The 57,298-nt window shown below is 48.3% G+C and carries 54 protein-coding genes and 1 pseudogene; 29 read left to right on the top strand and 26 right to left on the bottom strand.

What is annotated here, in order from left to right:
- Positions 1-9: 9 nt before the first annotated feature.
- The 6 genes from BM082_RS10080 to BM082_RS10055 all read left to right on the top strand — a co-directional run bounded on the left by BM082_RS10080 (position 10) and on the right by BM082_RS10055 (position 5,447).
- Positions 10-1,086 (top strand): ATP-grasp domain-containing protein, encoded by a 1,077-nt coding sequence (locus BM082_RS10080; protein ID WP_181163537.1) that lies wholly within the window; start codon positions 10-12, stop codon positions 1,084-1,086.
- Positions 1,087-1,203: 117 nt separating this feature from the next.
- Positions 1,204-1,758, top strand: a complete 555-nt coding sequence (locus BM082_RS10075; RefSeq protein ID WP_017010465.1) for a DinB family protein — start codon at positions 1,204-1,206, stop codon at positions 1,756-1,758.
- Entirely contained in the window at positions 1,758-2,513 is a 756-nt protein-coding gene (locus BM082_RS10070) for an NRDE family protein (RefSeq protein ID WP_074926817.1), read from the top strand. Before BM082_RS10075 ends, BM082_RS10070 begins: the two co-directional genes overlap by 1 nt.
- Positions 2,514-2,574: 61 nt before the next feature.
- On the top strand, positions 2,575-3,003 hold the full coding sequence (locus BM082_RS10065) for a YHS domain-containing (seleno)protein (RefSeq protein ID WP_017010463.1): 429 nt from the start codon (positions 2,575-2,577) through the stop codon (positions 3,001-3,003).
- Between the two features lie 121 nt (positions 3,004-3,124).
- Positions 3,125-3,556 carry a YHS domain-containing (seleno)protein gene (locus BM082_RS10060; RefSeq protein WP_017015145.1) on the top strand — a complete coding sequence of 144 codons (432 nt, stop codon included), beginning with the start codon at positions 3,125-3,127 and terminating at the stop codon, positions 3,554-3,556.
- Positions 3,557-3,659: 103 nt separating this feature from the next.
- On the top strand, positions 3,660-5,447 hold the full coding sequence (locus BM082_RS10055) for a bifunctional lysophospholipid acyltransferase family protein/GNAT family N-acetyltransferase (RefSeq protein ID WP_017010461.1): 1,788 nt from the start codon (positions 3,660-3,662) through the stop codon (positions 5,445-5,447).
- 142 nt (positions 5,448-5,589) lie between these two features.
- Here BM082_RS10055 and BM082_RS10050 read toward each other — a convergent pair whose 3' ends face one another.
- Both BM082_RS10050 and BM082_RS10045 read right to left on the bottom strand, forming a co-directional pair.
- Positions 5,590-6,105, bottom strand: a complete 516-nt coding sequence (locus BM082_RS10050) for an outer membrane beta-barrel protein (RefSeq protein ID WP_017010460.1) — start codon at positions 6,103-6,105, stop codon at positions 5,590-5,592.
- 319 nt (positions 6,106-6,424) lie between these two features.
- On the bottom strand, positions 6,425-7,132 hold the full coding sequence (locus tag BM082_RS10045) for a DUF445 domain-containing protein (protein WP_017010459.1): 708 nt from the start codon (positions 7,130-7,132) through the stop codon (positions 6,425-6,427).
- A gap of 390 nt (positions 7,133-7,522) precedes the next feature.
- Between BM082_RS10045 and BM082_RS10040 the strand changes: the two genes are divergently transcribed.
- The 4 genes from BM082_RS10040 to BM082_RS10025 all read left to right on the top strand — a co-directional run bounded on the left by BM082_RS10040 (position 7,523) and on the right by BM082_RS10025 (position 11,125).
- A complete protein-coding gene (locus tag BM082_RS10040) occupies positions 7,523-8,212 on the top strand; it encodes a hypothetical protein (RefSeq protein ID WP_017015147.1) in 690 nt (229 codons plus the stop codon).
- Positions 8,213-9,170: 958 nt separating this feature from the next.
- The gene (locus BM082_RS10035; RefSeq protein ID WP_017015148.1) at positions 9,171-9,890 is read left to right on the top strand and encodes a hypothetical protein; all 720 of its coding nucleotides are present in this window, start codon (positions 9,171-9,173) and stop codon (positions 9,888-9,890) included.
- Positions 9,891-10,157: 267 nt separating this feature from the next.
- On the top strand, positions 10,158-10,598 hold the full coding sequence (gene msrB, locus BM082_RS10030; protein ID WP_017011999.1) for a peptide-methionine (R)-S-oxide reductase MsrB: 441 nt from the start codon (positions 10,158-10,160) through the stop codon (positions 10,596-10,598).
- A gap of 41 nt (positions 10,599-10,639) precedes the next feature.
- Complete coding sequence (locus tag BM082_RS10025; protein ID WP_017012000.1) at positions 10,640-11,125, top strand: carboxymuconolactone decarboxylase family protein; 486 nt, start codon at positions 10,640-10,642, stop codon at positions 11,123-11,125.
- 250 nt (positions 11,126-11,375) lie between these two features.
- Here BM082_RS10025 and BM082_RS10020 read toward each other — a convergent pair whose 3' ends face one another.
- Positions 11,376-12,317, bottom strand: a complete 942-nt coding sequence (locus tag BM082_RS10020; protein WP_208862523.1) for a DMT family transporter — start codon at positions 12,315-12,317, stop codon at positions 11,376-11,378.
- Between the two features lie 236 nt (positions 12,318-12,553).
- On the opposite strand from BM082_RS10020, the gene BM082_RS10015 reads away from it, so the two are divergent.
- The gene (locus BM082_RS10015; protein ID WP_017012002.1) at positions 12,554-13,009 is read left to right on the top strand and encodes an Lrp/AsnC family transcriptional regulator; all 456 of its coding nucleotides are present in this window, start codon (positions 12,554-12,556) and stop codon (positions 13,007-13,009) included.
- 285 nt (positions 13,010-13,294) lie between these two features.
- On the opposite strand, the gene ykgO is transcribed toward BM082_RS10015, so the two are convergent.
- The 5 genes from ykgO to rluF all read right to left on the bottom strand — a co-directional run bounded on the left by ykgO (position 13,295) and on the right by rluF (position 16,745).
- Positions 13,295-13,438 (bottom strand): type B 50S ribosomal protein L36, encoded by a 144-nt coding sequence (ykgO, locus tag BM082_RS10010; RefSeq protein WP_017012003.1) that lies wholly within the window; start codon positions 13,436-13,438, stop codon positions 13,295-13,297.
- Complete coding sequence (locus BM082_RS10005) at positions 13,438-13,698, bottom strand: type B 50S ribosomal protein L31 (protein ID WP_017012004.1); 261 nt, start codon at positions 13,696-13,698, stop codon at positions 13,438-13,440. Before BM082_RS10005 ends, ykgO begins: the two co-directional genes overlap by 1 nt.
- A 122-nt stretch (positions 13,699-13,820) precedes the next feature.
- Positions 13,821-14,588, bottom strand: coding sequence for an isocitrate lyase/PEP mutase family protein (locus BM082_RS10000; protein WP_074926813.1), 768 nt, complete (start codon positions 14,586-14,588; stop codon positions 13,821-13,823).
- A 119-nt stretch (positions 14,589-14,707) separates the two neighbouring features.
- Positions 14,708-15,109, bottom strand: a complete 402-nt coding sequence (locus tag BM082_RS09995) for a phosphate-starvation-inducible protein PsiE (protein ID WP_017015152.1) — start codon at positions 15,107-15,109, stop codon at positions 14,708-14,710.
- Between the two features lie 259 nt (positions 15,110-15,368).
- Complete coding sequence (rluF, locus tag BM082_RS09990) at positions 15,369-16,745, bottom strand: 23S rRNA pseudouridine(2604) synthase RluF (RefSeq protein ID WP_074926811.1); 1,377 nt, start codon at positions 16,743-16,745, stop codon at positions 15,369-15,371.
- A 239-nt stretch (positions 16,746-16,984) separates the two neighbouring features.
- On the opposite strand from rluF, the gene BM082_RS09985 reads away from it, so the two are divergent.
- Positions 16,985-17,614: a hypothetical protein gene (locus tag BM082_RS09985; RefSeq protein WP_244275986.1), complete on the top strand. Its 630-nt coding sequence runs from the start codon at positions 16,985-16,987 to the stop codon at positions 17,612-17,614.
- A gap of 30 nt (positions 17,615-17,644) precedes the next feature.
- Here BM082_RS09985 and BM082_RS09980 read toward each other — a convergent pair whose 3' ends face one another.
- From BM082_RS09980 to BM082_RS09960, 5 genes are all read right to left on the bottom strand, one after another.
- The gene (locus BM082_RS09980; RefSeq protein WP_074926807.1) at positions 17,645-18,367 is read right to left on the bottom strand and encodes an SDR family oxidoreductase; all 723 of its coding nucleotides are present in this window, start codon (positions 18,365-18,367) and stop codon (positions 17,645-17,647) included.
- A gap of 270 nt (positions 18,368-18,637) precedes the next feature.
- Entirely contained in the window at positions 18,638-21,733 is a 3,096-nt protein-coding gene (locus BM082_RS09975; RefSeq protein WP_017015156.1) for a beta-galactosidase, read from the bottom strand.
- A 55-nt stretch (positions 21,734-21,788) separates the two neighbouring features.
- Positions 21,789-23,945, bottom strand: a complete 2,157-nt coding sequence (locus BM082_RS09970) for an alpha-galactosidase (RefSeq protein WP_425285238.1) — start codon at positions 23,943-23,945, stop codon at positions 21,789-21,791.
- A gap of 22 nt (positions 23,946-23,967) precedes the next feature.
- Positions 23,968-24,984, bottom strand: coding sequence for a substrate-binding domain-containing protein (locus tag BM082_RS09965; RefSeq protein WP_017015158.1), 1,017 nt, complete (start codon positions 24,982-24,984; stop codon positions 23,968-23,970).
- 63 nt (positions 24,985-25,047) lie between these two features.
- The gene (locus BM082_RS09960) at positions 25,048-26,178 is read right to left on the bottom strand and encodes an ABC transporter ATP-binding protein (RefSeq protein WP_017015159.1); all 1,131 of its coding nucleotides are present in this window, start codon (positions 26,176-26,178) and stop codon (positions 25,048-25,050) included.
- Positions 26,179-26,383: 205 nt separating this feature from the next.
- Between BM082_RS09960 and BM082_RS09955 the strand changes: the two genes are divergently transcribed.
- The 4 genes from BM082_RS09955 to BM082_RS09940 all read left to right on the top strand — a co-directional run bounded on the left by BM082_RS09955 (position 26,384) and on the right by BM082_RS09940 (position 30,029).
- Positions 26,384-27,286 (top strand): carbohydrate ABC transporter permease, encoded by a 903-nt coding sequence (locus BM082_RS09955; protein WP_017008329.1) that lies wholly within the window; start codon positions 26,384-26,386, stop codon positions 27,284-27,286.
- On the top strand, positions 27,286-28,137 hold the full coding sequence (locus BM082_RS09950) for a carbohydrate ABC transporter permease (protein WP_017008330.1): 852 nt from the start codon (positions 27,286-27,288) through the stop codon (positions 28,135-28,137). Before BM082_RS09955 ends, BM082_RS09950 begins: the two co-directional genes overlap by 1 nt.
- A 53-nt stretch (positions 28,138-28,190) precedes the next feature.
- On the top strand, positions 28,191-29,426 hold the full coding sequence (locus tag BM082_RS09945; protein ID WP_017008331.1) for an ABC transporter substrate-binding protein: 1,236 nt from the start codon (positions 28,191-28,193) through the stop codon (positions 29,424-29,426).
- 255 nt (positions 29,427-29,681) lie between these two features.
- On the top strand, positions 29,682-30,029 hold the full coding sequence (locus BM082_RS09940) for a hypothetical protein (protein WP_017008332.1): 348 nt from the start codon (positions 29,682-29,684) through the stop codon (positions 30,027-30,029).
- A gap of 34 nt (positions 30,030-30,063) precedes the next feature.
- Here the strand turns inward: BM082_RS09940 and BM082_RS09935 are convergent, their stop codons facing one another.
- Positions 30,064-30,978: a LysR substrate-binding domain-containing protein gene (locus BM082_RS09935; RefSeq protein ID WP_017008333.1), complete on the bottom strand. Its 915-nt coding sequence runs from the start codon at positions 30,976-30,978 to the stop codon at positions 30,064-30,066.
- 141 nt (positions 30,979-31,119) lie between these two features.
- Between BM082_RS09935 and BM082_RS09930 the strand changes: the two genes are divergently transcribed.
- Together BM082_RS09930 and rhtB are read left to right on the top strand one after the other, a co-directional pair.
- Positions 31,120-31,554, top strand: a complete 435-nt coding sequence (locus BM082_RS09930; RefSeq protein ID WP_017008334.1) for a VOC family protein — start codon at positions 31,120-31,122, stop codon at positions 31,552-31,554.
- Positions 31,555-31,597: 43 nt separating this feature from the next.
- On the top strand, positions 31,598-32,221 hold the full coding sequence (rhtB, locus tag BM082_RS09925) for a homoserine/homoserine lactone efflux protein (protein WP_017016273.1): 624 nt from the start codon (positions 31,598-31,600) through the stop codon (positions 32,219-32,221).
- A gap of 168 nt (positions 32,222-32,389) precedes the next feature.
- Here rhtB and BM082_RS09920 read toward each other — a convergent pair whose 3' ends face one another.
- Both BM082_RS09920 and BM082_RS09915 read right to left on the bottom strand, forming a co-directional pair.
- Positions 32,390-32,764 carry a hypothetical protein gene (locus BM082_RS09920; RefSeq protein WP_017008336.1) on the bottom strand — a complete coding sequence of 125 codons (375 nt, stop codon included), beginning with the start codon at positions 32,762-32,764 and terminating at the stop codon, positions 32,390-32,392.
- Positions 32,765-32,843: 79 nt separating this feature from the next.
- Positions 32,844-33,389 (bottom strand): GNAT family N-acetyltransferase, encoded by a 546-nt coding sequence (locus BM082_RS09915; RefSeq protein ID WP_017008337.1) that lies wholly within the window; start codon positions 33,387-33,389, stop codon positions 32,844-32,846.
- A 167-nt stretch (positions 33,390-33,556) separates the two neighbouring features.
- Here BM082_RS09915 and BM082_RS25070 point away from each other — a divergent pair, with 167 nt between their 5' ends.
- Positions 33,557-33,730, top strand: coding sequence for a hypothetical protein (locus BM082_RS25070; protein ID WP_163392981.1), 174 nt, complete (start codon positions 33,557-33,559; stop codon positions 33,728-33,730).
- Between the two features lie 24 nt (positions 33,731-33,754).
- Here the strand turns inward: BM082_RS25070 and BM082_RS09910 are convergent, their stop codons facing one another.
- Positions 33,755-34,672: a DMT family transporter gene (locus BM082_RS09910; protein ID WP_074926803.1), complete on the bottom strand. Its 918-nt coding sequence runs from the start codon at positions 34,670-34,672 to the stop codon at positions 33,755-33,757.
- A 301-nt stretch (positions 34,673-34,973) separates the two neighbouring features.
- Between BM082_RS09910 and BM082_RS09905 the strand changes: the two genes are divergently transcribed.
- From BM082_RS09905 to hppD, 3 genes are all read left to right on the top strand, one after another.
- A complete protein-coding gene (locus BM082_RS09905) occupies positions 34,974-35,879 on the top strand; it encodes a helix-turn-helix domain-containing protein (protein ID WP_017016268.1) in 906 nt (301 codons plus the stop codon).
- A gap of 129 nt (positions 35,880-36,008) precedes the next feature.
- Positions 36,009-36,368, top strand: a complete 360-nt coding sequence (locus BM082_RS09900) for a DUF2750 domain-containing protein (RefSeq protein ID WP_074926801.1) — start codon at positions 36,009-36,011, stop codon at positions 36,366-36,368.
- Positions 36,369-36,605: 237 nt separating this feature from the next.
- On the top strand, positions 36,606-37,721 hold the full coding sequence (hppD, locus tag BM082_RS09895) for a 4-hydroxyphenylpyruvate dioxygenase (protein WP_074926799.1): 1,116 nt from the start codon (positions 36,606-36,608) through the stop codon (positions 37,719-37,721).
- Between the two features lie 190 nt (positions 37,722-37,911).
- On the opposite strand, the gene BM082_RS09890 is transcribed toward hppD, so the two are convergent.
- Positions 37,912-38,694 carry a substrate-binding periplasmic protein gene (locus BM082_RS09890; RefSeq protein ID WP_241810524.1) on the bottom strand — a complete coding sequence of 261 codons (783 nt, stop codon included), beginning with the start codon at positions 38,692-38,694 and terminating at the stop codon, positions 37,912-37,914.
- A gap of 82 nt (positions 38,695-38,776) precedes the next feature.
- On the opposite strand from BM082_RS09890, the gene BM082_RS09885 reads away from it, so the two are divergent.
- Positions 38,777-41,083: a response regulator gene (locus BM082_RS09885; RefSeq protein WP_017008344.1), complete on the top strand. Its 2,307-nt coding sequence runs from the start codon at positions 38,777-38,779 to the stop codon at positions 41,081-41,083.
- Positions 41,084-41,380: 297 nt separating this feature from the next.
- Here BM082_RS09885 and BM082_RS09880 read toward each other — a convergent pair whose 3' ends face one another.
- The 6 genes from BM082_RS09880 to BM082_RS09855 are packed head-to-tail and all read right to left on the bottom strand — an operon-like array spanning position 41,381 to position 47,322.
- Positions 41,381-43,120, bottom strand: coding sequence for an ABC transporter substrate-binding protein (locus BM082_RS09880; protein ID WP_017015169.1), 1,740 nt, complete (start codon positions 43,118-43,120; stop codon positions 41,381-41,383).
- Between the two features lie 27 nt (positions 43,121-43,147).
- Positions 43,148-43,420 (bottom strand): DUF2160 domain-containing protein, encoded by a 273-nt coding sequence (locus BM082_RS09875; RefSeq protein WP_017007711.1) that lies wholly within the window; start codon positions 43,418-43,420, stop codon positions 43,148-43,150.
- Between the two features lie 10 nt (positions 43,421-43,430).
- Positions 43,431-44,228, bottom strand: a complete 798-nt coding sequence (locus tag BM082_RS09870) for a carbohydrate ABC transporter permease (RefSeq protein WP_017007712.1) — start codon at positions 44,226-44,228, stop codon at positions 43,431-43,433.
- 3 nt (positions 44,229-44,231) lie between these two features.
- The gene (locus BM082_RS09865) at positions 44,232-45,101 is read right to left on the bottom strand and encodes a carbohydrate ABC transporter permease (RefSeq protein ID WP_017007713.1); all 870 of its coding nucleotides are present in this window, start codon (positions 45,099-45,101) and stop codon (positions 44,232-44,234) included.
- Entirely contained in the window at positions 45,091-46,233 is a 1,143-nt protein-coding gene (locus BM082_RS09860) for an ABC transporter ATP-binding protein (protein WP_017015170.1), read from the bottom strand. Before BM082_RS09860 ends, BM082_RS09865 begins: the two co-directional genes overlap by 11 nt.
- Before the next feature lie 9 nt (positions 46,234-46,242).
- The gene (locus tag BM082_RS09855) at positions 46,243-47,322 is read right to left on the bottom strand and encodes an ABC transporter ATP-binding protein (protein WP_017007715.1); all 1,080 of its coding nucleotides are present in this window, start codon (positions 47,320-47,322) and stop codon (positions 46,243-46,245) included.
- A 345-nt stretch (positions 47,323-47,667) separates the two neighbouring features.
- Here BM082_RS09855 and BM082_RS09850 point away from each other — a divergent pair, with 345 nt between their 5' ends.
- Entirely contained in the window at positions 47,668-49,656 is a 1,989-nt protein-coding gene (locus BM082_RS09850; RefSeq protein ID WP_244275984.1) for a sigma-54-dependent Fis family transcriptional regulator, read from the top strand.
- A 419-nt stretch (positions 49,657-50,075) separates the two neighbouring features.
- The gene (locus tag BM082_RS09845; RefSeq protein ID WP_074926795.1) at positions 50,076-51,104 is read left to right on the top strand and encodes a porin; all 1,029 of its coding nucleotides are present in this window, start codon (positions 50,076-50,078) and stop codon (positions 51,102-51,104) included.
- 180 nt (positions 51,105-51,284) lie between these two features.
- On the opposite strand, the gene BM082_RS09840 is transcribed toward BM082_RS09845, so the two are convergent.
- Both BM082_RS09840 and BM082_RS09835 read right to left on the bottom strand, forming a co-directional pair.
- Positions 51,285-51,590, bottom strand: coding sequence for a DUF496 family protein (locus BM082_RS09840; RefSeq protein WP_017007718.1), 306 nt, complete (start codon positions 51,588-51,590; stop codon positions 51,285-51,287).
- Between the two features lie 224 nt (positions 51,591-51,814).
- A complete protein-coding gene (locus BM082_RS09835) occupies positions 51,815-52,738 on the bottom strand; it encodes a chemotaxis protein (protein WP_074926793.1) in 924 nt (307 codons plus the stop codon).
- 358 nt (positions 52,739-53,096) lie between these two features.
- Here BM082_RS09835 and BM082_RS09830 point away from each other — a divergent pair, with 358 nt between their 5' ends.
- The 4 genes and pseudogenes from BM082_RS09830 to BM082_RS09815 form a co-directional block, all read left to right on the top strand.
- On the top strand, positions 53,097-54,044 hold the full coding sequence (locus tag BM082_RS09830) for a chemotaxis protein CheV (protein WP_017007720.1): 948 nt from the start codon (positions 53,097-53,099) through the stop codon (positions 54,042-54,044).
- Positions 54,045-54,486: 442 nt separating this feature from the next.
- Complete coding sequence (locus tag BM082_RS09825) at positions 54,487-55,845, top strand: hypothetical protein (protein ID WP_017016261.1); 1,359 nt, start codon at positions 54,487-54,489, stop codon at positions 55,843-55,845.
- A gap of 462 nt (positions 55,846-56,307) precedes the next feature.
- A complete protein-coding gene (locus BM082_RS09820) occupies positions 56,308-56,994 on the top strand; it encodes a hypothetical protein (protein WP_074926791.1) in 687 nt (228 codons plus the stop codon).
- Between the two features lie 31 nt (positions 56,995-57,025).
- Positions 57,026-57,298: pseudogene (locus BM082_RS09815) on the top strand (transposase); the annotation flags it as partial.

The following is a 57,298-nucleotide window of genomic DNA, read 5'->3' as shown; positions in this document are numbered from 1 at the left end:
AACCATGGTATGCCAACCCTCGATACTGACGGCAAACCGCTCTCGATGTTCGAATTTTGGCCCGCATGGTTTTTCTACACACCTGTTGTGGTGCAGTGGCTTTGGTACGGCATCAAATACCGCAGTTTCAGTTTACCGCTGGCGGCGAACCCGGGCATTGAGCTCAGTGGCATGGTGGGCGAATCCAAAGACGCCATCTTGTCGCTTGCGGGCGAAAAGGCAAAACCTTGGGTACTGCCTTACGTGATGTGGGAAAAGAACGATGCGTCGCCTGAAACTCAAGCACATCAAGCCATGTCGTTACTTCAAAAAGAAGGGCTGGGCTTTCCTGTTGTCGCAAAGCCTGATTTAGGGTGTCGAGGCGCAGGCGTTCGGTTAGTTGAAAACCGAGGCGAGTTGGAAGAATACATGCGTTTGTTCCCTAACGGGGCACGATTAATGCTGCAACAAAAAGCACCATATAACGCAGAAGCTGGCGTGTTTTATGTCCGTTACCCCGGTGAGAAACGCGGCCGTATTTTCTCACTGACATTGAAGTACAACCCGTTTGTAACGGGAGATGGCAAACGCAATTTAGCGCAATTGATTGATGACGATCCGCGTGCTGGGCAACTGAGTCATCTTTACCATGCCAGGCATGAAGACAAACTGGATTTGGTGCTGGCCGATGGCGAAACGTTCCGTCTTGCATTTGCAGGCAGCCACAGTCGTGGCGCGATATTCCGTAACGGCAATGCATACATCACGGATGCGCTGGTGGATCGATTAGATGAAATTTTTAACGATTTCCCCGGTTATCACTTTGGACGATTGGATCTTAAGTTCAAAGACATCGACAGCCTGATGGAAGGTAACGATTTTGTGATGCTAGAAGCCAATGGCGCAAGCAGTGAAGCTGCCCATATCTGGGATCGCGGTGCGACGCTGAAAGATGCGTTTTCCACCTTGTTAGCGCAGTACCGAATGTTATTTGAAATTGGAAACAAGCAGCGCGCATTGGGGCACAAAGTCCCGACATTGATGGAACTCTATCGCGCATGGCGTAAAGAGAAAGCGCTGGTACAAGACTACCCGTCAACAGACTGATGAACACGCAGCCAGACAAGGGCTAAGCCAATACAACACAAAGCATGATCTGAGAAAAAACGATCTGAAAATAACAATGATACGAACGAGAGAATTGATGAAACCTAAGGGGAATGCATGTTAGCCAAGGAAGCAGCTTCGACGCATGACGATCACACCTTACCTGCTGAGGTTGAGGGAAATTTCGATGTTGCAAATCAAGCCCAAAATTTACTGTCTTTGATGAATGATGAGCAATATCAGTTTGTGGCTGCACCTTATTTGCAAAGTTCGATTGGTCAGCACATGCGACATATTTTGGATGTGTACCGTGCCTTGATGGCGTGGCCAGACAACGATTTTATTGATTATGACGCCCGTCGTCGGGCGCACCCTGTAGAAACCGACTTCACGATTGCGCAAGCAGAATGGCAAGTAATCAATGAATGGTTAGCCAGCGTGACGCCGACATCGATCAACATGGCGTTGCGTGTTAACGGTGAAGTCAGCCTGACGCACCATGCGCCGTCCGTAACGGCATCAACACTTGGCCGTGAGTTGGCTTTTGTGGCAAGTCATGCCGTACACCATTTCGCGCTTATTCGCGTGAGTTTGAGTGCGCAGGGCATTGAAACCGACACGAGCTTCGGCTTGGCACCTGCAACTGCGACGTTCTGTCGCGAGGGGAACTGATGTGTACCGTTAGTTGGTTATTGAACGACAAAGGCTATGAAGTGTTTTTCAATCGCGACGAGCAAAAAGGCCGTGCGATTGCAAAACCGCCTCAGCATTTCGTGAGTAACGATGTGCAGTTTGCTATGCCTCTTGATCCTGACGGTGGCGGCACTTGGATCGCCATGAATAACCAAGGCCTGTCTTTGTGTTTGTTGAACTTCTACCAAGGCGACATTCCTGATCGGCCATTGATCAGCCGTGGTTTGTTGGTAAAAAGGCTCGCCCCGTCTGCGTGTGTGGCAGATGTTGTTGCTGTGTTGAATGACCTACATTTAGGCTCCTATGCGCCATTCACCTTGTTAGTGTTCGCACCCGATCTGTCTGCCACCCAAGGGCATGTGATCGCGTTTCAATGGGACGGTCATGTACTGACTCAGCGCCCAAGCAAGGAACCCATGATTTCATCATCAGTGGCGTATGAAGAAGTGATGCTTGCCCGTCAAAATGCGTACAAATCCATCATGACGGAACCGCGTACCGTGGAAAAAGCATGGGCGTTTCATCGTAGTCATGTGCCTGAAGCGGGCTACAAGTCCGTGTGTATGCACAGAGAAGATGCCAACACCGTGAGCTTTACGCACGTAAAAGTGACCGAACATGATATGCAGATGGCCTATGTCGATGGCGCACCATGCAAAGAAGGGCCTGCTGTCAGAACACATTTACAGAAAAACATCCCTCGATTGAAATTGGTCGCGAGTGAAAAAATGTGAAAGAACTGAAGGGTTACTCGGTCTTATGAGTAGCACTTATTTTTTTCAAAGGAGCACACAAATGTCTCGTTTACTTCTTCTTATTTCGTTGTTTTTTAGTTCAGTCGCAATAGCGTCTGACGACATTTACACCGGCTTCTTTAGTAATAAAGCCGTGAGCGGGTATGACACCGTCTCGTTCCATGATGGTAATCCTGTAGAAGGGAAATCATCATTCAAAACCGAATATAAAGGGGCAGATTGGCTGTTTTCGAGCCAAGCTAATTTAGACAAGTTTTTGGCTGACCCTGATAAATATGCACCGCAGTATGGGGGCTATTGTGCCTGGGCTATCGCTGAAAAAGACGATTTAGCGCCGGGTGACCCTGACCACTGGAAAGTGGTAGACGGTAAGTTGTACCTAAACTATGACAACGATATCCAGAACAAATGGAATGCGGACATTCCGGGCTTCATTGAACTTGGTGATGACAATTGGGCGAAGCGCTAATTGCCCACCACTGTGCTCACGGTGAAGCCAATTATCAGCCGTGCACCGCTTTATCTTTACATGTAGTAATCCGACACTGGCCAATAAAGGCCAACGTGGGTGAGAAAAGGAAATCAATAACATGAAACGTTTTTTACTGCTTTTTTCGCTGCTTTTTTCTTCAACGACATTTGCAGCGCAAGAAATTTATACCGGCCTTTTTAACAACGATGCGGTCAGTGGGTATGACGCCGTGTCTTTCTGGGAAGGTGGCCCAATTGAAGGGAAATCAGAGTTTGAAACGGAATATCGTGGCGCAGATTGGAAGTTCGCGAGCCAAGCAAACCTCAACAAGTTTCTTGCTGATCCTGAGAAGTATGCACCGCAGTATGGCGGTCATTGTGCATGGGCAATTGCAGCCAATGACGGTTTAGCGCCGGGCGATCCGACCTATTGGAAAATCGTGGATAACAAGCTGTACCTTAACTATGACAAAAAAGTGTCAGAGACATGGCACACCGATATTCCAGGCTTCATCGTGAAAGGTGACGAGAACTGGGAAAAACGTAAATAAGCGCTGATTGTCCGGCGTAACAATTAATCACTCACAGACCGAGGATCTGCAGCGCTCCACCTTACTCGGTCTTTGTGAAAAAAAAGAATAAGTGGGAGAACCCATGACGACAACCAGCCCCTTTTTGTTGCCGAGAAAGAGCCCATTTGGCGTTGTTGAGAAGACGCTAGAGTCCATTACAGGGCTCCGTACCCTCGACAAGTATTACCGCAAACGTCCCGATGAACTTGATACAGATGCCTTCCTCACATACACACTGGATGTATTGGGGATTGATTATTTTGCTTCTCCTTCTGACATTGAACACGTTCCTGCATCAGGCACGACCGTTGTTGTTGCTAATCACCCATTGGGTGGAGTGGAAGGTGTCATTCTGGCTAAACTGCTGCGACACGTGCGCAGTGACGTCAAAGTGTTGGCAAACCACTATCTTAAACGCATTCCCGAATTGAGCGATTTGTTCATTGGTGTGGATGTGTTTGAAGGTGAAAACGCACGACGTGCAAACATGCGCGCGCTTCGTGAAGCACACCAACATCTCGGTGATGGCGGTTTGTTGCTCGTTTTCCCTGCTGGCGAAGTATCAACGTTTGATGAAAATGGCTTACTGCGAGACAAAACGTGGAGCCGCTCTGTGGGTGCCATGGTAAGAAAGCACAAAGCTGCTGCGTTACCTGTTTTCATCGGTGGTCGAAACAGCCGCAAATTCTACCGCGCGGGGGGTATTCACCCACTGTTGCGCACGGCGCTGCTAGGCCGTGAATTGCTCAATAAACGCGGACAATCTATTCCTATTTCGATCGGCGAGCCGATCGCATGGAAAGAAAGCAGAGGCTTTGAATCTGATGATTCCCTCGTCAATTATCTGCGCTTAAATACTTATCTATTGAGCCGCGAGAAGGCGTTAACCTTGCCGCTGCAAGAAACGGCTGGCGAAGCGATTGCGCTCGAAGCCAATGGCGATGTGTTGCAAGCGGAAATCGATGCTTTACCCACGTCGGCGCATTTACTTTCTTCCGGCGAGTTCGATGTGTTGTGTTGTGAAAGCACACAGATCCCTAATGTGTTGCAAGACATTGGTCGTATCCGAGAAGTGAATTTCCGCGCTGTTGGCGAAGGGACGGGTCTTGCTTGCGACTTAGATGACTACGATAACGATTACAAGCACCTGTTTATTTGGGATCGCGACGCAAAGCAATTGGTTGGCGCGTACCGTATCGGTCGCGTTGATGACATTATTTCACGACGTGGTCTCGACGGCTTGTATTCTCGTAGCTTGTTCCAATATGACGAACGCCTCATTCAAAGCATGGGGAACGCATTGGAAATGGGCCGCTCTGTGATTGATGTAAAATATCAACGCAGCTTGAGTGCCTTGCTACTGCTTTGGAAAGGCATTGCCACCTATGTGAGCCGTGATCCTGACATCACGACGCTGTTTGGCCCTGTCAGCATCAGTAACGACTACCCGCTACAAGCGCGTCGTTTGCTCGCTGAAAGCCTGAGCATTCACCATTACGACGAAGGCATGGCGAAGTTGGTACAACCGACCACGCCACTTGAAAGCGCGTCCCCTGTGCCTTGGCACACATCGATGCTTTCAGGGCTAGGCGACATGCAGCTTTTATCCAAAGTCATTGGGCGCATGAGTGAAGGGCTGGGTGTGCCAGTGCTGTTGAGGCAATACCTCGGCTTAAACGGCAAGCTGGTGTGTTTTAACGTTGATCCTGCCTTTAACGATGCCCTTGATGGTTTGATTGTGGTGGATCTTCGTAACGTACCCGTGAGAACGTTAGGGCGTTATATGGGGAAAGAAGAAGCGCATCGCTATCTTGCATTCCATGCTGACGAAACGGCATTGGAAACCGAAGAAAAGACGGCTGAAAAGTAAGTGGTTTCCTTTCAAGAGGTTCACTCGTATAAGCCTCAACGTAAACCTTAACTTGAGCCTTAACCTACGCTTTAATCATCAAATAAGCGCCGATAAGGCGCTTTTTTGATCGTGTTTTTGGGTTAGCTGCGCTGTGCGGCTGTTAGAAGTTCAGCTTCGCACCCACAGAGACGGTGCTGGTTTCAGCGCTGCCGCGATCTTGATAACCGAGTTCCAATGCCAAGCCTGGGCCAATTGCAGGCGCTAGGCTAATGCCCACAGCGGCGAGTACGCCCCAACCATCTTCTGTTTCAGTTGCGTAGGTATTTTCGTAGTAGTTACCGCCACCACGCACATACACATCACCCAGCACAATGGGCAGGTTCACTTGCAGCGCAAGTGGAATGGAGGTGGATTTAAAATCTTGGTCAACACCGCTGTCATCAGGAATATCAGCCGTTGTTTCGCCGTAACCTGAATATACGCTGGTGAAATCGTTGATGCGCAAGGTGCCGTTAATCGCCCAAAAATAACCAGTCGCGCTATTTCCTTTGTATTTAACGTCTGTGATACCTGCATCCGCACCGATTTGAAGAGGAAGCACCATGGCAGCAGAAGACGATGCAAAAAGTAACGCACCGAGTGCAGGAAGGGCTGTAATGATCCGTTTGATGGCCATGTATTCACCTCATGTGATGGTCAGAAAGCAGTTATGGTCGTCACAATTGTGCGACGAGTGTCTGGCTAATATTGTAGGAGCGAATGCTTAAAGGCGTGTTGAGGCGTACTAAAAATTGGCAACCAGATCAGATATTTGTGAACTGCCCCCCAAGGAATGTGACGTGGTAAACGGTTTCTACCGGAGAAAGGTTTCATCAGCGAAAGGTCGAGATGAAAAAAAACGGCACGCAATAGGTGCCGTTTTTGATGTCGGTATACGAGGACTTGAGCGCGAGTTCGCGTTTTCCGTCGCGTTTAAGCGGTTGTCTTTATGACACTTATGCCGTTACAAGCGCAGATACCACACCAATCAAACCACCGAACACGCCGCCCCAAACCACAAGCCAGCCTAGGTGTTCACGGATCATCGTTTGAACAATGTCTTTCACCATGTCTGGCGTCAACTCATCCAAGCGTTGCTCAATCACGGTTTCAATGTTGCTGGTGATGTCGCCCATCATGTCAGGCTGTTCGATTTGGTTTTTTAACGCGTCACGGAAGCCATCTTGTTGGGTGATGTCGACCACAGATTCACGCATCTTCTCGACAAAAGGTTCACGTAATGGCGTCAGGGCTTCTGAACCACCAAACATCATCAACATGCCGCCGAATTGGCTGTTGTTGATCACATCAACAAGGCCATCGAATGTTGGGTTGAAGTCGATTTTTTCGATGATCGGTGAAAGATTCAAGCTGGTGCCATCGGTCATTTCTTTATTGAGGAAGCGATCGATATTTTCCTTGGTGAAGAACTGATCCATCATCAAAGATTTAATGCCCAGTTTGAAGGCTTCAAAACGCGCCTGAATAACCCCAGAACCGTAAAGGCCCGGCACTTTTTCAAACAGCATGTGCACGGCCAACAAGTTGGTCAATGAACCTGATAGTGCAAACAAACCGCCATAAAGGGCAATAGGTTGGTCAAGGTAGTAACCAGCAGCAAAAATAGCGGCTGCAATGAGGTTAGTCAGAAAGCTTTTATTCATTGTTATTGCTCTTTGAATTCAATGTGGAAAGCGGGGATTCTAATGGACGACGCTGTGTAGAACAACGGCTATTGTCATGAATATATGGGCAGGGTGATTGCAGGATCCCACCATGATAGGCATCGATACCCACGTGATTTGAATCCTGCATCTTGAGGTTTCTTGGGGTGACACCGTCTGCTTTGAGAGATCACGAGAAGTTCTGAGAACGCACAGCACGTGTCTGCGCGAAGTCGATTAATCTTGAAGGTATATCTGAAGATGCTCGATTTCTGAGGGCCTCCCTTCGGGCGAGTTTACTGACGCCTAGATCATAACGTCAGGAAACCCCGCTGAATCCTGCATCTTCAGGTTGTATGGGTATAGCATTCAGTAAAAGGATTACAGAGGATGGGCGTTCGTCATTGCTTGATAATGGTGTGTGTTTTTGTGCTGAGTGCATGCAGCAGCAATGGCCGTCCTTTTGATATAAAAAACCTCGCCAAATCTGACATGGACTTGATCACGGATATCCACATTGCGGAAGCCCGAACCTTAACGCAAAGCCTAATGGTCAAACTGTACAAGCGAAACCCCAGAGAACTCGCCAAAGTTCCTAACCAAACTGTGACCTCTCGTCTTGAATCTGTCATGACGATTGAACGGCCAGTTTATGGTTACCCAGAACTTGGGTATGTAGACGGTGTGGATGCACTTCATTTGGCATTTTCAGCGCGGTTTGAGGGCGATAGGGTGTTCGCGTTAATGGTGGGCGTCACGGGGATGTTGAGCAGTAGCTATAACCATCAACTTGAGTTTTTCATTCTCGATGATATCGACCAGCAAAAGCTCTATAACAGCGCGCGCAATCTCGAAACCGTCGCGTGGTTACTCAATACTCGAAAAAGCCCAGAAGGCGAACCATTACTGCTCGGGAATGGGTTCACAATAGACGGTACGCCAAATTACAGCTTTGAGCGTACCCTTGGGCAAATGATTATCATACAAGACATGATGGCCAAAATGGTTTCCGACCGCACCAACCGTGCGATCAACCAAGTGGTTCATGGGGTGGCCTCCATGACTTTCTTCCCTATCTAAGACAGCGTTTCTTTTTCGAACGCGGTTAACATATTCAAAACATTGCACTTATTCGGCGCTGTCCGTGATCTTGCTTCGGGCAACTTCTTGCGTTTATGAGCGAAATTTTGCTAGATATCGAGTCAAAAATTGCCTGATTACCTGTTCATTCACATAAGGTATTGATTTATTTTGCCTAAATAGTTGGATCTGTTTGTGCATCTATTGATGTGATTGTTAGCTAACCGTTTTGGAGAGGGTGCGAGATGCCAACCTCACTATACTCCTTTGACGAAGGCACATAGCGATAAGCATGGCGTGCTTATCTGCTTTTTGTGTTTTGGGGCGTTGGCAATCAAATACGTGACTGGCAATAATTCACGTCTATGGCTAGAAACGGAAATTGGCGAGAGTGATCAGTAGGTTATTGGCTTTCTATTCTGGTGGGTGTGCGCCCTCAACGTGCATTCGTAGGTCTTTTGATTAGCGGTAATTGTTGCTAAACGGATGGCAAATGACCCTGGTGACTGGAGTCTCGCCAAACTTCGTGAGTGTGGTTTTGATGTTCTCAAAGAGCGAGCCACAAATGAAAGATAGATGTCTAGAAAAATGAAACTGATCTAAGTGCAATCATATGCATTGTTTGTCTGAAAATGAGCACTCTTATGTGGTTTGTCTACATAAGAAGACATTCCAACGCTTGAAAAGATGGCAGAGTTAACGTCATAAAGTCGTTGGCATGTTTGAGTATTCGCTTGGTGTTTTGGCGAATGGTTGTCTTTCCTTCCTCGACGAGGTGCTGGACTGGAATAAGATGACGAAGTCTGTTTGCTCTCCCCCATACCGTTTCACGGATTGAGCGGACCATGCAATAGGGAACCTTGTTACTCCATGCTCCGATCGTTTCATCGCACCGATGATGCAAATTGTGCTCAACAGTTTGTGATTGCGTAAGAATTCATAATCCCGGAAGGTCTGTTTGTTTGATATTAATCGCAAAGGTTTTGCTTCTGTGGAAACACATGCTCAACCTATCGTCTCAACCGAGTTTGAATGCTTACCCTCGGTATTGCTGAATCAGTTTTACGCTAAACCCATTGAAGTATTACCTGTCTCCCATGATCAATTGTTGGCGGTGCTTTCGAATAACGCACATTACAGAGAACGTTTTGGTTTGACGCAACTGCCTGTGCATTTTCCCGCGCTACCTCGTGCGTTTTCTCAGAGTTTATTTCCTAAGTTAGGTGTCGTGAGTTGGAAAGACGTGGTGGGAATGCAGACCATCCCAGATGCGTTACTCAACACTGCAGATTATTCGCCCGTGCTGGAATGTTGGCTGAATGCGATTTCTGACCGCATGGCGCTGACGTTGCACGCCTATCGCTGTTCTTCGAACACGCCAAAACTGTATTTGTTTCCCAATCAAGATTTTCGTGAACGTTCGGAATATCGACTCTCTGTATCGCATGGCGAGATTCAAGGGGTGAACTGCTATTGCAGCCGTCGTGATTACCATGAGGAGTATTTGGAAGAGATTAAAACGTGGTGGTTATCGCTCGAGCCGTTTGAGACGTCACCTAATCTCACCCATATTTTTGTCGACATTGCATGGTGTAAGGCGCGTCGCGCTTACGTCATCATCGATGTGAACCCTAACCTTTACCTGCTTGATCAAGAAGTCGAAAGGCGCTGCGTCTAACAGCATTTTTCACGCATTGTCGCGTGGAAAAGAGAAGAGCCACGCAGTCTCATGTTCATTTTCACCTCACACTTATCCCTTGTATTTACTAAGGTAAGCTTTAAGGAAACCTTCGTAAATGCAAGGTAAGCATTCCCCAATGTTCAAATAGAAAACATCACGGCGCAAAACCATTTCACGTATCAGTAGTGGTACATCGTCGTGTCAGTTTTTCTGTTTTGATGACAGTTGTCAGGATGTCGACATAACAAAAAAGAGGGCGAACAGATGACCTACTCAAAGTCGCAAGATGCCATTAAAAAACTCACCCCTGAACAATATCGAATCACGCAAGAAAGTGGCACAGAGCGGCCATTTACTGGGGAATACGATAAACACTTCGAACCTGGTATTTACGTTGATATTGTTTCTGGTGAGCCTTTGTTTGCTTCATCGGCAAAATACAATTCAGGATGCGGCTGGCCTGCATTCTCTAAGCCGATTGAAAAGATCAATGTGACGGAACTTTTTGATGAAAGCCACGGTATGCGTCGAACGGAAGTGCGCTCTAAACATGGCGATAGCCATCTAGGGCATGTGTTTACGGATGGCCCAGCAGATCAAGGCGGGTTGAGATATTGCATTAACTCTGCATCGCTGCGTTTTGTACCAAAAGACCAAATGAACGCCGAGGGATACGGTGAGTATCTCGATCAAGCGGGCGAATAGCGCCTGTCTATGGTGAGAGAAAACAGCGTTAAGGGAATAAAATGGAAATAGCATTCGTAAATACACGCTTTGACCCAGATCTGATTGAGTTTCACGATGTGGCAAAGCAGATGGCCAAAAGCGTGGGGTACACCGCCGCTCTCAAGGTAGAAAAACAATTAGCCCAGTTGCTGCGTTTGCGTGTCGCACAAATCAATCCGTGTTCGTACTGTTTGATTTTGCACACCAAGGCCGCGCAGGATCAGGGGCTTCCTGCTGCTAAAATTGCCCACCTTGCGAGTTGGCGAGAGAGCAACATGTTCTCGAACGATGAGCGTGCTGCACTGGCTTACTGCGAAGCGTTGACGGAGTACGATTTGTCTGTGTTCCCGTCAACACACCTTGCGCTTCAAAATTATTTTGATGAAAAAGAGATTGCTGAAATCGCGGCTATCGTCATCAACATGAATCTTTGGGTGCGCTTGAAGTTAGCCCAAGGTGCAACGCCCGAAGTGAAAGGGGTAAATAGCGAAAATACATTGGGTTAACGTGATATCAGGATCCGCTCACTGTCCATTGATAACCCAGTGAGCGGGTGTCTTGCGAGAAAAAGAACAAAAAACAGACGAAATAATGTTGCAATCTGCAAGTGCTTGACGCGATCGTTTGCTTCGGACTTACCCACAGAAACTGTGCATAAAAAATGACCAATCTGACATCCTGCCATTTCCGTCGGTCATATTAATCAAACCACCCCTTCCTATATAAAAATGCCTCAAAACGGGCGTTTCTGGTGCTTTACCGTTTTTCATAAACGGGGGGCTGATAGTGCATTGACGTGTCTTGCTTCAAGAAGATATTGCTCGCCACCACACTCCCTAAACACACAAACCCCAGTGCGAAACAGGTCACGAGGTCGGGTTGTTCTGCGAATACAGGGAAAGCGATGAGCGTCGCGATAACAGGCGTCGCGCTGCCAAAGGCTGCGCTGCGTTCTGCGCCTAGCTGCTTCACGGCGTAGAGAAAGGTGCAGGTTGACACGATCCCTGCGCCCACGCCTTGCAACATGGTATGACTGAGTACATCACGCCATGGCCATGAGATGAATGCGGTGGCGTGCAATGTGCTGGGCAGGAGGTTAAACGCAATCGCAACGAACAGCATGAGGCTTGAACATATCGCGAGCAAGCCTGAGCACGCCAACGCGTTGAGGTTGGCGACGCGCGCGCATATCGTGAAGGTTGCCCACATTAAGCTGCCCATCAAAAACAACATATGGCCTTGAGATTGCGCCCAGTTGTAACTGCCTTGCAGGCTAGTTAGAACGAACAGACCCGTGCCAATGACAATAGCGATCAGCCCGATAACACGGTGGTGGCTGATGGGCTGGCGGAAAACGATCACGGCAATGGCGGTGACGAACAAGGGTAAGGTGCCGGGAACCAACGCGCTGCCGTGGGAAACGGGCACGTATTGCATGGCGGTGCTAGCAACCAACAAATAAGGTAAGCCACTGCCAATGAACATGCCGAGCAGATACCGTTTCGGTATCACTGCAATCTGTTTACGCGCCTGATAAACGAAAGGGGCGAGAAAGATGGCGGGCAAGAGAAAGCGAGTGATCGCGATGTCAGCGGGGAGCAGTGTGGAATTTGCGCCGCCTTTGAGTGAGAGGAAAAAACCCGCCCACAATAATAGGGTAACTAGCATGGCGAGGTAGCCTGTCGCTTTCGCCGACATGAATGCGTGTAACCAGCTCGTTCCTGTTTTTTCGCGTATGCCTGCATCCCTGGCGATTTCGGCGCTTTCTGCGATCTTTTGTGCCATCTTTTGTATCTTCCCTGTGAGCGATGCGAAAACACCATTATCAAGCAGGGTCTTTGGTGTAGGGTGGCAAACTAAGACCTAAATTGGGTGTTCGTTGATGGTTTAAGCTAATATTTTATTAAATATTGATGATAAAAAGCGTAAGAGTGATGGATCGTATTGATAAGCAGCTATTGGAATGGATGCAAAAAGACGCAAGGCTGACCACCGCAGAGCTGGCTGATTTGGTAGGGCTTTCCCCTTCACCGTGTGCAAGGCGAATAAAGCGACTAGAAAAAGACAACATTGTCGCGGGGTATCACGCTTCTTTGTCGCGCGACAAGGTCGGTATCGCCATGACGATGTTTGTTGAAGTGAGCTTGAATAACCATCAGGTCACGTCGGTGGATGAGTTTGAGCAAGCGATCAGTGATATGCAGGAGGTCGTAAGTTGCCACGTGGTGTCTGGCGCATACGATTATTTACTGGAAGTGGTCGCGAAAGATTTGGTGGGGTATGAACAGTTCACGCGTAAGCTTCAGTGCTTACAAAATGTGAAAGACATACACACGCAACTTGCTATCCGAAAGGTAAAGGATCGCGGCATTTTGCCTGTGTATGTCTAGGGTTAACAGACCCTAATATACCCAAACAACCTGAAGATACTCGATTTCAGAGGCCATCAGTGCGTTCAGTTCAAGGCAAATTCTTGTAGGAATAGTCATTCTATTTCACAGGAATTTAACGATGAAGTGGACGCACTGAGGGCCTCCCTTCGGGCGAGTTTACTGACGCCATGCTCGGTGTTATCCCTTTTTGATGGAGATCACTACATCGGCAAAGGGACACCTAGATCATAACGTCAGTAAACCTCGCTGAATCCTGCATCTTCAGGTTGTTTGGGTATATCATCATGCTTTCTTCTTCGTTTTTCCCTGTACCGCTTTAAATCGAGGGTTGGATTTACAAATCACGTAAATCCGCCCGCGACGTTTAACGATTTGGCAATCCTTGCTGCGTTTCTTTGCACTTTTCAATGAGCTAAGTACTTGCATTATTTGGTCGCCTTCTTGCTCAGTGCGCCGAATTGCTTGTTAAAGCGCGCAACACGTCCGTCTTGGTTTACCACTTTCTGTTTACCGGTATAAAACGGATGAGAGTGTGAAGACACATCAAGCGTGACATACGGATAAGTCTGACCATCAACCTCAACGGTTCTTGAGGTTTGCACGGTTGAACCTACCAAAATGTATTTGTCGGCACCTGTATCGTGGAATGCGACGGTGCGGTATTCAGGGTGAATGCCTGGTTTCATAGTTTAATCCTCGCTGTACTGTCAGCCTGAATTGACTGTTGCGCAATGTTATAACATAACAATTTATATATGCAAAGCTTAGTGAGAATTATTATCAATAATGTTTTTTTGGTGATGGTTGCTTATGTAGGCATAAACAACGAAGAAAACGCCCCATCATCAAGCACGGTTTTCAGTGATGCGTGTAGCTCTCGTTGCAGCTTTTCATAGGCGAAATCCCCCATGCTGATGCGCTTGACGCCACAGCTCGCGAGGGTAGCAAAGTCAGGTAGTTCCGGCACACAAAGTACATTCACGGGCAACGCGGTGTGCGCGACAACCGCAGTGATGTCTTGTTCTGCGCGAAGATAAGGAACAAAGAGGCCATTTGCGCCCGCGGCTTCATATCGTGTCGCGCGGTCTAAGGTTTGTGCGAGGGCATCGTCGGTTTTCATGATGAGAGCATCTGCTCGCGCATTAATGAACATGTCGATGTTCGCATGATTAAGTGCTGAGCGAATGCGAGAGAGCGTGAGAGAAAAATCGTCTGCATCCAGCAGGGTGCGTTTCCCATTGATGACTTTGCTGTCTTCAAGGTTGATGCCGACCACGCCAAGTGCGGCGAGTTGTTGGATGTTCGCCACGATCTCGTCAGCGGTATTTCCGTATCCTGCTTCAAGATCGACCGTGAGCGGCACGGAGACCACGCGCGCAATGCGCTCGACCATAAACAGCAATTCATTAAACGGCATGTTTTCACCGTCTTCATAGCCCAAGGTATAGGCAATGGCCGCGCTGGATGTGCCAACAGCGTTAAAGCCCAATTGCGACACGATCTTCGCACTGCTCGCATCCCACACATTGCCAATCAACAAAGGGGTGTCCTGTTGGTGTAATTCCAAAAACGTCATCGTCATTTCTCCCTGTAATCACTGAATACTCATGGGGTAAATCCATGTGTCACTAATATAACGAGACAAAAAAACGAGGCTCGCCAGAAACGGCACTGAACACCTTTGTGCGTTGTGTTTTATTCTTTCACGTTGGTGCTTTTGGGATAAGGGAATTTGAGTTGCCCAATGCGGATAACGAGTACGGTGATGGCGATGATTAGCCCTGACAGAGACACAACCATGATCCGCCAATCGTCCATGTTTTTCATGTCGAGGATGAGGTAACGCGCAAGGGCGACAATGCCGATATAAAGCGGCATTCGAACGGGCACTTTGCCGGACTCGAAGAAGATGCGCACCATGGCCAGCACTTCGAGGTAGATGAAGAGAAGCAGTAAATCGCCCACCGTCACGGTGCTGTTGACGATAACGAGGTAAATTTCTTCGCCGATGGCATAGATTGTTGCAATGACAATCAAGCTGAGCACGAAATGCTCGAGTGCGTGGATGAATTTTATCGTGGACGTTTGATTCAACATATTGGCTCGCCTCTCAGTGAATACTTATTCTAACGAGAGGTGATGTCCTTACACCGTTTCAATCATGAGAGTTTTTTCAGGCATGTTTGCACCGCTGTAGAGCTACCTTTGCAGTGTTGAAGCGTGTTTTTTTGCGGTAAAACGTTGCAATTCATATGTGCTTGAAGATATCGATTGCGCAAATGTTACCCACAGAAATTGTGCATAAAAAAAGGAGTGACCTAGTCACTCCTTTTCGTTTCAGTCCTAGCCAAGAGCCTTAAGGACGGCGATCTTTGGGCCTACGGTTATTCGGTGCACCACTGTTGCGTGGACCTTCGCGACGTGCGTTATTGTCGCTGCGGTTTCCGTCTTTGTTGCCACCTTCACGGCGTTTGTCGCCAGGGCGTCCTTGACTTGGACGGCCACCAGAACGATTTGCGTTCGGGCGATCGCTCTTAGGGCGATCAGAACGTGGCTGATTGGAGTTTGGACGATCACTGCCAGAACGGTCGCTGTTTGGGCGACGGTTGTCTGAGCGTCCACCTTCGGCGCGGTGGCGATCAGAACGGTTGTTCTCGTTGCGTCCACGATCGCTGCGGTTGCGATCTCTGTCTGCGCGATGCTCAGGACGACCATTTTCATTGCGGTCGCTGTCAGAGCGTGAACGGTCAGAACGTTGGCCACCTTGGCGGTTACCGTCTTTGTTAAAGCCGTCACGACGTGCACCATCACGGGCAGGGCGATCTTTAGAGAAACTGCGCTTGTCACCATGGCCAGCGCGTTGACCAAGCTTAGATTTTGCTTTCGGTTTAGCGAAAGAGATCTTGCCTGATTTTAGGTTCTCTTGCGCCGCATCACTGCTGCCTGTTTTCACATCGCCAGAAGCGATGTCGTTGTTTTCGTAGTCTGCGTCTGGCTCGAAGGTGCTTTTAGAATGAGCAACGGCATTGTTGATTTCATCCATTTCTTTTTCGGTCAGTTCACGCCACTCACCCAGTTTCAGCGTGCCGAGCTTCACGTTCATGATACGGATACGTTTCAGCTTGGTCACTTCAAAACCTAAGTACTCGCACATACGGCGAATTTGACGGTTCAAACCCTGTGTCAGAATGATTTTGAACACAAATTTGCTTTGGCGTTCAACGAAGCATGGCTTGGTCACGGTGTCGAGAATAGGGATGCCATTCGACATCAATTCAACGAATTTCGGCGTGATAGGCTTATCAACGGTAACGATATATTCTTTTTCGTGGTTGTTACCTGCACGAAGAATTTTGTTCACGATGTCGCCATCGCTGGTAAGGAAAATCAAGCCTTCAGAAGGTTTGTCTAAGCGACCAATCGGGAAGATACGTTTTGGGTGACGGATAGCATCAACAATGTTGCCACTCACATTACGCGCCGTGGTGCAGGTAATGCCGATAGGCTTGTTGTAAGCAATGTAAACACGGTCAGATTTGTTCTCTGGCACGGTATCAATGCGTTGATTGTTTACAAGCACTTCATCGCCCGGCATCACTTTTGTGCCAAGCTCAGGCACGATACCGTTGATGGTGACTTTCCGCTGCTCAATGAATTTGTCTGCTTCGCGACGCGAGCAAAAACCAGAATCACTGATGAATTTATTTAGACGTATTCCGCTATTTGTGTTCACAAACGTTTCTTATCTCAAATTGTACTGATCGCGTTTAGCTGAGAACCTCGGCGCTAGCTGATTGTCGAAATGAATGACATGCCGTGGTTTTCAAGCTTCTTGTGGCCGCAAAGGGTGAGTATTTCACCGTTTTCTGGGCTTCTTTCTCGATGTAATCGGCGATTATACTTGAAACCGAACGCCCCACGATAGCGGCATGGGCGGTTTTTTGTTTGTTAATGAAAGGGAGTGATGGCGGCGTGTTTCGACGTATCTTTGGTGTGATTAATGTTTTTGTCATTCTCGGGCTCATTAGCCTCAACATACTGACCTTAACCAGCGCCGTCGTGCACGATGCCATGTTCAAGCTGGTCAATGCCTTACCCATCTCGTCATTCACCGCACACAGCCCCTCTTCTCGGCTCACTAAAGCCAATAGAGAACTGGCCGCAACCAAGAAAGCCAATAAGGCACTAAAGGTGCAAACTCGCACGGTCACTAAGCGCATTGCAAAACGCACGGCGACCGCCGCTGCCAGAAACGTGGGCGCTTCATTGATGGAAGCTGTTCCCTACATTGGCGCCGCTGCGGTGGTGGGTTCACTGAGTTATGACATTTACGATGCCTGCGAAACCCTTTCAGACATCGAAACCTTACAAACCGATTTAGGGATTGAAAGCGAAGACGTGACAGCAGAAACCGAAAAAGTCTGCGGTTACGAGGTTCCCTCGGCCGACGAACTCAGCGCAAAAGCTAAAGCCTCATTCGACGACGCACAGCGTAAATCCGCTGAGTTCGGCAGTAGTTTTTACGACACGCTGAAAGAAAAATCCGATCAATACAGCGCGGATATGATGGAAACATGGCGTGGGTATACGGGCTCAGAATAAGCGTGATGCTTGCTCGCATTCACTGTGTCTCTACCAAGGCAAAACTTGCCCATCGTAGTTCAAGAATTTTCCGCTATCTTCGTGTTTCAAAGCCGCTAAGACATCAAACAAACCTTGCGCGCTTTCTTGCGACGAAATTAAGGCATTAGGACCGCCCATTTCAGTTTTTACCCAGCCAGGGTGCAGGGCGACGGCGATGATGCCTTGAGGGGCGAGATCGATGGAGAGGCTTTTAATCACAGCATTTAGCGCCGCTTTTGATGAACGGTAGATGTATCCGCCGCCAGAGGTGTTGTCTGTCATGCTGCCAACTTTGGATGATAAGGCCGCGTAGACACCGGGTTTTCCAGCGAGCAATTGCCCGTGAAATGCTTCGGCGATTTTGAGCGGCGCGAGGGTGTTAATGTCTAGCACCTTGCGCCACTCGTCCATGTCTGTACCGCCAAATCGATAGCCTTTCGGACCGTAATACCCAGCATTGTTAATGATAAGGTCAAATTCCCGCGAAGCGAGTTTGGTAGAGAGGGCATCAATGGCGGCGTGGTCGGTGACGTCGAGTTCATGAATCTGCAGGGTATCGAAGGTGGACGTTAAGGCGTTGAGGTCATCGGCCGATTCTGGATCACGACAACACGCATCGACTTGCCATCCCGCCTTTAAATACAGCGTGGTTAATGCCAAACCAATGCCTCGGTTTGCGCCTGTGATCAGAAGGTGTTTGTTAGGGTGTGAAGCAGAAGCTGCCTTGTCCATGTGTGCGCCTTTTCTCGGGTAGATACACGTCCTCTGTCTTTTTTACCACAATTGTTTCTCGGATTCTCTCGACGTGAACGAGCATGTTGAGGGGATTTGGATGCGTACGTTTTACAAGCGCGAAGCAGGTTCATATACCCAAACAACCTGATGGCCTCTGAAATCGAGCATCTTCAGGTTGTTTGGGTATAGACACATCACGCTGATACGCAGGAGCGCGTAACAGCGTGAGGCCATAGCTTGATTAAATTGTTAGCATGGTGATGCGTATTAACCTTGTTTCGGACTCAACGTCAGAGAATATTGATAGCTGCGTTCAGACAGCAAGAATTCAGGGTGCACACTCGGGCTCCAAGAATCATCGCCACCGACGCCCATGTGGTAGCCATCAATTCTTAGGTACAGATGATCATCTGCTACCAACTCATGATCGTGTTTCGCCTCCGTGAGCGTTTCTTGGCTGTATCGGCTGACAGAGAAATGGAACAGGCCATTCACCCGAATGTTATCGATATCCAGTGTTCTGACATCGCTACGCAAGCCATTTTCTGATGGGAAAACATACGGTGTGTGCATGTCGTCAATGTGTGCAAGGTAACGGCTCACCATGGCGGCAGAACGACGGTCGGGGTAATTCTCAAACGGTCCACGACCAAACCAACTGATTGAATCCGTCAATGGCAGGGCAAACTCGAGTCCGACACGCGGCAGTGATGGCATGTCCGGTGCAACGTTCACATCGACATGCAGATCGATAGTGCCAGACACGCTGACTTCATAGCGCCAGAAGGTGCTGATGACCATGTCATCACCCACGAAATACCCGTGATGTGCGCGCACTTGAACCACATCACTCAGGATATCGACCGTGTTAAACAGGTTCTCATGACGAAGTTCGAACAGCCCTGCGTGCTCCCATTTTCCAAGCCATGCGCTTGGGTCCGGTTTGCCTGCTTCGCTAGCACCGATGTCATTATCAATCGGTGGGCGAATGAAGTTATCTTTCGGCGCATCTAAGATCTGTTCTTCACCGTCAATCAGCCATTGCACCATGTGGCCACTTTGCTTATCGAAACGAAGCTCAAATTCGTCGCCACAAATCGTCCAGTGGTCGGATTGTTCTTTTACCTCGGGCAAGGTGTCTGGTGACACGGTTGGCACAGGTAAAGCACGGCTTACGGGCAACGCAAGTTGCGACCAACCGATGACACTGCCCGCACTCGCCCAAGGCTCTGCGGCAGACAACACCACGTCAAGGTTGAGGAAATACTCACGTCCTGGCTTGGCGGGTGGCAAAGCATCAAGCAGTTTGTAGTCCATGGCAACGCCCGCGCGAAGATACAGCGCTTCTTCTCCGCCAGCGATTTGTTTGCCGTTTTCTTGTAACGACCAACGCAACACCAAATTTTCCGGAGGATGGAACACGTATTCATTCGAGAGCGTGACCATGAGCGGTGAGGTGCTGACGAGGTGATAACCAAAGTACTGCTGGTGGAATTTTGCTTCGAAAACGCTCGGGTGTGGCGTGCGATCTGGGAACACTAACCCATTGATGCAGAACTGACGATCATTGGGCGTGTCGCCAAAATCACCGCCGTATGCCCAGTGTTTATTTCCTTGATCATCTTTCCGTGTTAAGCCTTGATCGGCCCAATCCCAAATGAAGCCACCTTGTAAGCGAGGATGGCTTCGGAATGCGTTCCAGTATTTATCAAAACTGCCCAGGCTATTGCCCATGGCGTGTGCGTATTCACAAAGGATAAGCGGTCGGGTTTCTTCAGGAAAACCAATCCATTTGGGAATCGCCCATTTCGGTAAGCCCCACTGCAGTTGGTCTTCTTCAACACGTGCGTACATCGGGCAAATAATGTCGGTTGCGCGGGTGTCTGCGCCGCCGCCTTCATATTGAACGGGACGACTCGGATCGCGTTGTTTTAACCATTGGTACATGGCGTGATGGTTTGAGCCAATGCCAGATTCATTGCCGAGTGACCAGATGATCACGCACGGGTGGTTTTTATCACGCTCGACCATGCGCGTGACACGTTCCATGTAGGCGTTGAGCCATTCTGTGTTGTCAGAAAGGCCGCACATCGGTGTCATGCCATGGGTTTCAATGTTGGCTTCATCAACCACATACAGGCCGTATTTATCACACAAGGTGTAAAACGCGGGGTGATTTGGATAATGCGCGGTACGAATAGCGTTGAAGTTATGTTGTTTGATGAGCTTAATGTCTTGTTCAATGTCATCAACGGTTTGGACATAGCCTTTTTCGGGGTGACATTCGTGTCGATTTACGCCACGGATCAGCACGGGTTCATCATTGACACGTAAGATGCCATTCGTGATATCGACTTGGCGAAAGCCGACGTTGCAGGCTTCGATGTCGAGCGGTTCGTCGTTGTCATCCAACAGCGAAACGACCAAGCGGTATAGGTGCGGGTCTTCGTCACTCCACAGACGCGGGCATGAAATGGCAAAGCTGTGTTCGCAGCGATCAGCCCATGCGCCTTTTTCATCAACAACCCGCTGACCGCAATCTGCGATCACGGGGCCGGATATATCAGCGCCTTCGTCAAACAGTTGGATCGCGACGCGAGTGTAACTGCCGCGCACTTTAGTGTTGACCGTGAGCATGCCGGTTTGATGCGTTGGATCCATGGTGGTGTTCACGGAGAAATCCATGATCGCATTGCGCGGTTTTTTACGCAGGGTGACATCGCGGAAAATGCCGCTTAGCCACCACATGTCTTGGTCTTCTAAATAACTGCCATCGCACCAGCGAAGCACGATGACGGTGAGTTGGTTTTCGCCCACATGGGCCGCGTTAGTGAGGTCAAATTCTGCAGGTAATCGGCTGTCTTGGCTGTAACCAACAAACTCGCCGTTACACCACACATAAAATGCCGCACTCACCCCTTCAAAACAAATCAGGGTTTGGGACATTGACCACGCTTCATGCAGCGTGAAGTGGGTGCGATACACTGCCGTGGGGTTATCCACGGGCACAATGGGGGGCTTGGTTTCAAACGGGTATTGCACGTTAGTGTAAATCGGGATGTCTTCGGTGCCTTGCAGTTGCCAGTTTGACGGCACAGGCATGTCTCGCCATGCATCGTCATCGAATTCCGGGCACACTGACAGCGCGGGTACGGATTCCGGCGACACAAACAACGAAAATTTCCAATCGCCATTGAGGCAGATTCGGCTGTTTGAGCAGGGAATGATGTTGTCAGCATCATCCACCGCCAGATCGACATTGGGATAGGAAGAAAGTGGGCAATGCGCAGGCAGACGATGGATCTGCGTCACGGCGGGATTCTCCCAATGACGTTGTTGGATGAGTTCTGCGTATCGAGTCATTCTTGCTCCAGAGTGAGTCTATATCTCTAAAAATGCGGGGCGTTTTGCTTGATACTTACTCAAGCGTAAACGACAGTAACATGGCACTTTCAGGGTCCATTATTGGCAAGCTTAGCCCAATTTGAATGAGCTGATCGCCATGAATTGAAAGTGGTTTCGCCATCCATGAGGGTTGTTGTTTCATGGTGGAAGAGAAGGCTGCGGGTGAATCCAGCACGTCGATGCGGTAACGTTTGTCACCGTCAAGCACAGGCAAGCGTAAACGGCCTGCGAGGGCGTATTGGGGCATGGCGATTTGCACCACGGCCAAGAGCACCACGTCATCATTCATCACGCCGTAAATTCGTTGGCCCGAATCGCCTGACGGGATATTGAAGCATTTGCCGCTGTGTAGCAGCTCACGATAGTGCTTGTGCAAGTCGATGTAGCGCGCGAAAGCCACGAGTTCAACATCTGGTAACCCGACAGGGTCAAGTTCCGCCCCCATGTGACCGAACAAGGCGGTAAGCCCCCGCAACGACATATCGTGTACACGACGCGTGGTGTGGCTGCGATAAGGGCCGATATGGCTGCCCATGACTTCAGGCGGAAAAAACATCAACATGCCGTGCTGAATACTTTGGCGCTCTAAGGCGTCGTTACAATCGGATGTCCAGAAACGATGGGTGCGTTTTAACACTTCGTAATCCACACGACCGCCCCCCGAGGCACACGATTCGATTTCCACTAATGGATGGCGCGCACGCAGGGTGTCGATCATGGTGTACAACGCGAGAGTTTGACCGTGATATGCAGGTAAACCATTGTGCGCTGCTTGCACCAACTCACGGTTCATGTCCCATTTGAGGTAGGTGATATTGTATTCCGTCAGCAAGCTATCAAGTGCCGCCAAGAGGTAGTTGTAAGCATCAGGGTTTTGCAGATCCATCACGTATTGATAGCGACCCGAAGGCTGATGATAGCCTAGGTCATCGAGCCCCAGCATCCAGTCTGGATGGGCGCGAAATACGTCGGAATCTTTGCTCACCATTTCGGGTTCAACCCACAAACCAAACTCCATCCCGAGTTGATTCACATGATCAACCAGCGGCGAGAGCCCTTGCGGGTATTTCTTCGGATCGACAATCCAATCGCCCAATGCTCGGGTTTCGCCATCGCGGTTTAAGAACCACCCATCATCAAGAATAAAACGCTCTACCCCTAAACGGGCAACGGCATCTGCCATTGCCATGATGCTTTGTGGCTCGTGGTAAAAGTAAATCCCTTCCCACGTGTTGAAGTGAACGGGGCGAGGCTTGGCGTCGGGAAAGTTGATCACTTGATTGCGCACGTAATGGTGGAAGCCTTGCTTCATGCCATTTAGCCCTTGGTTTGAGAACAAGGCATACATGGTTGGCGTTTCGAACGCGCCATTGGGTGGCAAGATCACTTCGCCCGAAGACAACAGCGGCTCAGCTTGCAAATAGCGTCGGCCATCACTTTTTACCTGTGCGCGAAGACGGTGGTTACCGCTCCAGCCCAAATGCATCCCGATGACATTGCCATGCACATCATCGGTTTCAGGTTGAAGCGCGATGATGCCGGGGAACGATTCGTGCGACGTTCGGCCACGGCGGTTTTCTTGAATGAACCCGCCGTGCGTGAGAGGAATGCGTTGCATTTGAAATTCGTGTGACCAACGACCGTGATAGGTGATCAGTTCGTTGAGGTTTTCTGACAGCGGCAAGGTCAGCGCAAGACGATCCACGGTGTAATCAGAATTGCCAATATTCACGACGCGATGGCGCAGTGTCATCACGTTGCTTTCTGGATCAAGCGCAAGGTAAATCGTCAGTTCCAGCCCCGCGCGTGGGTCGCTCAAGGTCATGGTGGCGGCCGTGTCTGTGTGTTCAACCGCGGTAAGATTAAAAACGGGCGCCCAATCGCGGCCTTGGCGGTGGCCTTCAATGCCTGGGCTACCAAAATCGCCACGTCCGTGCTCGGGGCACAGTGCTAACACAACGTGTTGGTCGAGCCTAGCTTGGCCTACGGGAACATCAAAAAGCGCTGCAGGGATAGCATGTTCGCGGTCGATTCTACGTCCCCAGAAGATGATTGCGGGGATGGGGTCAAGCAACAGGATCAGGCTGTTATCGTTCGACTGCAAATGAAGAAAACGCTCTGTCGGTGCGTTGTTAACGTGAGAAGTAGATGTCTTCACTGTGTATATCATCCCTAAAAATGGGCGCGAAAGCTCAAACCCGTTGGACCGATTGCCGTCTGACTAAGGTAGGTTTATAGCCGCCATTGGTTGCTAGGCTCTGTTTATTGTTGGACAGTGAGATGGCTAACTCCGCTGCTTGCGCGGCCATTTCTTCTATGGGGTAGCGAACAGTGGTGAGTTTGGGGTGCAAATAACGTGCGATGAGGCTGTCATCGAAGCCGACCACAGAAATGTCTTCCGGCACGCGATAAGCGTTGTCTGTAATGGCCGTTATCGCGCCAGCTGCCATGACATCGTTGTAGCAAAATACCGCAGTAATCTGTTTGCTGTCTTTGAGCAATTTGAGCATGGCATCTTCCCCGCCTTGCTCATCTGGCCAGCCCGTTGCAATCCAACCTAGGGTTTCGCGTGAACAATCATGTTGACCTAGACCGTGCGCTTTCAACGCATCCAAATAGCCACGTCGACGCTGTTGGCTATCCTCGATATCGTGATTGGAACTGATACAAGCAATGGCTTTATGACCTTGTTGAATAAGGTGTTCCGTTGCTAAGTAGGCCCCTCGGTAGTTATCGAGGTGAATGCAGCGATCTTCCAACCCTGGGATTAAGCGGTTGATAAATACCATGGCCTCGTTTTCGGCGGCATACGCCAGCAAGGTGTCGTCGTCCAGGGCTTTGCTGTGAATGATAAACGCACCGACTTGGTTTTGAATCAGCGACTCGATGGCCTGCTTTTCGCGTTCTTTCTTGTGATAACCATTGCCAATCAAAAGATGGTGGCCTTGTTGCAGCGCCATGGTATCCACGTGTTTTACGAGGGTGCCGAAAAAAGGGTCAGACACATCAGCCACGACCACGCCAATCGCAAGACTCTTCTTGCTGACTAAGGTTCTTGCCGCCGCATTGGGGCGATAACCCAGTTCTTTCATGGCGCTTTTTACCGATTCAACGGTATCGGGACGTGTCTGTGGCGAAAGGTTGATCACCCGTGAAACTGTTGCGACGGAAACGCCAGCGCGCTTTGCGACATCTTTAATGGTTGCCATTGCGATATGTCCTCACTGATGGGTTGATCTCCACATTGAATCCCTCTCGGCATCACGCCAAAGCTAGTTTTGCTCAAGCGATGTGACGGACACTTCTTCGTTGGTTTGCTCGCGATAGGTGAGGGCTTGCTCGTTGCTGTCGAACACGTGGATATCGCTTGGTGAACAGCGCAATGGAACGGTTTGGAACGCTTTCACTGCGTTGTCGCCTGGGATGTGAACTTTGAATCCATCAATGCCAGCATATTGCCCAAACAGGTAAGTACCGTTGCCCAAACGCTCAACCACTTCGCTGTGAAATTCAAAGTTGAAGCCTTCACCTTGGCCAATCTGTATGTGCTCAGGGCGGATACCTACGGTCACTTCCGCACCGTCATTGACAGGTTTTGCCAGTGTGACGGTAAGTGTTTGTCCGTCTGGCATGGTAATTGTGGCATCTAAGCCACTCACGGCAGAAACACGGCCTGCAATGAAATTCATTCTTGGTGAGCCAATGAAGCCGGCGACAAAAAGATTGTCTGGGTTGTGGTAAAGCGCCAATGGAGAACCGACTTGTTCAACGGCACCTGCGCGCAAGACAACAATTTTGTCAGCCAATGTCATGGCTTCGACTTGGTCATGAGTAACGTAGATCATGGTGTTTTTCAGTTCTTGGTGCAGCTTGGCGATTTGCAGGCGCATTTCAACGCGAAGCTCTGCATCCAAGTTCGACAAAGGTTCGTCAAACAAGAAGACTTTTGGATCACGCACGATGGCGCGACCAATCGCCACACGCTGACGTTGACCACCAGACAATGCTTTAGGCTTACGGTCTAGCAGTGGTTCGAGTTGCAGTGTTTTTGCTGCACGGTCGACGTGACGCTTAATTTCAGCAGGATCAACGCCATTCATCTTCAAGCCGAATCCCATGTTTTCGCGCACTGACATGTGCGGATACAGTGCATAGGATTGGAACACCATCGCCACACCGCGATCCGCAGGGTCGACGTTATTCACTTCTGTGCCATCGATGCTAATGACACCATCACTGATGGTTTCTAATCCCGCGACCAAGCGAAGCAAAGTTGACTTACCACAACCTGAAGGTCCGACGAAAACAACGAACTCTCCTCCAGTGATGTCTAAATCGATGCCATGAATGGTCTCAACTTTGCCAAAGCGTTTGATAACGTTTCTTAACGTGATATTTGCCATTACGCATGTCCTATGCCGTGCTGTTATCGACACCGCGCATTTTTATGCTCGGGTCGTCCTTTTTTAAAAATAGTGTGTTTTTTGCTTTATGGAAACGTTTACATTCATAATTTTGTGAACTAGTTTTAAATAAAGCCAACTTTACCGTAACAGCATCGTCACATGTTCACGGGTGGAACATAGCAAATTAAGGACAGGACGTAATATGACTAGGCTTTCTTCAACAGCAACGTCGGGCAGCTCCCCAAGCAGAAGCCGTCTGACTTTGGCCCCTTGGTTATTCCTTGCGCCGGCTATTGCTATTTTTTCGCTTTATGTGATGTATCCCATCTTACAAAGTGTTTGGTTAAGTTTTTTCGAATGGGATGGTCTTGGGGAGAAAACCTGGGTCGGCTTTGATAACTATGTCGAACTGTTTGATTCAGATACGTTTTACACCTCACTGTTTAACAACTTCCTTTGGATGGTGCTCTTCATGTTAGCGCCGCCAATCGGCTTGCTTATCGCACTTTTTCTCAACCAAAAAGTGGCCGGCATCCGCCTGATTAAAGCCCTGTTTTTCTTCCCTTTTGTTATCTCTCAGGTTGTTGTTGGTTTGGTGTTTGCTTGGTTTTATGACCCGTCATTTGGCCTGTTAACGCAAATCATGGTGGGCATGGGCTTTGACCCTGTTTCTATTCTTGCCGATGAAGATTTGGTGACATACGGCATTATCGCCGCGGGGCTTTGGCCGCAAGTGGCTTATTGCATGATTTTGTATCTCACAGGTTTGAATAACCTCGACCCTGAGCAGCTTGAAGCTGCGCGATTAGACGGCGCACGGAGTTGGAAAATGATGTGGTACGTCGTGGTGCCACAACTCAAACCTGCCACCTTTATTGCTGTGGTAGTGACTGTCATCGGCGCATTGAGGTCTTTCGACTTAGTAGCAACCATGACGGCAGGTGGCCCATGGGGCAGCTCAACGGTCCTTGCGTACATGATGTATGAAGAATCTATCTTCAACTATCGCATGGGTTATGGCGCAGCGGTGGCTGTGGTGCTGTTCCTCATTATGGATATCTATATCGCCTACTTCTTGTGGCGCATGCTGAAAGGAGAGCGCTAATGTTTCCTAGACCGATTGAACACCAAGGCAAATTCATCAATGTCGGCTATCGCGTCGCGCTCTACATTGCCGTCATCCTTTGGCTGATTCCGCTTGCTGCGGTATTGATGACCTCGATCCGTTCCATTGCCGATATCAATGCGGGTAACTATTGGGGCTGGCCGGATGAATTGCAGTTCATTGAGAACTACACACAAGTTTTCATCGCAACGCCGATGGCGCGCTACTTATTGAATAGCTTGTTGATCAGCTTACCTGCCGTTGCGGGTGCTGTGGCGCTTTCTACGTTGGCGGGGTTTGCGCTGGCGAAATACAAATTCAAAGGCAACGTGTTGCTTTTCGCCATGTTCATCGGCGGTAACTTCGTGCCTTTCCAAATTTTAATGATCCCTGTGCGAGATTTGACCATTGATCTTGGGTTGTACGACACGCACTGGGCACTGATTTTCTTCCATGTGGCGTTCCAAGCAGGTTTTTGCACCTTGTTTATGCGCAACTTTATGATAGGAATTCCGGACGCGTTGATTGAAGCGGCACGGGTTGAAGGTGTGAGTGAATGGCGAATCTTCTGGTATGTGGTGCTTCCTTTGGTGAGGCCTGCACTGGCGGCATTGTCTGTTTTGGTCTTTACCTTTATTTGGAATGACTTTTTCTGGGCGTTAGTCCTTGTGCAAAGTGATGAAGTTCGTCCTGTTACGGCAGGCCTGAATGCATTGCAAGGGCAATGGTTAGCGTCTTGGCAATACATGTCAGCGGGGGCGGTGATTGCCGCGCTGCCACCGGTGGCACTGTTCTTTACGATGCAACGACACTTTATTGCTGGTTTAACCCTGGGAGCAACGAAAGGGTAACGCTGGTTTTACTGAATGACGGATATTTTCGAACAACAGAAAGGATGAAGAGAATGAGAACGCTTGCAAAAAAAAGCTTTGGCGTACTGTGCAGTCTGTTTCTTCTGCTAAGTGGCTCAGTTAACGCAGGGGAGTTGGTGATCAACTCAGATGCTTCAGACCCAGCACCGAAAAAAGCATGGGCTGAAGTGATTGCGAAATTCGAAGAAGCAAACCCAGACATCACGGTGAAATACAATCTGTATGACCATGAAGCATATAAAACGACGATCCGTAACTGGCTAGTTACGTCTCCACCAGATGTCGTGTTTTGGTATGCGGGTAACCGTATGAAAACCTTCGTTGACCGCGGTTTGTTCGAAGATGTCAGTGATATTTGGTCAGCAAACAACATGGCAGAAGATTTCTCAAGCGCAATGCCTGCAATGACAGCAAACGGTAAGCAATATGGCGTGCCATACACCTATTACCAGTGGGGCATGTACTACCGCAAAGATTTGTTTGCGAAATACGATATCGCCGTACCGAAAACATGGGACGAGTTTGTCGCGGCATCAAAAACGCTGAAAGACAATGGCGTCACGCCATTCACCATTGGTACGAAATACCTTTGGACGGCAGCAGGTTGGTTTGATTACATGAACTTGCGTGTGAATGGCTTAGATTTCCACATCGACTTGATGGACGGCAAAGTGCCATACACCGATCCGCGTGTGAAAGCCGTATTTGCGAAGTGGGATGAGTTGGTGAAGCCAGGTTATTACTTGGATAACCATGCATCATACTCTTGGCAGGAAGCACAACCATTCTTGTACAACGGCGAAGCAGCGATGTACTTGATGGGTAACTTCTTGGCGGCAAACTTTACCGATGAAGTGCGTCCTAATATGGGCTTCTTTCAGTTCCCCGTGATCGACCCGTCCGTGCCGAAGGCGGAAGATGCACCTATGGATACACTCCATATCCCGTCTAAAGCGAAGAACAAAGAAGATGCGCGTAAGTTCCTTGCATTTGTGGCTCAGCCTGACATTCAAACCATGATCAATGAGTCTTTGTTGCAAATCCCAACGAACAACAAAGCGACACCAAAAGATGATGAGTATCTGAATGCGGGTGTTGTGATGCTGAACGAAGCAGCGGGTACTGCGCAGTTCTACGACCGCGATACTGATCCTTCTATGGCGAAAGAAGGCATGAAGGGTTTCCAACAATATATGGTTCACCCTGATCGTATCGACAAGATACTGAAAAAATTAGAGAAAACACGTCAGCGTACGTTTAAAGAATAAAGATAAGATACATGGCTAGCATTTGCGGAGGCCCCCTCGACGGCCTCCGCTTTTTTATTTCCGCGCTGTAAATCGCTACACCCCTCAGTTTCTCTCCGATCGACACAATTTTCGCCCGCTAAATCGCGCCGAGATCCCTGATTGTTGATGCGATATCTGTCACAAAATGGTTTTTGGTGTACTAGTGTTAATGGACTGGTTTCATTATTTCAGTGGGTTGTTTCAACGCGCTGCGTATCTTTTTCGGATGGTGTCATGCCTAACCTGATCAACGACAGCTACATGAATTCGACGTACATGAACTCTCGATCTAAAGAGCGGGAGGGTTTGGCTGCGGGCAGTGTCAACAATTCCAATTTGTCAGCGACTGAACGTGCAGAGTTACTGAGGAAAGAGCGCGAAGAGAATAAACAAGCAGAAGCGGCACAAGAAGAAGCGCCACAAAAGCGCGATTTTCGTGGCTTAATTGATCGCGTCGCTGAGCAAGAAGCGCAAAAATCCAAGTTGTCTGCGTACACGACGCAACAACAAGAACTCCTGAAACAGGTAGAAAACACCATCACTCCGCAAAGCAACGAGCGCAGTGTCGATTTTAAAATCTAGGGCGGTCCATCACGGTAACGGATTTACCGCGCCATTAGGCCGAGCGTACTTCTTCCTGTAACCACTGACAAAACGCCTCAATATTGTGTGAGGACGCATTTTGCTCCTTTCGATACACCACGTAGTAGCCACTGCTTGAAGCCATTGAGGTATCACCGATTTGGATCAAGGCGCCAGAAGCGAGTTCTTTTTGAATGAAAATATCGGGCAGGAGTGCGATGCCCAATGAAGAAATGGCGGCTTGTTTGAGCATGTAAAAATGTTCAAAAGACGGCCCAGAAGGTGAAAGCAAAGGGTCTTGAACATGCGCGGCCCAATCTCCCCATGTTTGTGGACGTGTCGAGTGTTGAAGCAAGGGAGCGTGGCGGAAGGGGTTTGTGTGCCCATATCGTGCTAACAACGCCGAGCTTGCGACGGCCACGGTATTCTCGTCTAACAATTTTTGCGCTTCTAAGTTTTGCCAATGCCCATCCCCGTAGAAAATTCCCACGTCTATTAAGCCACCTTCGAGATCCGGTGCGCGTTCTGCAGAGACGAAGTTCAACTCCAAAGTCACCATATTGATTTCAATGTGTGGGTGCTTTTCGATAAATGCCGACAGTTTTGGAATAAGCCAATACGTCGCGATGGTGGGCAATACACCCAGTTTTATCTTCCCGCCGCTGCCACCGTAGGTGAGCAAATCAAGTGTGGCAGATTCCATGCGATCAAATGACTCTTTCAACGGCGCTAAATAGCTTTCTCCCGCAGGGGTGAGGAGTAGACGCTGTTTGACGCGTTCGAACAGCGCCAAACCAAGGCGACTTTCCAAAGACGATACTTGCTGGCTGATGGCGCCTGGTGTCACGGCTAACTCGTCCGCAGCCTTGGCAAAACTTTGGTGTCTGGCAGAGGCTTCAAATGCACGAAGTGCGTTGAGTGGCGGCGTGAGACGTCGGGGTTTAGTCATTAGCTTAGCTATTCATCTAATGAGAAATGATGACTTTAACCTAGTTGAGTGAATAGATATTGTAAATGTGTTCCCCAAAAAACTAAAACAATGTCAGCTAGGTAAATAAAAGCGCACCAAATGCTGGCGCAAGGAGTGAGTATGTCGTTAACCCCCTTTCATGTTGCCATTCCGGTTCGACACCTCGAAGAATCGCGCGCGTTTTACCGCGATGTGTTGAATTGTCGTGAAGGTCGCAGCAGTGATTGTTGGGTTGACTTCAATCTCTACGGTCATCAGTTGGTGATTCATCACGACCCTGCGATTGGCGAAGAAGGGAAAGTTCGGCTTCATCACAATTCAGTGGATAGCCATTCTGTGCCTGTTCCGCACATTGGTGTGGTGCTTGAAATGGCGGATTGGGAAGCCCTAGCGGCGCGGCTCAAAGAAAAAAGTGTGGCCTTTGTTATCGAGCCGTATGTGCGTTTTAAAGGGCAACCCGGTGAGCAAGCAACGATGTTTTTCTACGATCCAACGGGTAATGCGTTGGAATTCAAATCATTTCATGACATCGACAAGCAGCTATTCGAAACATGAATATGCGTTGCACCATCGTATCGAGTAAAGGCAGGACGGCGAGATGAATATTGAGATATGGATAACCTTCGTGATGGCGTGTTTCGTGCTCGCTATCTCTCCCGGTGCAGGTGCTGTGAATACCATGGCGATCACCATGAAGCATGGGATCCGTCGAGGTGCCGTGGCTATTGCCGGCTTACAGGTGGGCAATGCGAACAATATCGTGCTGGTGGGTGCAGGCTTAGGGGCGCTGCTAGCCCAGTCTGACGTGGCCTTTTCGGTTGTAAAATGGGTGGGTGTGGCCTATCTGATTTATTTGGGTATTCAAAAATGTCGAGACACGGGTGATGGTTCTTTCTCTCCGGAGAAAAGCGAGCCGATCGGTGCCCGTAAGCTCTTTTTTCAATCTGTGATAGTGAATGTGACGAACCCTAAAGGCGTCGTGTTTTTAGTTGCTTTACTGCCGCAGTTTATCTCCCCCAATGGATCCTATTTGCATCAAATGTTGATTTTAGGCGGGACACTATTGGTGATCGATACCATTGTCATGGTGGGATATGCTTTGTTGGCGACGAAAGTGGCACACCTTGTTCAAAATGCGCATCACATGAAGGTAATGAATCGACTATTCGGCGGTTTGTTTATTGGAGCAGGCTCGTTGCTTGCAGCGACAAGCCGTTCGTGACGCGGGAAAAAGAAGTGACGGGTAGTGTCATCAAATCCATGTTTGATCGTCTGTGGCGACAGTTACACCAGTCACGTCGGAGCCAGTGTGTTGCGTGGATGCGGGCTCAATCATGATGCTATCCGCCTCTAATAATGTCGAACACTGAACGTGTTTCTAGGTACAGGACTATGCATTTATCCCTATCAAAGTGCAGGCAAAAATAGCGAAAAAGACAACCCATGAAAGGTGTTTTCCTTGAGAGGCGACAAGCGACAACAAACCATGAAGGAAAAACGTGGTCGCAATGACTGTTGCGAGGGTCTTGGCGCTTAACTGTGGCTGAGCGATGACCACTAACAGTGCCGCAAAACCACACCACGCGATGGAGGTAATATGCCAAGCAAATCGCAATGTTTTCTTGGTAAAAGCATCGCTACCGAAAAGTTTGGGCAGGTTGTTGCGTTTAAACAAGCGAATCAGAATGTAGCGCTCACCCAAGTAGGAGTGGGCAAACGAGATGATCACAAGCAATATCGCAGCGACATAGAGCAGGGCATCCATATTGCGCTCCTTATGAGATTTCGGCTCAGACAGTGCCCACCCAGAATAACACGTACTTTTCTTGCCAGTGGCGTTTACGCTAATAAACCTGACCGTTGAATTCAATCAAGGTATGTGGCTCGATGGGTAAGCCGTTTTCTTTCCCAAAAGACTTCACCATACCCCCACGATAGACAAAGGATGCCCATTGATTTGATGGCGTATCGAAAAAATGTATCGGTGCGTGAAGCATTTGATAGCCAACAGCATGGTAGACCCGTGGTTCGTAAGCAAACAGAAAACTGTGTTCAACGTTTGCCTGAATTTGTGCGAATTCCAACTGTGCCATTAGGTGGGAACAGAACCCTTTCTCTCTGTAATCAGGGTGAATTGCAATACCACCGACGATGCCTGCGTTAAACGTACGCGTTCCTTGCTGCATTTTACGGGTATAGACAGCCCCAAATCCCACCACCTTATTTGTTGCTTTTTGAGCAGCGCTGCCATCTAACACCAACCCGTAAGTTAGAAGTTCGTTATTGGGTGAGATATCGATGCTTGCATCGGGAAACACCAGCTTGTGAAGGGCAGACACATCATCAAGGTACTGATCTAATTGTCGGGTGGTTAACACACTGATTGTCATGGTTTATTGATGAAAATAAGACGTGTTTTTACTATCGCACAGCATGTGGTGAACGCCGCCATCATTTCGCCATTGTTGTTCATCAAATTTCCATTTTTCCTCCACGGTGTTGACACGTAAAGCGTGTGTAATGGTCATCAACAACCAAAGAAATGATGAGATTAATGATGAGCAAGCAAACAGAACCTAGCCGCTATATTCGTCGAAACCGTGTTGCAGACTGGCGTGAACGCCCAGCAAAAGAAAACGGCTTCTTACAGCAGTTTTCGTTTGGTATTCCGTCATGGTTATGGCCGCTGTTGATTTGTTTAGTGTGGTTGATTCAACTGGCGGCGCATTGAATGGTTTCTTGATTGTGCGTTCGGTTATGGGCTTGAAGAGGCGTGTTGCCAGCGCTTGATAGAACGTTTAAGAGGCTCTGGCAACCCAAATACGCGCAGGTTACCTGCCAACACCAGCACGACACCCAGTGCGGATAACCCTGTCCATTCATACCCTTCAAACACGGTAGACAGTGACAAGGCAACCAGTGGGAACAGCACGGTGCAGTAGGCGGCTTTTGCTGCGCCTATATTGCCTACCAATGCGAGGTAGGTGTTAAAGCCAATGACTGAGCCAACAATGGCGAGATACACCAATGCAGAGAGATACAGCGGTGTGGTTGGCACATCCAATGGCACACCCATAAAGAGGGCGATGATGAAGAGGTAGATTGCACCGTAGCCCATCGCCCAGGCCGTTGTTGGCAGTAATGGCATGTCTTTCTTCTGTGCGTTAGCAGACACCATGTTACCCATTGAGAAGAAATAGGTGCCGACCAATGAAAGGGCGAGCCCTAACAAGATGCTGGTGTCCATTTCTGCACTGAGAAATTGAGAAACAAAGAGTAAAACAACCCCAGTGAATCCCATGAGCGCCCCTTGAATGAAGGTGCCAGCAGGGCGGCGCTTTTCCAATATCCACAGATTGAACGCATTTAAAATAGGTGCCAGTGAGAACACCACAGCGTTGAGTCCGCTCGGCAAATATTGCGTTGCTGCGTAGAAACACAGGAAGTTGTTTGAAAACAGACACAGTGCGAGCAATGCGGCCATTTTGTGATTTTCGGCAGAGAGGCGTGGCAACGCGTTGCGAAACATCAACACAGCAAACAGCGCTAATGACGCCAGCCCAAATCGCCAACCCACGGAGACCACCACAGAGGTGTCACCGATTTGATAAGCAATGGCGAGCCAAGTTGAACCCCAGATAAACACGGTTGCTGCGTATAATATTCCGTTCATGCGCTACCACTCTCCGTTTACATACCTAATGCGTTGGAATGAAAACAACCCGCTGCTTACTTAGGTATCACGCCTAGCCAAAAGACGTTGTTTTTATGAAATGCACCGACTTCGAGTGTTGAGATTGAAGCCGGAAAACTGTAAAGACATCGGTTAAATGCCGCACCACGATATCGCGCTGGACGTCTTCGTTCTTTCATGGAATTGCTATTTTTATAGATTCTTGCGCTTTTCTTTTTTGCTTGGTGTTCATCGAGATAGGCAATCAGTATATTAAGGGAAGCATCATCAAGGAGTTGTGATGGGTAAAGATAAGTCTCAAGGGATTCAGAGACAGCGGGTTTATAACGTGTTGCAAAACAACACAGCGAAGCTGCACAACGAACTGTGGCTAGAAAACGGCATGGGTTCGGCTGTGTGGAGCAACAGTCATGGTTGCGCGAGTTATGACAAGCCTGGCCATCACACGTTGAGTTTTTACCTCGAAGGGGGACACAACACCAAACGAAACCTGCAAACGGGCGATATGTTTGGCGGGGAAAACAAACTCAGCTTGATGCCTATCGACCACCGTTCAGACTGGTCATTTGCCGATCCTTTCAGTTTCTATCATCTCTACTTTGAACAAGCGCACCTTCAACATTTTGCGGAGCAGGTGTTTGACAAAGAAGGGCGTCATATCGAACTCAAAGAGCGCACCTTTGTTGATGATCCTTTCATCACACAGTTTGTGCGTGAAACCATGTTGAAATTAGATTGGTCAGATTCGACCGACGGGTTAATGGCATCCCATGCGCAGCAAATGGTGCTGCTCCACCTTATTCGTCAACACTGCCATCAGCCGCTATACAAAGCCTTGTCCGTTAGTGGTTTGTCACCCGCGAACCAACGTAAGGTGATGGATTATATTGAGGCCAACTTGCCCTTCTCTTTTTCGTTAGGGGATCTGGCGACCTTGGCCCAACTCAGCGAATTTCACTTTGCCAGAATGTTTAAAGTTAGCTTCAACTGCACGCCGCATCAGTATGTGCTAACGCGTCGTGTTGAGCTTGCTAAGCGCTTACTGTTGGAGAGCCAGGAGTCCTTGTCGAATATCTCAATAGCGAGTGGATTTTCGTCGCAACAACATCTCTCGCAGCAATTTAAACAGCGTGTTGGCGTAACGCCCGCCGTGTTTAGAAAGGTGCAGGGCAAGTTCCCGCGTTAAGTCCTCTCCGAATGCTGGGTATAATCCTCATTTTTAATACACACAAAGTGGCTACGACTGCATAGATTGAAATATCGAAGAGCCACGTTGTGGCTTGCATCGCGCGTGAGTGTTGAAAGGAGAAAGGGCATGACGACAAGCGATATCGAAAATCTCAGCGATTTCATCTCAGCATCGCGTTCAAAGGGCGAGATTTGGGGTTTACACTGTAAAGATGGCTGGGTTATTTGCGATTCTGCGATCTATGAAGACACGGACGTGATGCCCTTTTGGTCATCCCGTAACGCGGCCGCTGTTCATTGCGTGGACGAATGGGAAGACTTCGCACCTGTATCGATTCCTTTGCAAACCTTCATCGAAGAATGGCTGGTTGATCTTGCAAGAGATGACGTCATGCTTGGCCCTGACTGGGGCAAAGAATTGAGCGGTGAAGAAGTGGACCCAGTGGATTTAGCGACAAAATATCAAGATCCAGCGCTGTTAAACTGATGTTACCGTCACGACGGACAATGCCCTTCATATCCCCCTGATTTATATGACCCAAGTTTGTCGGCTGCCTACAACGTGCGTTGCATATTGTGGGGAGCTGTCAATTCATGTGTACATTTTCTGATTTACACCTTTTCCTCCAGCAACCCATGCGCGTTTCTGGCTGCGCCTTATACCGACTGCTATTCCTAACAGAGCAAAGCACTGTCGCTATTAGCGCGTATGGAGGATGCATCAATGGCAAAAGCAGCACATCAAGACAAGGCTCAGATGGACGCCCACAAAGTAAAAACGATAAACCCAATGGGGACGGATGGTTTCGAATTTGTGGAATATACCGCCCCGAATGCAGAAGGCATCGATGCGTTGAAATCTCTGTTTTCATTGATGGGGTTTGCCGAAGTGGCTAAGCACAAACACAAAGACGTGTGGCTTTATCGTCAAGGTGAAGTGAACTTTATTGTGAATGGAGAGCACGATTCACAAGCCGAAGGGTTCGCCCAACAACATGGCGCCAGTGTGAATGCGATGGCGTTTCGCGTAACAGATGCGCTACATGCGATGAATTACGCCGTGAAGCAGGGTGCAACGGCGTGTGAGCCACGTATCGGACCCATGGAACTTAACGTTCCTGCGGTACACGGCATTGGGGGCTCGTACCTGTATTTTGTTGACCGTTACGGCGACAATGACATCTATAGCATTGATTTCGATTACTACCCCGATTGGAAAGAAAAGGTTGCAGCGTCAGATGCAGGTCTTACGTTCATCGATCATCTCACCCACAATGTCGAAAAAGGCAACATGGACGTGTGGGCTGACTTTTATGATCGCATCGCAAACTTCAAAGAGATCCGCTATTTCGACATTGAGGGTAAGCTCACTGGATTGAAATCCCGTGCCTTAACTGCGCCATGTGGGAAAATCCGTATACCGATCAATGAATCGAGCGATGACAAATCTCAAATCGCAGAATATTTGAAAGAGTATAACGGCGAAGGTATACAGCATATTGCCCTGAGCACGGATGACATCTTCAAAACCGTAGAAACATTGCGTCAACGTGGTATGGCGTTCATGAACACGCCAGATACGTACTACGAGACCATTAATACCCGTGTGGAAGGCCATGACGAAAATGTGGAAACATTGCGCGATATGAGGGTGCTGATTGATGGCAGCGTCAGTTCAGGTATTTTGTTGCAAATTTTTACTGATACTGTGATTGGGCCGGTCTTCTTTGAAATCATTCAACGCAAAGGTAACCAAGGTTTTGGGGAAGGTAATTTCCAAGCCTTGTTTGAATCCATCGAGCTCGATCAAATTCGACGCGGTGTGTTAGATGCTGGGTAATGGTTCCAGAACGTCTTTAATAAAAAATAGGTCGCTTATGCGACCTGTTTTTTATTGGCATTTTGAACATGCGTAATATCTGGTCGTGATGCCTTTTTTACTGTTCAGCAATATCTGAATGTGTATCTCGTCTACTTTTTTGGCTATTGGGATAAAAAGAAACATCTTATGCGCCTATTTTTATAAGCCCTTACTGGTATTTAGCGATGATGACTTCGATTTCGTTTTTCTTGACCATTTCTTCTAGACGATTATCAATGAATTCCTTAATTTCGTGATCAATGCCCGGAGAAAAGGCAATGTGGATGCCATAGTTTGGAATGACATTGCTGATGCTCTCGAGCTTATAGTCTTTGTTCGTGAAGCCTAAACGTTTCAAATGGTACTGGAGACGAAGATCCATTTCGACAAAGCCGCCAATGTCTTTGAGTCGGTTGACGACACGAAATGCAGATTGGTGATTTTTAACGCGAACTTCGCTTAATGCACCGCTCTCAATCTCTCCATCAAGCCCTGGATAGTTGAATCCGAGCAATAACACTGCAACTTTACCATCGAGATCTTCGGGGTTCTTGTATGTAAACGTTGAATTCGTGCTGCTGAGTATGCTGTGTTCAACATCAAAGATAGGTTGTATTGAGAGGTTTGCTGATTGCATGTCACCCCACAAAGGGCTGCCGTACGTGACCCAATTTCTGTGTTGATTTGAAGACATTTCTGCCATCATTCGATTAAACGGGTACGTATGGATATCAAGGGTATACTTAGACCCTTCAAGTGCTTTGTATAGAATGTCAGTAATGATACCGTGATGGTTGGTACCCTTATCTTGGATTTGAAAGGGTTCAGCTTGGTCTTGAACGACATAATAGTCGAGCACTTCGCTGGAAGCAGTGTGGCTAAATAAAATCGCAAACACTGCAAATAATAAGGATGTTGCATTGAAATTAGTTTTATCAAACATACGAGTCATTTTATTCATCGTTGGTAATTGTCAGTTTACAGCTATCCTTAAACAGGATGCTTTACTTTTAAGACACTAATAAGCCTAGTCTATGTTGAATAAAAAAGAGAAAGTTCGTCAGCCAGTTAGCATCGCAGCCCGATTAGTGGGCCGAATATTGCTTGTTTGTACCTTGCTGGCCTTTTTAGTGGCCGCATTTGCGCTCTATCTAGATTACAAGTCAAAATCTGAACAGGTACGTGAGCACGCACTATTAATCCAACAAACGGACCTAGCCAGCATTACGAATAGTGTCTGGCAAGAGGACACAAAGCAATTAAGTGTTATCGTTGAAGGCATATTGCGTGATCCAGATGTCTCTTATGTGAAAGTGTTTGATAATGAACGCGTCTTGGCAGAGCAAGGTAGCATTCCAAACACGCCTAAGCTTGCATATCAATGGCCGTTGGTTCACGAGCAATTCGGAAAGAACTATAACCTCGGTTATATGCAGCTCGAAGTGGGCTTGCAGGGCATCTATAACTCTCTCACTGAGCGCTTTGTTATTCTCCTCTTGTTTTTAGGGGGGGCGACCTTGATTCTCGGCGGCTTGGTATTTGCGATTGTGTATGCCGATGTGGTTAAACCGCTCACATGGATCGCTCACAGTGTGACCAAGTTCGACGCTGATCACCTGCCGAAACCGATTAAACAACCTCAACGTGCACTCGGCGAAGAGCTCGTGATTTTGTATGAACAGTACAATGACACCGTTGAAAAAATTCGCGTCTACAACACCGAGCTTAACGACGCAAAAGAACAGGCTGAAGTTGCCAACCAGAAGAAGAGTGAATTTCTCGCTAACATGAGCCATGAAATTCGAACCCCGATGAATGGCATCATTGGTATGGCGTCTTTGTTAAAAGGCACCAAGCTCGATGAAGAACAGCGCGAATTTATAGAGATGCTTGAAACGTCTTCTTTGTCACTTCTTGACATCATCAACGACATTCTCGATTTCTCGAAGATCGAAGCGGGGAAACTCGACCTCGACATCCTTGAACTCAACCTGTTCGAGCTGAACAAAGATATCGAGCATTTATTCAAACTTCGCACGAAAGAAAAAAGCATCGATTTCCGCTGTAATATCGACGAAGTGTTATCGCCGTTGTTGATGGGGGATGCCCCTCGTTTACGCCAAGTCATGATTAACTTGGTCGGAAACGCCGTGAAATTCACAGAGCGAGGCCGTATCGACGTCAATATCCGTTTGGTTGAAGAAGAGGGCGATCGCATCACTGTGTTGTTTGAGGTGTTGGATACCGGTATCGGTATCCCTGAACACAAACAATCCCAAGTCTTTGAGAAGTTCGAGCAAGCAGATGGCAGCATGAGCCGAAACTTTGGCGGAACAGGGCTTGGCCTTGCTATCTCTAGCCAGATTGTTGAACTTATGGGCGGCAGTCTGAAGCTAGAAAGTAAAGAGGGCGTGGGAAGCCGCTTTTTCTTCTCGACCACCTTTGACCGTGCAGAAGCCCCTGAAGCGACACCCATTGATGCACTCATGTTCTCTGATGCCGCGATGCTGCTGGTGGATGACAGCCGTTTAAACATGCGTATTACCAGTGCCCAGTTGAGTAACTTAGGCTGTCAGGTGACGTGTTGTGTGCACCCAGAAGATGCGGAAGGAATGATTGCAGAACGGATTGAAACGTCCAAACCGTTCAAGATTGTCATCCTTGATAAACTGATGCCCGGCACAGACGGTTTCTCCGTTGCCTCTCAGCTGCAAAGCCGCTTCGGTAAGCGCTGTCCTAACATGATCATGATTACGGCAGCACCGGAAGTGCATGACACCGTGAAGCTCGACAGCTTCAATATTCAAGGATACTTATCGCGTCCGTACAAGTTTAACGATTTGAAAAACGTGTTAATACGAATCCTTCGCAGCCAACAGCCGCAGTTGGATGTGGTGCCACTGAAAGAAGCCAGCAATCGTCTGGGTTCAAACACCAACAACACGTATTCAGGTCGTATTTTGGTTGTTGAAGATACCTTGGTGAATCAGCGTGTCACCCAAGCCATGCTAACGCGGTTAGGTGTAGACGTGGTGGTGGCTGAAAACGGGAAGATCGCCGTTGATTTGTGTGAAGCTGAAGCATTCGATCTGATCTTAATGGATTGCCAAATGCCGATCATGGATGGCTACCAAGCCTCTCGTTTGATTCGCGACCACGATCTCGCCCCGCAAACGCCGATTGTCGCCTTAACGGCAAACGCCACGGCACATGACAAAGAAGAATGCTTGAAATCCGGCATGGACGATTACATCGCCAAGCCTGTGAGCAAAGCCAACCTCGAACGTGTCATCAAACTGCACATGCCAGGTGCTTCTGAAGAGCAAGCACAGACGATTTAAGGCGCAAGGTAAGAACGGAGCCGCTTTTCTAAGGGAAGGCGGCTCGTTTTGTTTTTAGGGGGCAATGTTGAGTGGAGTATCAATAGGTTTACTCGCTGCAGGATGTTCAGACGGCCATTGAATCGCTCTGTCTGCTGGATCTTCATTGCGTAAAAATAAAAACGCCTGCATCTGCAGGCGTTTACTTACGCAATATGGTTTCACTTTTTTACTGCATCCCGTTCAAGTTGAACGGCTTCATCCTCAGGGGGAAAGGCAGAAGCGCATGAATGCTTCTGCGAGTCCTCTAAGCGCAACTTATTGAGGTGAATCTGTTTCCCAAGATTTTAGCAGCTCATTGTATGAGATGGTGACACCTTGAGGTTTCTCGTTGGCCAGTTTGGCTTTTGGTGCGCCAGGTTGCTCTAGCCAGTAAGATGCATCGCGTTTGTCGTTAAGCTCAGGACCACATTCGCCTTGCACGTTGGCGCGCTCAAGACGCTGCAGAACGCGGTCTTGTGCTTTTGCCAAGCCATCAAGTGCTTCTTGTGGTGTGCTTTCGCCGTTTGCCGCTTCTGCAATGAATTGCCACCACAGTTGCGCCAGTTTCGGATAATCCGGCACGTTGGTGCCTGTCGGTGTCCACTGAACGCGCGCAGGACTGCGGTAGAATTCAACGAGGCCACCTAACTTGGGTGCAATATCTGTCATCGCTTGCGAGTTGATGTCAGATTCACGAATCGGCGTTAGGCCGACCAGCGTTTTCTTCAACGACACGGTTTTAGACACAGTAAATTGCGCATACAACCAAGCCGCGGCGCGACGTTTAGGGTCGGTGGCCTTCATCAACGTCCAAGAACCTGTGTCTTGATACCCCAATTTCATGCCTTCTTCCCAGTATGGGCCTTTAGGCGACGGTGCCATGCGCCATTTTGGCGTGCCATCTTTGTTCACAACCGCCAAGTTTGCCTTCGTCATGTCGGCGGTGAAGGCGGTGTACCAGAAGATTTGCTGTGCAATCGAACCTTGTGCTGGGACTGGGCCTGCTTCAGAGAACGTCATGCCTTGTGCTTCTGGTGGTGCGTACTTGCGCAGCCAATCCACGTATTTGGTTGTTGCGTAAACCGCCGCTGGGCCGTTAGTGGCGCCCCCGCGTTCCACACTTGAACCAACAGGACGACAGCCTTCCACGCGAATACCCCACTCATCGACAGGTTTGCCGTTTGGAATACCTTTATCGCCTGCGCCTGCCATAGAGAACCATGCATCAGTAAAACGCCAGCCAAGTGAGGGGTCTTTTTTCCCGTAATCCATATGGCCGTAGACGCGTTGACCGTCGATCTCTTTGACATGGATAGAGAAGAATTCTGCGATGTCTTCATAGGCCGACCAGTTCACTGGCACACCCAGCTCGTAGCCGTAAATGTCTTTGAATTGTTTTTTCAAATCATCACGTTCAAACCAGTCAGCACGGAACCAGTAAAGGTTGGCAAACTGCTGATCGGGCAGTTGATAAAGTTTTCCGTCTGGGCCTGTGGTGAACTCGGTGCCGATAAAGTCGCCAATGTCGAGCGTTGGCAAGGTAATGGAGCTGCCTTCTCCTTCCATGTAATCACTAATAGGGAATACTTTACCGTAGCGGAAGTGCGTACCAATCAGATCTGAGTCATTGATGTAGGCGTCGTAGATACTGCGGTTTGATTGCATTTCAGTTTGCAGTTTTTCTACCACGTCGCCCTCTTGAATCAAATCGTGGGTGACTTTAATGCCCGTGATTTCTTCAAAGGCTTTTGCAAGCACTTTGGACTCGTATTCATGGGTGGTAATGGTTTCTGAGACCACTTTGATTTCCATGCCACGAAACGCTTTTGAGGCATTAGTAAACCACGCCATTTCTTCAAGTTGACGTTTGCTGCTCAAGGTAGAAGGGGTGAATTCATCGTTAACCCATTTTTGTGCAGCATCTTTGTATTGGTCTGCTAGCGCACTCGGCGCGAGCAGCATCCCGATTAGGAATCCGAGAGGCGTCCATTGCTTTGATGCAGGTAAGTGCTTCATAGTTTTTAGCTCCTTTAACGTATTTCCCTAACCCCAGCGTAGAACAATCCCAAGCCAAATGATGGAAATCCCGAACGGATACCATATGGCGAGGTCAGTCATACCGATGAAGAAAAGGTGGATATAGGCACTGCTCAGTAGGCCTATAAAGAGTCGATCACCCCGTGTGGTTGTGATAGGCAGAAAGCCTTTGCGAGCAACGCACGGTCGGAGTACTTCGAAAGTGGTCATCACCAGCAAAATGCAGCCGATGGTGAGAAAAAAAAGTGCACTGGGTTGAGTCCAAGCCATCCAATTCATATGATTCTCCTTAAACGCGTCCCAACGCGAATCCTTTAGCAACGTGATTGCGCACGAACCAAATCACCAGCAGTCCTGGCACAATGGTCAGTACACCTGCGGCAGCGAGTACGCCCCAATCGATACCTGATGCACTGACGGTGCGCGTCATGGTGGCAACAATGGGCTTGGCGTTAACGGATGTCAGTGTTCTGGCGAGCAAGAGCTCGACCCAACTGAACATGAAACAGAAGAACGCCGTTACGCCGATACCAGAGCGGATCATGGGAATGAAAATACGACCAAAGAACCGCGGGAAACTGTAGCCATCGATATAAGCTGTTTCGTCAATCTCTTTGGGCACACCGGACATGAAGCCTTCTAAAATCCAGACCGCAAGCGGTACGTTAAACAGGCAGTGGGCGAGTGCGACCGCTATGTGCGTATCAAACAAGCCAACCGAACTGTATAGCTGGAAGAAAGGCAACAGGAAGACGGCAGGTGGTGCCATTCTATTGGTGAGTAACCAGAAGAACAGGTGTTTGTCGCCCACGAAGCGGTAGCGCGAAAACGCGTACGCGGCAGGTAAGGCAACAGCCAGTGACAGCAAGGTATTGATGGTCACGTAGGTCAGCGAGTTCAAATACCCTGAATACCAACTTGGATCTGAGAAAATGATCGCGTAGTTCGCCAGCGTTGGCGATTGCGGCCAAAAGGTGAGTCCGCCCAGAATTTCTTCATTGGTTTTGAAAGACATCATCAGCAACCAATAAATCGGCAGCATTAAGAAGATGATATAGGCAATAAGGCCAAGCGTTTTTTTCTGCATCGTTTAGCTCCTATTGTCCATGCTGGTCATGGCGGTGTAGAACAACCAACTCACCAACAAGATGATCAAGAAATAGATGATTGAGAACGCTGCCGCAGGGCCCAAATCGAACTGGCCCACGGCCATTTTCGTGAGGGTTTGCGACAAGAAGGTGGTGGAGTTACCCGGACCGCCACCGGTGAGAACAAAGGGTTCGGTGTAGATCATGAAACTGTCCATAAAGCGCAGTAAGACGCCGAGTAGCAACACGCTTTTCAGCTTGGGCAGTTGGATGTGGCGGAACACTGCCCAGTTAGATGCGCGGTCAATTTTCGCGGCTTGATAATACACATCAGGAATGGCGCGAAGGCCGGAGTAGCAAAGCAGGGCAACCAATGATGTCCAGTGCCATACATCCATCACCAACACAGTGACCCACGCATCAACAGGGTCAGAGGCATAGTTGTAGCTCACGCCGATGCTGTTTAAGAACCAGCCCAGTAAACCAATGTCGGCGCGGCCAAAGATCTGCCAAATGGTCCCGACCACGTTCCAAGGAATCAGCAGTGGCACGGCGAGTACGATGAGCACCAGTGAGGCTTTTAAGCCACGCGCAGGCATAGTGAGTGCCACGGCGATCCCTAACGGAATTTCAATCGCGAGGACACAGAAAGAATAAATAAACTGCCGTACCAGCGAATCGTGTAGGCGTGGGTCATTCAGGATTTCTCGATACCATTCCGTGCCAACAAAATAGGCGGTGTTTTGGTCGAAGATATCTTGAATCGAGTAGTTCACCACCGTCATCAGCGGGATGATGGCGGAGAAGGCAACCAGCAAGAACACGGGGAGCACGAGCCACCACGCGTGATTGTTTTCGGTTTTAGTCTGCATGAGGCGCTCCTTGCTCTGCCGATACCGCGTCTAAGGAAATGGGTTCTCCCGTGAGGTATTCGTCGATGTAGAGCTTTAGCCATTGGGCGGGAAAGCTGATCCATGTGTGTTCTTTCGGCACGGGCGTTTCTTCATCAATGCGCAATTTGAGCGGAATGCTGCCAAATTTCACTGTGATGATTTTGTAGGTGCCGAGGTCTTCCACGTATTGCACGGGCACTTGCCACGCTTCATCGCGGGCGTCTTGCCATAAATGTACAAATTCAGGGCGAATGCCGACTTTGATGTTGTCGCTGGATGATGCGTCGAGCGCATGGGTTTGTTCATCCGTTAGCGGTATAAGCTTGCCTTCAAATTCCACGCCATTTTTGCTGCGGGTTACGGGCAGCAAATTCATGCCTGGGCTACCAATGAAGTAACCGACAAATGTGTGGTTGGGGGATTCGAAAAGCTCGCGAGGCGATCCAAATTGCACAATCGCGCCGTCATACATCACGGCGATTTCTTCCGCGAACGTGGCGGCTTCAAGCTGATCATGGGTGACATAGACCATGGTGATATGAAGTTGTTCATGGATTTGGCGTAGCTTACGGCGCAATTTCCATTTGAGCTGTGGGTCGATCACTGTCAAAGGTTCATCGAACAAAATGGCGGATACATCTTCACGCACAAGACCGCGGCCCATGGACACTTTTTGTTTTTCATCGGCGGTCAGGTTACTGGCGCGTTTGTTCAACACTGGCGTGAGCTCAAGCAGTTCAGCGACTTCACTGACGCGTGAACGCACCTTGGCCTCTGGTGTTTTCATGTTACGCAACGGAAAAGCGAGGTTATCTGCCACTGTCATGGTGTCGTACACCACAGGGAACTGGAACACCTGGGCGATGTTACGTTCTTGCGGAGCAAGGTGACTCACATCCTGCTTATCGAACACCACTTTGCCTTCTGATGGGGTAAGCAAGCCTGAGATGATGTTTAGCATGGTGCTTTTGCCACAGCCTGACGGGCCTAGCAGTGCATAGGCACCGCCATTTCGCCATGTGTGAGTCATCCTTCGGATTGCGTAATCATTCGCGCCGCTCGGTGAGGGCATGTACGAATGTGCGAGAGATTCTAAGACGATTTCAGCCATACATACTCCTTAGCGATAACGGGCGGATTGAATGAGGTTTTGTGTACTGTCGAACACATACAACTTGTGTGTTGGCACATAGATGCTGATGCGCTGATCCACTTGATAGTCATGCACCCCCGGTAAATGAAGCACCATGCCAACGTCGCGGTTTCGTACATGAAGAAAGGTTTCGCTGCCGCTGATCTCTGCCAGTTCAACCTCGACAGAAAGCTCGAGATCGTCGTCATTGTGGGGAACAAGGCTGAGGTGATTGGGGCGAATGCCAAACTGATATTCCCCTTCCTCTAACTCACTGAGAACGGTGTTTACAGGGAAGTGAATGTGTTCAGCAAAGGACACATTCCCGTCAGCAATGTGGCCGTTGATCATGTTAATGGGCGGTTCACCGAACAACTCTGCGCTCGTGACAGAAGAAGGGTGGTGGTACACCTCGGCGGTTGGGCCAGATTGAATCACCTTTCCTTCATGCATTAGCACCACATTGCCTCCGAGCGCGAGCGCTTCGTTGGGTTCTGTCGTGGCGTAGACGGCAATGGTATTTCTGGTCGCAAACAACTCGCGCATTTCTTGGCGAAGTTCTTCACGCAGCTTGTAGTCAAGGTTCACAAGCGGTTCATCAAACAAAATAAGGTCAGCATTTTTTACCAAGGCTCTCGCCATGGCGGTGCGTTGCTGTTGGCCCCCAGAGAGTTCAAGGGGAAGACGGTGAAGAAACTGTTCGATGTGGAGCATCTCTGCGGTTTCTTGCACGCGTTCACGGATGACGGAATCTGGGTGTTTTTCTAAACGTAACGGTGAGGCGATGTTTTCAAACACGGACAGGTTGGGGTAGTTGATGAATTGCTGGTAAACCATGGAGACATTGCGGTGCCGAACAGGCACACCTGTCATGTCTTGGCTGTTAAATAACACACGCCCGGTGGTGGGTTTGTCTAGCCCAGCCATCAATCGCATTAAGCTGGTTTTACCTGCCAAGGTCCTTCCAAGAAGGACATTAAATGAGCCGGGTTCAAGAGTCAGATTGATCTCTTCTAGCCAGCTTTCGTTGTTGTTGATCCTTGTGACGTTCTCTAGCGCTAAGGACATGAACACTCCCTGATCTAATCGTTACCAATCGTGGCATTGAGCCGTGCGATGTCTCGTCAGTGAAAAAACAGCGGAATTTTCCCTTTTACTTTCGTTTCTGTGTTTTTCGTGATGCTCGTTCTCTGACAGACGCCATACATTGGCTTTTAAAATATTCATCATGACATACGCCAGAAGTGTGCCAACAATTGACACCTTCTTATCTCATTGAAAATATTAGGTTAAAAATAAATGTGAGCGCTGTCACTGTGCATTTTGTGCGCAAGAAACTGTTGACTGTTAACACTATGTGAACAATGCTTAACGACCATGCAACGTTTTCGAACGCTCAAAAAAGAAGGGTGGATGAGCGATATGGCTCACACGCACGATGAAGTCATTCAGGCATCTTGGCACCGATGCCGGTCTTTCGGGCTGACACCAAAATCGTCTCCGGAAATCATTCAACTCAATCGCGGTGATTGGCAAGATGCCAAAGCGCGCGCCAATGATTTGATTGCGACCACGCAAGAACAAGTCTTGCCTTACTATGAAAATATTCTGGTTAACAGTAACAGTTTGGTGCTGTTGGCTGACCATGAAGGCACGCTGCTGAGTCAGTGGGGACGCCCTGGTTTTGTTGGGCAAATGGACAAGCATTTGTTCGAGAACGGCACCAGTTGGCAGGAAAAATACAACGGCACAAATGCGGTAGGCACGGCGATACAAACGGGCGAATCAGTGGTGGTGGGGCGAGATGAGCACTTTTTGATTGCGAATCGCTACATGACGGCCTCAGCTGCCCCTATTTATAACAGTGATCGCCGTTTGGTCGGTGTGCTCAATATTTCTTCCGACGCGTATCTGCCTACTTCCCATGTTAACGGCATGGTAAAAGTGATGACGCAAGCGGTGGAGAACCAGCTCATCATTGCAACGTATCGTCAGCACAATCACATGCTGATCTTCAACACCAGCAGCGATAACTTAGACAGCCAGTGGGCGGGGATGCTGGTGTTCAATGACGAAGGCATGATCATTGCGGCAAACCGACGGGCTGATTTGTTGGTAGGACAGGCCTTGCGAGGGCTATCTATTGATCTGGTGACAGGCATTTCGGCATTGCACTTGTCGGTGCATCCTGAAAACCAAACACTTTCTTTTATCGGCTTACCTAAATACCGTTTGTTTGCGACGGTGAAACATCCTCAAGTGGCGCATATTCCACGAGTGACCACACCTGCTGCGTTTTCACACACCAAGTTGAATGTTGCCGCGTCATCGCCTGCGAGCAAGGCACCCTCTTCTACATCAGCACGTATCCTGCCCATGCTTGATTTGGGCGATGGCAAAATGCACCGTGCGATCCGCCAAGCGCAAAGTGTGGTGAACAGCGATATTCCTCTGGTCATACAAGGCGAAACGGGTGTCGGTAAAGAAGTGTTTGCACAGGCTGTGCATGCCACCTCTGAACGAGCATCAGAAAACTTAGTCGCTGTTAACTGTGCGGCCATTCCCGCTGAGTTAGTTGAGTCTGAACTGTTTGGCTATGTGAAAGGGGCGTTTACGGGGGCAAGTGCCAAAGGCAGTTTAGGCTACATTCGTCAAGCTGACGGTGGCACCCTTTTTCTTGATGAAATTGGTGATATGCCGCTTCACGTGCAAGCGCGTTTATTGCGTGTGCTACAAGAGAAATCCGTCACCCCGCTGGGCAGCACTGACAGTTACCCCGTCGATTTTCGCATTGTGTGTGCAACGCACCAATCCTTGCGTGATGCCGTCGCCAGTAAACAATTTCGAGACGATCTTTATTACCGTGTAAATGGGTTAACCCTGTTTTTACCTTCGCTTCGTGAACGCACAGATTTGCGAGAGCTTGTCGCAGAGTTGTTGATGTCACTGTCGGATCAAGGTGCATCTCCTATGATCAGCGATGACGTAATGTCTCTCTTCCAAGCGCACCCTTGGCCGGGAAACATTCGTCAATTGGTGAACGTACTTCGCGTAGCGCTGGCATTGTCTGATGGTGATGTGATCACTCGACACCATTTGTCGGATGACTTCTTTCTCGACTTACAATCGAACGAACGCACGTTTGCTGAAATCGCTACCATTGATAAGGCCGAGCGGAAAGCGGTGATTCATAATGATGAATCCACCGACAGCCTCGGTAATGATGTTGTTAAGCCACTTTCCTCTCAATACTCCCCGCAGCCCATGATTCCTTCACGTTGGCAAGACACGTTACCGGCGTTATTTCATTCAACAGAAGGGAACATTTCCAAAATTGCACAAATAACAGGTGTAAGTCGTAATACTGTTTATAAGCGGCTTAGACAGTTAGGGTTAAAATAGATTGTCTAGTATGTCATCAATTTGTGCCGATTAATTGCGTGTAGCACAGTGTATTCCCGAAATATAAGTGTGTTCTTTTTACTTTAATTGTGAATCCACTCGCAATTAGTGTTTAGTGCTGTATTTATAAAGTTGAGCAAATTTTAAACAGAATCACATCCTGCTTCATGGAATAAACAGGTCGGATAAGTGACTCCATATGAATATTAGTGAGTTTTTTGTCTCACTTCTGTGACTTGTTATGCGTTATTTATGTTCTAGGCACACTGCTGCTATTTGTGTAAAAAGTGAACATATTATTCCGTATCCTTTGTATTTTGTAAATATTTGTATCATTGCTCCTGTGTTTCACCGATGTTAATTTTTATTCCGCAACATCTTTGCAAACGGAATGAATAATAAATACAGGAACGTATTGTATGAATAAGAAAATTTTAGCAGTAGCAATTCCAGCAGTACTTTTGGCAAGCAATGTAAGCGCGTATGAAGTATTTAGCAGCGACGAAGGTTCAGTAGAAGTATACGGTCAGCTCCGCGCGAAATTGACGAAAGATGAAGGCAAAGATATTAAATTAGACGACGGCAGTTCTCGTGCTGGCGTTAATGCAACATATACAGTGAATGAATATTTTGATGTGCTAGGTGCCATTGAATATAGCCTGGCAGACGAATTTAAAAACCGTTACAGCTATATTGGTGCGAGCGGTGACTGGGGTAAAGTGACCCTTGGTAAACAATACCTGACAGCAGATGATCTGTGGGGTGTTGATAATTCATACTTCTACGGTGGTTCACACATCGTTGAGGGTACGATTTCAGGCGGTAAGCACGATAGCTCAGTGCGTTACATTTTTGAAAATGATGACTTCTATGTCGATGCGAGCTACGCCTTCGCTGAAGACGATGCAAACCCTGAAGTGTTCGAGTTGTTTGGTCGTGTAAATGTCGCAGGTTTTGATGTCACTGCCGGTGTGTCTCAAGCAACACAAGGGCACGCAGCATTTGACGGTGTGCCAGCGGGTGAACTTGAAGATTTCTACCACACGCTATGGGTAGAGCGCACGTTTGGTGACTTAAGTGTTGGTGTCCAATACGCATCAAGCAAAATCGAGAGTGATGCGGTTAACATGGAACTGGATCGCACGGGTTACGGCCTAGCGCTAAGCTACGGTCTGTCAGAGAAATCGTCTGTATACGGTGGTTACGAATTCAGTGAGTACGATGTGAAAGACGCCGCCTCTTCCGTGCTTGAAAGCAACGATGCAACACTGGTTTACCTTGGTGCAGTGCATAAATTCAATTCGTTCTTCCGCGTTTACGGTGAAGCAGCATACGCAGACGGTACAACCGCAGGTTTCACGAACAACAAAAACGATTGGACGGTAGCTGCAGGCGCAACCGCTGACAGCGAAATGAAGTATGCCATCGGTGCACGTGTTTACTGGTAATCCCTGCCATTAACACGCTTTAACTTCCCCTTGCCTTTCAAAGCCTGACGAACGTCAGGCTTTTCTCGTTATATCACGGTGCTTTTTTCCACGAACACAATTCAGTGGAGAAACAGCAGGCAACAAAAAAGGAGGCTAAGCCTCCTTTTAGATATTCTTTACGTTGAAGAAAGCGGCGTCTTATTTGCCTTCTTTTTCCAAACGGGTCAGCTCTTTGATCTGACGGCTGATTTCACGACGTTCTTTTGAAATCTCAGCACTCTTGATGATGTGGTCATCAACGCGATCTTCATAGTCGGCTTTCATGTTTTTCACGATTTCAACGATTTCATCGTGTGTCATTTCTGGCTGAATGTAATCAAGCATGTTCTCAAGCAGGGTGACACGCTTTTGGTTATCGCGAATTTTTTTCTCGTTGTCCTGAATTTCCCGCTTCAGTTTGTTCTTGCGACGTGAGAATTTCACGATTTCGAATACGTTACTCATAGGTCTATAGCCTTCTATGTGTGATCCTGACGAAATTAAACCACATTGACAGGCTTGGAAACAGTCTTTTGATCAAGGAAAAGGCAGGAATTTGCTTTGCTGGTTTGGGTTTGTAGCACAGGTCTACTCATAGCAAATAGAGATTGGCGAGGTTGATGATAAAGGTATCGATAAATTTACCCCTAAGCATACGGTTTACGTTTAGGGGTACAAATGAAAGTAAATTACTCCACCGTGCCTTCTAAGCGCACAGAGTCACTTTCGGTTTTTAGTCTCGCACCGCGCAGCATGGCATTGACTAACTCGGTGGCATCGAACTTGGTTAAGGCTTCGTGAGCGCCGACTTGGTGGGCGCGGTCAACACTGATTTCACTAGAAAGAGACGTATGAAGGATCAGATAAGCTTCTGCCAGCGGCTCATTGCTTCGAATTTCAAACGCTAATTCGTAGCCATCGATGCCAGGCATCTCAATATCGCTCACCACAATGTCGAAAGGTCGGCCATGTGCTGCTGAGTCTTTCATTTTTTCTAGCGCATCGAGCCCATTTGAACTGACTTCATAAGGGATGTTGATACTGTCGAGTGCTTCGGAGAGTTGTCGTCTCGCCAAGCTACTGTCATCAATCAAAATGATGTGCATAGGCTTGAGCTTTTCACGATCCACATCCGCAAGAACGGGGTGGAGCTTGTCGGCTGAGGTTGGGAAAATCTTCGACATCACCAATTCAACGTCGAGCAGCTGTACAATTTTTTTATCGACGTTCATCACACCGGTTAGGAATGCGCGTGACCCCAAAGATTCCGGGGGCGGGGTGATGTTTCGCCAATCACATTCACTGATCTTTTCAATGGCACGCACTAAAAATCCCACCACCCGACGTTGACAATCGGTGATGATAATAAAGCAGTTTTTGTATTCGTCTTTTTCTATCGGCTGATACCCAACGGCTTTCGCCATATCGATAACGGGTGTCGTGATCCCTCGAATATTGGCGGTACCCACAACCGTGTGGTGAGAGCCGGGTAATGCGGTAAGCGGACAAAAAGGGACGATTTCGCGCACTTTCAATGTACCGATTGCAAATGTCTGCGTCGCAGACAATCTAAAGAGCAACATTCCCTGAGATTCATTGGCTTTGCTTTTCATTTCAGCGCCTGTAGTCGACAGTTGAACCGTTCTAATACTTTTCTAATTGTAGCGCTAGATTACAAGGATAACACCTCGGTTGTGCCTGTTTGTGGGAACAAACTTTCAGTGCTGATGGTGGAAAATCATAGTGTGAACAAGAAATGACCAAAATGCTCTATGTTGCATATGGTGTGGCTTTGCGCATCAATGCTTCGCTTTATCCCGAGAGTTTTCCTACTATTATTGTTGAAATGATAAATAGCACGCTAATTGCGCCAAGACCTGATGCGACTGACAGATGAATGTGTTTTACTGGCTGAAACCAGAAGCATAGTTAACTGTCACCATTTGGTGAATGAAAATGGCGAAGAGTACGATGACGAGTATTTTAGATTCTGTAGATTCACGAACCCGCTTAGTCGGGGAGAACAGGCTTGAGCTGCTTATTTTTCAGCTAGGGACTCGGCAGCTTTTTGCGATTAACGTATTCAAAGTTCGTGAAGTACTCAAAGTACCGCATCTAAACCAAATGCCGGGTGCTCATCCAAAAATCAGCGGTGTCGCTACCATTCGTGGAAACTCGATTCCAGTCATTGATATGCGTCAGTCCATCGGGTTTCGCCCCTTGGGCAAAGATCAGCGAGCAAACCTGATTGTGACGGAATATAACCGTTCGATTCAGGCTTTTCTGGTTGGCGAAGTGGTGTATATCAAGAACATGGGGTGGGATGAAATCATGGAGCCGCCGAGCACAGGGCACGGCAACTACCTCACGGCGATCAGCAAACTTGAGCATGAAGGCGAAGCGAGGCTGATTGAAATCATCGATGTTGAAAAAGTGCTGGCCGAAATCGTGTCTTACGACATTGGTATATCGGAAGACGTGCTGGACGGTGACTTGTCGTCGCATTTGGCCGGTCAGAAAGTACTGATCGTTGATGATTCATCGACCGCGCGTACGCAAGTGAGAGAAACGCTGGCGCAGCTCGGCATTGAATGTATTGAGAAGAAAAACGGCGCTCAGGCGTTAGCCACGCTAAAAGCGTGGTGTGATGAAGGCAAGAACGTGACCGATGAGATTCTAATGATGATCACGGATGCAGAGATGCCGGAAATGGACGGCTACAAGCTGACTTCTGAAGTGCGTGCAGATGCACGAATGAGCCACTTATATGTGGCTTTGAACACCTCGCTCAGTGGCAGTTTTAACGAAGCCATGGTTGAGAAAGTAGGGTGTGATCGGTTTGTATCGAAATTCCAACCCGATCTCTTGGTTGATGTGGTGCAAACCCGTATGCGCCAAGCATTAGAAACGGGGAAATAACGCGCGTTTCCCGTCACTTTTCTACCCTGTTTTTGCCCTAGGCTAACGGCCTTAGGGCAGCACCTTCGCCGTTATTTACCATTCTAGGATGAGATGCCTGTTTGTCGAATTTGAGCACTGTGCATTTTGTGAGCAATCAAGGCAATGAGCGTGTGCTTGAATCTTCTCGATGTTACCAAAAACTTATTCACTTTTTCTGTGGATAACCCAGTTGATGTTGTGAGACCGTGTCTATCTCAAACTTGAGAATATGGGCGATACAGCCGGATCATCAATGATTGGTCATAAATTGTTCAGTGCGCTTTCTATCTGAAGATAATGACATTTTTTGTTTCTGATTTAATGGATAAATTCGTTACACTAAGCTGCCGCATAGGATGACAAAAGCGAATAAATGCGGCTTGCATGATTGCTGTGAGATGACGAATGTTTGGAGTACACATTGATCTCTGTAGAGAAATATGAGGGGTTAACCGCACGGATCGCGCTGATTAATGAAGAAGTAAAACGACAGGACGTCGAATTCTATCTTTTTGTGCCCGGAGAACTGAATTTCTCCAATAAAGTGTTAAGCGAGGACGCGTTTTACAACACAGTCCTTTCAAACACGCGTACCTATTTTACATCTCAACACCACCTTCCTTTGGTGCATTCTCGCCTTGCTAGCCGGGACAAATTCCCATCGGACAAATACCGCGTAAGCTTGAGCTTGTATGCTTATCAATATGCGTTGTCGCTAGAAAAAACCACACACCGATTCTTTGATACGGTTGCCGATGTTGAAGAAGCTGAAGCGGTTGAACAGCTTGAATACATCACGGACATGGCGGTTGAGATTTTGCGTCGTTTGCGCCGTTATGTGCCAAAAGAAGACAGCCTGATTAAGTACTACAACAATATCGATAACTACCTGTCTTGGCTCACAGAGCAGCGCTTCTTGTCGTTGGTGGCGCACATGCCACGTAGCGCAGCATTTAAACCGATCAGAGAACAGTTGATAGCCTTTGTAGAGTCAGAGTCGGCGTACCGCATTCAGCAAAACTACAACTCAGACAAAGCACAGGTTGACTCTACCCGCATGGTGAACAAAATGCGTCTTGCTCGCCGACTGATCGAATACCCCGTTACCATCCGTCAGAAAGACGTGGTGCTGGGGCAGAACCTGAACAAGTTAGCGAAAGGCGCAGCGGCAGGTCTCGTGATGATATTTGTCACCGTGGCAATCATCCGCATGCGCAGCTTCTTGGGTGAGATTACCCTGTCGTTCGCCCTCGCAATGGCGGGTTTGTATGCGCTCAGGGAGATCTTTAAAGATGATTTGCGTGATGTGCTTTGGCGTTTCATTCGCCGTGGCCGTCCGAAATGGCGTAAATTATTCACTGATCCCACATCCGGCCAGCGTATCGGCAGCCAGTTAGAATGGCTGGATTACATCGCCTTCGACAAGATCCCTGATGACGTGCGCAAAATGCGTAAAGGCAAATTGCGTCAGCGTGAAGAATCCGTGGTTCGCATGAAGATGCTCACCAACATGTCCACCACCAAGTTCCTCAGTGGTTATGACATGACACGAGAAGTGTGGCGCATGGATTTTCGTCCTTTTTCACGCCTCATGGCACGCGGTAAAGAACGTTACTACGCATTGAGCGACGGACAAGTCACGCGTGAATCCATCGATAAACGCCACCAGTTCAACTTGATCTCAAAACAGAAAAACCCAGACGGTACCATCACCTTACAACGCTGGAAAATAACGGTTAACCGCTCCAAAGTTGTCGACGTTGAAGAAGTGTTTGGTTAATACCGCCGAGAAGGCAGAGAAAAGACAAAACCACCGATAATGGTGGTTTTGTTGTTTCTTTCTCTTCGTAGCAATTCGGCCGTAAGGGTGAGTGTATGTGAAAACGAGTTTTGGGTGAAAAATTCGCCCAAACCCGTGTCAGGCCGATCAGTTCTGGCACATTTATGCCCCTTTCCTTGTTAGCGAAAGCTAGCTTCATCATTCTCACATCGAGAGTTTCCCATAGATTTTCTAATGCTATTCGTGAAGTGTGTGGAAATCCCCCACTTTGTCGTGTTTTCTCGTTCGTGATTTTGTGGGGTATGATGATACTCTATACAAAACAGTCGCTTATGCTAAGTAAAAGTGTCCGGCGGCTGCGCAAAAAATCCCAAAGTGAGGTGTTTGAATACCCCACTTTGGGATCTAATAAATTGTTATACCTTGCATGACCACCATTAGGATTAATTGTAGAGATTTAGAATGTTCAAAAAGAAACCAAAAGAACATGCCAATGTAGATACTAAGCAAGTTATCAGTATAAATAATGTTGAGCCGTACAAAAAGCCAATGGTTTTTCTTTTCGATGTTGAAGAGGCAGTCGTCGAAACGTTAAAGGATCTACGCTTCAACAGTTTCGAAGGAAGCTTCGGTTCTATAATACAAGTAAATAATAGAAACCATGAGGAAAAACTTCTAAAGCTTAATCATGACTATCCAGCAAACCTACATGAGTTTGATATTGTAATGCTGGACATGACAAAGAATAAGTCTGAAAGCTATGATCCCAGCCAACATCAACTGATGAACACATCAGGGAATACTGCTCATGTCTTATTGAGCACATATCCAGAGCAGGTATTCGATCCACGTCCCCTCACCATTAATATTGTTTCTAAGGATCTAAATGATCTTTTTGAAAAGAAGTCTGTAATTATTGCGTTTTGTGGATCTGAGCATACTTCAGAATACCAGTTTGTAGAAATTACGAGTCGTGGAGCAAGCATAACCGGTCGAGAAAATCTGTCTAGTTTTAGGTTTTATCAGAATCTTCCTAGTTATAAATCTCGTAATGGGCGAAAAGTAAAACTGCCAGAGAAACATTCCAAGTTATCGCCACTATTTATAAAACATCTAGTGAATAGCCACCGACTTGATAGACACCCCTGAGTTAGACATTATGACTAACAGAGAGGTGTTTATGAGTGGTAAGAGATTTCCAGAAGAATTCAAAATTGAAGCGGTAAAGCAGGTCACCGAAAAAGGCCACCGTGTCGCGGATGTTGCCCATCGTTTAGGGACAACAACGCACAGCCTATATGCGTGGATAAAACGCTACGGCCCTGATGCTTCTCATCATCAAGCCAAGTCTGATGAAAGCGAAGAAATTCGTCGCCTCAAAAAGGAGCTGAAACGCGTCACAGAAGAGCGCGACATATTGAAAAAAGCCGCGGTGTACTTCGCAAGCCAGTCC

This window comes from Enterovibrio norvegicus DSM 15893 (assembly GCF_900115495.1).
Lineage (GTDB): Bacteria > Pseudomonadota > Gammaproteobacteria > Enterobacterales > Vibrionaceae > Enterovibrio > Enterovibrio norvegicus.
The sequence above is the reverse complement of the archived record's forward strand: the minus strand, read 5'-3'. Positions and strand labels throughout refer to the sequence as shown.

What these genes read in the sequence shown, in the direction of transcription:
- BM082_RS10080 (WP_181163537.1), top strand. Translation starts at nt 10, where the DNA reads ATGCCAACCCTCGATACTGACGGCAAACCGCTCTCGATGTTCGAATTT.
- BM082_RS10075 (WP_017010465.1), top strand. Translation starts at nt 1,204, where the DNA reads ATGTTAGCCAAGGAAGCAGCTTCGACGCATGACGATCACACCTTACCT.
- BM082_RS10070 (WP_074926817.1), top strand. Translation starts at nt 1,758, where the DNA reads ATGTGTACCGTTAGTTGGTTATTGAACGACAAAGGCTATGAAGTGTTT.
- BM082_RS10065 (WP_017010463.1), top strand. Translation starts at nt 2,575, where the DNA reads ATGTCTCGTTTACTTCTTCTTATTTCGTTGTTTTTTAGTTCAGTCGCA.
- BM082_RS10060 (WP_017015145.1), top strand. Translation starts at nt 3,125, where the DNA reads ATGAAACGTTTTTTACTGCTTTTTTCGCTGCTTTTTTCTTCAACGACA.
- BM082_RS10055 (WP_017010461.1), top strand. Translation starts at nt 3,660, where the DNA reads ATGACGACAACCAGCCCCTTTTTGTTGCCGAGAAAGAGCCCATTTGGC.
- BM082_RS10050 (WP_017010460.1), bottom strand. Translation starts at nt 6,105, where the DNA reads ATGGCCATCAAACGGATCATTACAGCCCTTCCTGCACTCGGTGCGTTA.
- BM082_RS10045 (WP_017010459.1), bottom strand. Translation starts at nt 7,132, where the DNA reads ATGAATAAAAGCTTTCTGACTAACCTCATTGCAGCCGCTATTTTTGCT.
- BM082_RS10040 (WP_017015147.1), top strand. Translation starts at nt 7,523, where the DNA reads ATGGGCGTTCGTCATTGCTTGATAATGGTGTGTGTTTTTGTGCTGAGT.
- msrB (WP_017011999.1), top strand. Translation starts at nt 10,158, where the DNA reads ATGACCTACTCAAAGTCGCAAGATGCCATTAAAAAACTCACCCCTGAA.
- BM082_RS10025 (WP_017012000.1), top strand. Translation starts at nt 10,640, where the DNA reads ATGGAAATAGCATTCGTAAATACACGCTTTGACCCAGATCTGATTGAG.
- BM082_RS10020 (WP_208862523.1), bottom strand. Translation starts at nt 12,317, where the DNA reads ATGTCGGCGAAAGCGACAGGCTACCTCGCCATGCTAGTTACCCTATTA.
- BM082_RS10015 (WP_017012002.1), top strand. Translation starts at nt 12,554, where the DNA reads ATGGATCGTATTGATAAGCAGCTATTGGAATGGATGCAAAAAGACGCA.
- ykgO (WP_017012003.1), bottom strand. Translation starts at nt 13,438, where the DNA reads ATGCAAGTACTTAGCTCATTGAAAAGTGCAAAGAAACGCAGCAAGGAT.
- BM082_RS10005 (WP_017012004.1), bottom strand. Translation starts at nt 13,698, where the DNA reads ATGAAACCAGGCATTCACCCTGAATACCGCACCGTCGCATTCCACGAT.
- BM082_RS10000 (WP_074926813.1), bottom strand. Translation starts at nt 14,588, where the DNA reads ATGACGTTTTTGGAATTACACCAACAGGACACCCCTTTGTTGATTGGC.
- BM082_RS09995 (WP_017015152.1), bottom strand. Translation starts at nt 15,109, where the DNA reads ATGTTGAATCAAACGTCCACGATAAAATTCATCCACGCACTCGAGCAT.
- BM082_RS09980 (WP_074926807.1), bottom strand. Translation starts at nt 18,367, where the DNA reads ATGGACAAGGCAGCTTCTGCTTCACACCCTAACAAACACCTTCTGATC.
- BM082_RS09975 (WP_017015156.1), bottom strand. Translation starts at nt 21,733, where the DNA reads ATGACTCGATACGCAGAACTCATCCAACAACGTCATTGGGAGAATCCC.
- BM082_RS09970 (WP_425285238.1), bottom strand. Translation starts at nt 23,945, where the DNA reads ATGATATACACAGTGAAGACATCTACTTCTCACGTTAACAACGCACCG.
- BM082_RS09965 (WP_017015158.1), bottom strand. Translation starts at nt 24,984, where the DNA reads ATGGCAACCATTAAAGATGTCGCAAAGCGCGCTGGCGTTTCCGTCGCA.
- BM082_RS09960 (WP_017015159.1), bottom strand. Translation starts at nt 26,178, where the DNA reads ATGGCAAATATCACGTTAAGAAACGTTATCAAACGCTTTGGCAAAGTT.
- BM082_RS09955 (WP_017008329.1), top strand. Translation starts at nt 26,384, where the DNA reads ATGACTAGGCTTTCTTCAACAGCAACGTCGGGCAGCTCCCCAAGCAGA.
- BM082_RS09950 (WP_017008330.1), top strand. Translation starts at nt 27,286, where the DNA reads ATGTTTCCTAGACCGATTGAACACCAAGGCAAATTCATCAATGTCGGC.
- BM082_RS09945 (WP_017008331.1), top strand. Translation starts at nt 28,191, where the DNA reads ATGAGAACGCTTGCAAAAAAAAGCTTTGGCGTACTGTGCAGTCTGTTT.
- BM082_RS09940 (WP_017008332.1), top strand. Translation starts at nt 29,682, where the DNA reads ATGCCTAACCTGATCAACGACAGCTACATGAATTCGACGTACATGAAC.
- BM082_RS09935 (WP_017008333.1), bottom strand. Translation starts at nt 30,978, where the DNA reads ATGACTAAACCCCGACGTCTCACGCCGCCACTCAACGCACTTCGTGCA.
- BM082_RS09930 (WP_017008334.1), top strand. Translation starts at nt 31,120, where the DNA reads ATGTCGTTAACCCCCTTTCATGTTGCCATTCCGGTTCGACACCTCGAA.
- rhtB (WP_017016273.1), top strand. Translation starts at nt 31,598, where the DNA reads ATGAATATTGAGATATGGATAACCTTCGTGATGGCGTGTTTCGTGCTC.
- BM082_RS09920 (WP_017008336.1), bottom strand. Translation starts at nt 32,764, where the DNA reads ATGGATGCCCTGCTCTATGTCGCTGCGATATTGCTTGTGATCATCTCG.
- BM082_RS09915 (WP_017008337.1), bottom strand. Translation starts at nt 33,389, where the DNA reads ATGACAATCAGTGTGTTAACCACCCGACAATTAGATCAGTACCTTGAT.
- BM082_RS25070 (WP_163392981.1), top strand. Translation starts at nt 33,557, where the DNA reads ATGAGCAAGCAAACAGAACCTAGCCGCTATATTCGTCGAAACCGTGTT.
- BM082_RS09910 (WP_074926803.1), bottom strand. Translation starts at nt 34,672, where the DNA reads ATGAACGGAATATTATACGCAGCAACCGTGTTTATCTGGGGTTCAACT.
- BM082_RS09905 (WP_017016268.1), top strand. Translation starts at nt 34,974, where the DNA reads ATGGGTAAAGATAAGTCTCAAGGGATTCAGAGACAGCGGGTTTATAAC.
- BM082_RS09900 (WP_074926801.1), top strand. Translation starts at nt 36,009, where the DNA reads ATGACGACAAGCGATATCGAAAATCTCAGCGATTTCATCTCAGCATCG.
- hppD (WP_074926799.1), top strand. Translation starts at nt 36,606, where the DNA reads ATGGCAAAAGCAGCACATCAAGACAAGGCTCAGATGGACGCCCACAAA.
- BM082_RS09890 (WP_241810524.1), bottom strand. Translation starts at nt 38,694, where the DNA reads ATGACTCGTATGTTTGATAAAACTAATTTCAATGCAACATCCTTATTA.
- BM082_RS09885 (WP_017008344.1), top strand. Translation starts at nt 38,777, where the DNA reads ATGTTGAATAAAAAAGAGAAAGTTCGTCAGCCAGTTAGCATCGCAGCC.
- BM082_RS09880 (WP_017015169.1), bottom strand. Translation starts at nt 43,120, where the DNA reads ATGAAGCACTTACCTGCATCAAAGCAATGGACGCCTCTCGGATTCCTA.
- BM082_RS09875 (WP_017007711.1), bottom strand. Translation starts at nt 43,420, where the DNA reads ATGAATTGGATGGCTTGGACTCAACCCAGTGCACTTTTTTTTCTCACC.
- BM082_RS09870 (WP_017007712.1), bottom strand. Translation starts at nt 44,228, where the DNA reads ATGCAGAAAAAAACGCTTGGCCTTATTGCCTATATCATCTTCTTAATG.
- BM082_RS09865 (WP_017007713.1), bottom strand. Translation starts at nt 45,101, where the DNA reads ATGCAGACTAAAACCGAAAACAATCACGCGTGGTGGCTCGTGCTCCCC.
- BM082_RS09860 (WP_017015170.1), bottom strand. Translation starts at nt 46,233, where the DNA reads ATGGCTGAAATCGTCTTAGAATCTCTCGCACATTCGTACATGCCCTCA.
- BM082_RS09855 (WP_017007715.1), bottom strand. Translation starts at nt 47,322, where the DNA reads ATGTCCTTAGCGCTAGAGAACGTCACAAGGATCAACAACAACGAAAGC.
- BM082_RS09850 (WP_244275984.1), top strand. Translation starts at nt 47,668, where the DNA reads ATGAGCGATATGGCTCACACGCACGATGAAGTCATTCAGGCATCTTGG.
- BM082_RS09845 (WP_074926795.1), top strand. Translation starts at nt 50,076, where the DNA reads ATGAATAAGAAAATTTTAGCAGTAGCAATTCCAGCAGTACTTTTGGCA.
- BM082_RS09840 (WP_017007718.1), bottom strand. Translation starts at nt 51,590, where the DNA reads ATGAGTAACGTATTCGAAATCGTGAAATTCTCACGTCGCAAGAACAAA.
- BM082_RS09835 (WP_074926793.1), bottom strand. Translation starts at nt 52,738, where the DNA reads ATGAAAAGCAAAGCCAATGAATCTCAGGGAATGTTGCTCTTTAGATTG.
- BM082_RS09830 (WP_017007720.1), top strand. Translation starts at nt 53,097, where the DNA reads ATGACGAGTATTTTAGATTCTGTAGATTCACGAACCCGCTTAGTCGGG.
- BM082_RS09820 (WP_074926791.1), top strand. Translation starts at nt 56,308, where the DNA reads ATGTTCAAAAAGAAACCAAAAGAACATGCCAATGTAGATACTAAGCAA.